The 54,827-nt window shown below is 65.5% G+C and carries 56 protein-coding genes and 2 pseudogenes (2 of these 58 running past the window's edge); 38 read left to right on the top strand and 20 right to left on the bottom strand.

The features are described 5' to 3' along the window. The 6 genes from ACFRJ8_RS01635 to ACFRJ8_RS01610 form a co-directional block, all read left to right on the top strand. A protein-coding gene (locus tag ACFRJ8_RS01635) for a LacI family DNA-binding transcriptional regulator (protein WP_377984402.1) crosses the window boundary here: on the top strand, positions 1-926 show its 3' portion. Its footprint begins 97 nt before the window's first position; only the last 926 of its 1,023 coding nucleotides appear in the window; its start codon lies off the left edge, out of view; it ends in the stop codon at positions 924-926. A gap of 174 nt (positions 927-1,100) precedes the next feature. Then, on the top strand, positions 1,101-2,396 hold the full coding sequence (locus ACFRJ8_RS01630; protein WP_377984401.1) for an extracellular solute-binding protein: 1,296 nt from the start codon (positions 1,101-1,103) through the stop codon (positions 2,394-2,396). 84 nt (positions 2,397-2,480) lie between these two features. After that, entirely contained in the window at positions 2,481-3,446 is a 966-nt protein-coding gene (locus tag ACFRJ8_RS01625) for a carbohydrate ABC transporter permease (protein ID WP_377984400.1), read from the top strand. A 46-nt stretch (positions 3,447-3,492) separates the two neighbouring features. Further along, positions 3,493-4,335, top strand: coding sequence for a carbohydrate ABC transporter permease (locus tag ACFRJ8_RS01620; RefSeq protein ID WP_377984679.1), 843 nt, complete (start codon positions 3,493-3,495; stop codon positions 4,333-4,335). Between the two features lie 35 nt (positions 4,336-4,370). Beyond that, positions 4,371-5,912: a glycoside hydrolase family 32 protein gene (locus ACFRJ8_RS01615; protein ID WP_377984399.1), complete on the top strand. Its 1,542-nt coding sequence runs from the start codon at positions 4,371-4,373 to the stop codon at positions 5,910-5,912. Between the two features lie 120 nt (positions 5,913-6,032). Continuing rightward, a complete protein-coding gene (locus ACFRJ8_RS01610) occupies positions 6,033-6,692 on the top strand; it encodes a D-alanyl-D-alanine carboxypeptidase family protein (RefSeq protein WP_377984398.1) in 660 nt (219 codons plus the stop codon). A 130-nt stretch (positions 6,693-6,822) separates the two neighbouring features. On the opposite strand, the gene ACFRJ8_RS01605 is transcribed toward ACFRJ8_RS01610, so the two are convergent. From ACFRJ8_RS01605 to ACFRJ8_RS01585, 5 genes are all read right to left on the bottom strand, one after another. Then, positions 6,823-7,293 carry a pyridoxamine 5'-phosphate oxidase family protein gene (locus ACFRJ8_RS01605; protein ID WP_277525102.1) on the bottom strand — a complete coding sequence of 157 codons (471 nt, stop codon included), beginning with the start codon at positions 7,291-7,293 and terminating at the stop codon, positions 6,823-6,825. Between the two features lie 55 nt (positions 7,294-7,348). Beyond that, positions 7,349-7,606, bottom strand: coding sequence for a hypothetical protein (locus ACFRJ8_RS01600; RefSeq protein ID WP_377984678.1), 258 nt, complete (start codon positions 7,604-7,606; stop codon positions 7,349-7,351). Between the two features lie 223 nt (positions 7,607-7,829). Next, the gene (locus ACFRJ8_RS01595; RefSeq protein ID WP_377984397.1) at positions 7,830-9,449 is read right to left on the bottom strand and encodes a glycoside hydrolase family 32 protein; all 1,620 of its coding nucleotides are present in this window, start codon (positions 9,447-9,449) and stop codon (positions 7,830-7,832) included. Positions 9,450-9,692: 243 nt separating this feature from the next. Then, positions 9,693-11,288, bottom strand: coding sequence for a glycoside hydrolase family 68 protein (locus ACFRJ8_RS01590; protein WP_377984396.1), 1,596 nt, complete (start codon positions 11,286-11,288; stop codon positions 9,693-9,695). Between the two features lie 473 nt (positions 11,289-11,761). Continuing rightward, positions 11,762-13,270: an MFS transporter gene (locus ACFRJ8_RS01585; RefSeq protein WP_377984395.1), complete on the bottom strand. Its 1,509-nt coding sequence runs from the start codon at positions 13,268-13,270 to the stop codon at positions 11,762-11,764. Between the two features lie 84 nt (positions 13,271-13,354). Here ACFRJ8_RS01585 and ACFRJ8_RS01580 point away from each other — a divergent pair, with 84 nt between their 5' ends. The 3 genes from ACFRJ8_RS01580 (at position 13,355) to ACFRJ8_RS01570 (ending at position 15,075) form a co-directional block, all read left to right on the top strand. Next, complete coding sequence (locus ACFRJ8_RS01580) at positions 13,355-13,744, top strand: MarR family winged helix-turn-helix transcriptional regulator (RefSeq protein ID WP_377984394.1); 390 nt, start codon at positions 13,355-13,357, stop codon at positions 13,742-13,744. A 205-nt stretch (positions 13,745-13,949) separates the two neighbouring features. Beyond that, positions 13,950-14,132, top strand: a complete 183-nt coding sequence (locus tag ACFRJ8_RS01575) for a hypothetical protein (protein ID WP_377984393.1) — start codon at positions 13,950-13,952, stop codon at positions 14,130-14,132. A gap of 79 nt (positions 14,133-14,211) precedes the next feature. Further along, positions 14,212-15,075, top strand: coding sequence for a PhzF family phenazine biosynthesis protein (locus tag ACFRJ8_RS01570; RefSeq protein ID WP_377984392.1), 864 nt, complete (start codon positions 14,212-14,214; stop codon positions 15,073-15,075). 17 nt (positions 15,076-15,092) lie between these two features. Here the strand turns inward: ACFRJ8_RS01570 and ACFRJ8_RS01565 are convergent, their stop codons facing one another. Further along, positions 15,093-15,245, bottom strand: coding sequence for a hypothetical protein (locus ACFRJ8_RS01565; RefSeq protein WP_377984391.1), 153 nt, complete (start codon positions 15,243-15,245; stop codon positions 15,093-15,095). 484 nt (positions 15,246-15,729) lie between these two features. After that, complete coding sequence (locus tag ACFRJ8_RS01560) at positions 15,730-15,987, bottom strand: hypothetical protein (protein ID WP_377984390.1); 258 nt, start codon at positions 15,985-15,987, stop codon at positions 15,730-15,732. A 271-nt stretch (positions 15,988-16,258) separates the two neighbouring features. On the opposite strand from ACFRJ8_RS01560, the gene ACFRJ8_RS01555 reads away from it, so the two are divergent. Both ACFRJ8_RS01555 and ACFRJ8_RS01550 read left to right on the top strand, forming a co-directional pair. Further along, positions 16,259-16,972, top strand: a complete 714-nt coding sequence (locus tag ACFRJ8_RS01555; RefSeq protein ID WP_377984389.1) for a TetR/AcrR family transcriptional regulator C-terminal domain-containing protein — start codon at positions 16,259-16,261, stop codon at positions 16,970-16,972. A 28-nt stretch (positions 16,973-17,000) separates the two neighbouring features. Then, a complete protein-coding gene (locus ACFRJ8_RS01550; RefSeq protein WP_377984388.1) occupies positions 17,001-17,231 on the top strand; it encodes a zinc-ribbon domain-containing protein in 231 nt (76 codons plus the stop codon). A gap of 15 nt (positions 17,232-17,246) precedes the next feature. Here the strand turns inward: ACFRJ8_RS01550 and ACFRJ8_RS01545 are convergent, their stop codons facing one another. Beyond that, positions 17,247-17,723, bottom strand: a complete 477-nt coding sequence (locus tag ACFRJ8_RS01545; protein WP_377984387.1) for a DUF4188 domain-containing protein — start codon at positions 17,721-17,723, stop codon at positions 17,247-17,249. 71 nt (positions 17,724-17,794) lie between these two features. Between ACFRJ8_RS01545 and ACFRJ8_RS01540 the strand changes: the two genes are divergently transcribed. Continuing rightward, the gene (locus ACFRJ8_RS01540; protein WP_377984386.1) at positions 17,795-18,433 is read left to right on the top strand and encodes a MerR family transcriptional regulator; all 639 of its coding nucleotides are present in this window, start codon (positions 17,795-17,797) and stop codon (positions 18,431-18,433) included. 91 nt (positions 18,434-18,524) lie between these two features. Here the strand turns inward: ACFRJ8_RS01540 and ACFRJ8_RS01535 are convergent. From ACFRJ8_RS01535 to ACFRJ8_RS01525, 3 genes and pseudogenes are all read right to left on the bottom strand, one after another. Continuing rightward, a pseudogene (locus tag ACFRJ8_RS01535) lies at positions 18,525-19,009 on the bottom strand (GNAT family N-acetyltransferase). A gap of 35 nt (positions 19,010-19,044) precedes the next feature. Next, positions 19,045-19,395 (bottom strand): ArsR/SmtB family transcription factor, encoded by a 351-nt coding sequence (locus tag ACFRJ8_RS01530; RefSeq protein ID WP_377984385.1) that lies wholly within the window; start codon positions 19,393-19,395, stop codon positions 19,045-19,047. A 30-nt stretch (positions 19,396-19,425) separates the two neighbouring features. After that, a complete protein-coding gene (locus tag ACFRJ8_RS01525; RefSeq protein ID WP_377984384.1) occupies positions 19,426-20,178 on the bottom strand; it encodes an aquaporin in 753 nt (250 codons plus the stop codon). A 45-nt stretch (positions 20,179-20,223) separates the two neighbouring features. Between ACFRJ8_RS01525 and ACFRJ8_RS01520 the strand changes: the two genes are divergently transcribed. From ACFRJ8_RS01520 to ACFRJ8_RS01490, 7 genes are all read left to right on the top strand, one after another. After that, complete coding sequence (locus ACFRJ8_RS01520; protein ID WP_377984383.1) at positions 20,224-20,898, top strand: helix-turn-helix domain-containing protein; 675 nt, start codon at positions 20,224-20,226, stop codon at positions 20,896-20,898. A 150-nt stretch (positions 20,899-21,048) separates the two neighbouring features. After that, complete coding sequence (locus ACFRJ8_RS01515; RefSeq protein ID WP_377984382.1) at positions 21,049-21,471, top strand: arsenate reductase ArsC; 423 nt, start codon at positions 21,049-21,051, stop codon at positions 21,469-21,471. A gap of 206 nt (positions 21,472-21,677) precedes the next feature. Then, a complete protein-coding gene (locus ACFRJ8_RS01510) occupies positions 21,678-23,108 on the top strand; it encodes an FAD-dependent oxidoreductase (RefSeq protein ID WP_377984381.1) in 1,431 nt (476 codons plus the stop codon). Continuing rightward, positions 23,105-23,527, top strand: a complete 423-nt coding sequence (locus ACFRJ8_RS01505) for a low molecular weight phosphatase family protein (RefSeq protein WP_377984380.1) — start codon at positions 23,105-23,107, stop codon at positions 23,525-23,527. Before ACFRJ8_RS01510 ends, ACFRJ8_RS01505 begins: the two co-directional genes overlap by 4 nt. Before the next feature lie 28 nt (positions 23,528-23,555). Continuing rightward, positions 23,556-24,092, top strand: coding sequence for a DinB family protein (locus tag ACFRJ8_RS01500; RefSeq protein WP_377984379.1), 537 nt, complete (start codon positions 23,556-23,558; stop codon positions 24,090-24,092). A 44-nt stretch (positions 24,093-24,136) separates the two neighbouring features. Then, a complete protein-coding gene (locus tag ACFRJ8_RS01495; RefSeq protein ID WP_377984378.1) occupies positions 24,137-24,514 on the top strand; it encodes an ArsR/SmtB family transcription factor in 378 nt (125 codons plus the stop codon). After that, positions 24,511-25,614, top strand: coding sequence for a cation diffusion facilitator family transporter (locus ACFRJ8_RS01490; protein ID WP_377984377.1), 1,104 nt, complete (start codon positions 24,511-24,513; stop codon positions 25,612-25,614). The genes ACFRJ8_RS01495 and ACFRJ8_RS01490 overlap by 4 nt, the downstream gene beginning before the upstream one ends. Positions 25,615-25,645: 31 nt before the next feature. Here ACFRJ8_RS01490 and ACFRJ8_RS01485 read toward each other — a convergent pair whose 3' ends face one another. After that, positions 25,646-26,845, bottom strand: coding sequence for an MFS transporter (locus tag ACFRJ8_RS01485; RefSeq protein WP_377984376.1), 1,200 nt, complete (start codon positions 26,843-26,845; stop codon positions 25,646-25,648). Then, a complete protein-coding gene (locus ACFRJ8_RS01480) occupies positions 26,842-27,384 on the bottom strand; it encodes a Chromate resistance protein ChrB (protein ID WP_377984375.1) in 543 nt (180 codons plus the stop codon). The genes ACFRJ8_RS01485 and ACFRJ8_RS01480 overlap by 4 nt, the downstream gene beginning before the upstream one ends. Positions 27,385-27,512: 128 nt before the next feature. Between ACFRJ8_RS01480 and ACFRJ8_RS01475 the strand changes: the two genes are divergently transcribed. Both ACFRJ8_RS01475 and ACFRJ8_RS01470 read left to right on the top strand, forming a co-directional pair. Further along, positions 27,513-28,424 carry an alpha/beta fold hydrolase gene (locus ACFRJ8_RS01475; protein WP_377984374.1) on the top strand — a complete coding sequence of 304 codons (912 nt, stop codon included), beginning with the start codon at positions 27,513-27,515 and terminating at the stop codon, positions 28,422-28,424. Positions 28,425-28,577: 153 nt separating this feature from the next. Further along, positions 28,578-29,195, top strand: coding sequence for a PadR family transcriptional regulator (locus ACFRJ8_RS01470; protein ID WP_377984373.1), 618 nt, complete (start codon positions 28,578-28,580; stop codon positions 29,193-29,195). 65 nt (positions 29,196-29,260) lie between these two features. Here ACFRJ8_RS01470 and ACFRJ8_RS01465 read toward each other — a convergent pair whose 3' ends face one another. After that, positions 29,261-29,812 (bottom strand): hypothetical protein, encoded by a 552-nt coding sequence (locus tag ACFRJ8_RS01465; protein ID WP_377984372.1) that lies wholly within the window; start codon positions 29,810-29,812, stop codon positions 29,261-29,263. Between the two features lie 189 nt (positions 29,813-30,001). Here ACFRJ8_RS01465 and ACFRJ8_RS01460 point away from each other — a divergent pair, with 189 nt between their 5' ends. The 4 genes from ACFRJ8_RS01460 (at position 30,002) to ACFRJ8_RS01445 (ending at position 32,122) form a co-directional block, all read left to right on the top strand. Continuing rightward, on the top strand, positions 30,002-30,694 hold the full coding sequence (locus ACFRJ8_RS01460; protein WP_377984371.1) for a GAF and ANTAR domain-containing protein: 693 nt from the start codon (positions 30,002-30,004) through the stop codon (positions 30,692-30,694). Between the two features lie 27 nt (positions 30,695-30,721). Next, a complete protein-coding gene (locus ACFRJ8_RS01455; protein ID WP_377984370.1) occupies positions 30,722-31,447 on the top strand; it encodes a GAF and ANTAR domain-containing protein in 726 nt (241 codons plus the stop codon). 215 nt (positions 31,448-31,662) lie between these two features. Continuing rightward, entirely contained in the window at positions 31,663-31,794 is a 132-nt protein-coding gene (locus ACFRJ8_RS01450) for a hypothetical protein (protein WP_377984369.1), read from the top strand. A 151-nt stretch (positions 31,795-31,945) separates the two neighbouring features. Then, on the top strand, positions 31,946-32,122 hold the full coding sequence (locus ACFRJ8_RS01445; protein WP_377984368.1) for a CsbD family protein: 177 nt from the start codon (positions 31,946-31,948) through the stop codon (positions 32,120-32,122). An 80-nt stretch (positions 32,123-32,202) separates the two neighbouring features. Here ACFRJ8_RS01445 and ACFRJ8_RS01440 read toward each other — a convergent pair whose 3' ends face one another. Then, a complete protein-coding gene (locus ACFRJ8_RS01440) occupies positions 32,203-33,141 on the bottom strand; it encodes a 5'-3' exonuclease H3TH domain-containing protein (RefSeq protein ID WP_377984367.1) in 939 nt (312 codons plus the stop codon). 30 nt (positions 33,142-33,171) lie between these two features. Then, on the bottom strand, positions 33,172-34,701 hold the full coding sequence (locus ACFRJ8_RS01435; protein ID WP_377984366.1) for a CHAD domain-containing protein: 1,530 nt from the start codon (positions 34,699-34,701) through the stop codon (positions 33,172-33,174). 263 nt (positions 34,702-34,964) lie between these two features. Between ACFRJ8_RS01435 and ACFRJ8_RS01430 the strand changes: the two genes are divergently transcribed. The 10 genes and pseudogenes from ACFRJ8_RS01430 (at position 34,965) to ACFRJ8_RS01385 (ending at position 44,938) form a co-directional block, all read left to right on the top strand. Next, entirely contained in the window at positions 34,965-35,879 is a 915-nt protein-coding gene (locus ACFRJ8_RS01430) for a LysR family transcriptional regulator (RefSeq protein WP_377984365.1), read from the top strand. Positions 35,880-35,996: 117 nt separating this feature from the next. Next, positions 35,997-37,094 (top strand): tartrate dehydrogenase, encoded by a 1,098-nt coding sequence (locus tag ACFRJ8_RS01425; protein ID WP_377984364.1) that lies wholly within the window; start codon positions 35,997-35,999, stop codon positions 37,092-37,094. A gap of 53 nt (positions 37,095-37,147) precedes the next feature. After that, positions 37,148-37,249, top strand: a pseudogene (locus ACFRJ8_RS01420) (TraM recognition domain-containing protein); the annotation flags it as partial. 561 nt (positions 37,250-37,810) lie between these two features. Next, positions 37,811-39,277 carry an APC family permease gene (locus ACFRJ8_RS01415; protein ID WP_377984363.1) on the top strand — a complete coding sequence of 489 codons (1,467 nt, stop codon included), beginning with the start codon at positions 37,811-37,813 and terminating at the stop codon, positions 39,275-39,277. A 46-nt stretch (positions 39,278-39,323) separates the two neighbouring features. Next, entirely contained in the window at positions 39,324-40,085 is a 762-nt protein-coding gene (locus tag ACFRJ8_RS01410) for an SDR family NAD(P)-dependent oxidoreductase (RefSeq protein ID WP_377984362.1), read from the top strand. Between the two features lie 54 nt (positions 40,086-40,139). Beyond that, a complete protein-coding gene (locus tag ACFRJ8_RS01405; RefSeq protein ID WP_377984361.1) occupies positions 40,140-41,567 on the top strand; it encodes an aldehyde dehydrogenase family protein in 1,428 nt (475 codons plus the stop codon). Further along, the gene (locus tag ACFRJ8_RS01400; protein ID WP_377984360.1) at positions 41,567-42,715 is read left to right on the top strand and encodes an alanine racemase; all 1,149 of its coding nucleotides are present in this window, start codon (positions 41,567-41,569) and stop codon (positions 42,713-42,715) included. The genes ACFRJ8_RS01405 and ACFRJ8_RS01400 overlap by 1 nt, the downstream gene beginning before the upstream one ends. Continuing rightward, positions 42,712-43,791, top strand: coding sequence for a pyridoxal-phosphate dependent enzyme (locus ACFRJ8_RS01395; protein ID WP_377984359.1), 1,080 nt, complete (start codon positions 42,712-42,714; stop codon positions 43,789-43,791). Before ACFRJ8_RS01400 ends, ACFRJ8_RS01395 begins: the two co-directional genes overlap by 4 nt. A 1-nt stretch (position 43,792) precedes the next feature. Then, positions 43,793-44,215, top strand: coding sequence for a RidA family protein (locus tag ACFRJ8_RS01390; RefSeq protein WP_377984358.1), 423 nt, complete (start codon positions 43,793-43,795; stop codon positions 44,213-44,215). Between the two features lie 48 nt (positions 44,216-44,263). Next, a complete protein-coding gene (locus ACFRJ8_RS01385; protein ID WP_377984357.1) occupies positions 44,264-44,938 on the top strand; it encodes a GntR family transcriptional regulator in 675 nt (224 codons plus the stop codon). Between the two features lie 640 nt (positions 44,939-45,578). Here the strand turns inward: ACFRJ8_RS01385 and ACFRJ8_RS01380 are convergent. From ACFRJ8_RS01380 to ACFRJ8_RS01365, 4 genes are all read right to left on the bottom strand, one after another. Then, complete coding sequence (locus ACFRJ8_RS01380; RefSeq protein ID WP_377984356.1) at positions 45,579-47,336, bottom strand: biotin carboxylase N-terminal domain-containing protein; 1,758 nt, start codon at positions 47,334-47,336, stop codon at positions 45,579-45,581. Continuing rightward, the gene (locus ACFRJ8_RS01375; RefSeq protein WP_377984355.1) at positions 47,336-49,132 is read right to left on the bottom strand and encodes a 5-oxoprolinase/urea amidolyase family protein; all 1,797 of its coding nucleotides are present in this window, start codon (positions 49,130-49,132) and stop codon (positions 47,336-47,338) included. Before ACFRJ8_RS01375 ends, ACFRJ8_RS01380 begins: the two co-directional genes overlap by 1 nt. 59 nt (positions 49,133-49,191) lie before the next feature. Beyond that, entirely contained in the window at positions 49,192-50,532 is a 1,341-nt protein-coding gene (locus tag ACFRJ8_RS01370) for an MFS transporter (protein ID WP_377984354.1), read from the bottom strand. 129 nt (positions 50,533-50,661) lie between these two features. After that, positions 50,662-51,420, bottom strand: a complete 759-nt coding sequence (locus ACFRJ8_RS01365) for a LamB/YcsF family protein (RefSeq protein WP_377984353.1) — start codon at positions 51,418-51,420, stop codon at positions 50,662-50,664. Between the two features lie 107 nt (positions 51,421-51,527). On the opposite strand from ACFRJ8_RS01365, the gene ACFRJ8_RS01360 reads away from it, so the two are divergent. From ACFRJ8_RS01360 to ACFRJ8_RS01350, 3 genes are all read left to right on the top strand, one after another. Beyond that, positions 51,528-52,220 (top strand): GntR family transcriptional regulator, encoded by a 693-nt coding sequence (locus ACFRJ8_RS01360; protein ID WP_377984352.1) that lies wholly within the window; start codon positions 51,528-51,530, stop codon positions 52,218-52,220. Positions 52,221-52,965: 745 nt separating this feature from the next. After that, a complete protein-coding gene (locus tag ACFRJ8_RS01355) occupies positions 52,966-53,991 on the top strand; it encodes a LacI family DNA-binding transcriptional regulator (RefSeq protein WP_377984351.1) in 1,026 nt (341 codons plus the stop codon). 79 nt (positions 53,992-54,070) lie between these two features. Next, positions 54,071-54,827: the 5' portion of a ribokinase gene (locus ACFRJ8_RS01350; protein ID WP_377984350.1), read on the top strand. It continues 233 nt past the right edge of the window; only the first 757 of its 990 coding nucleotides appear in the window; it begins with the start codon at positions 54,071-54,073; the stop codon falls past the right edge of the window.

Here is a 54,827-nt window from a genome sequence, read left to right as displayed (position 1 = left end):
TGAAGGCAGCAACGCAGCAACATGTCCGGGACGTGGCCAGGGATCTTGGGTATGCCCCGAACAAGATGGCCAGCGGACTGCGCAACCAGCGCTCCCAGATCCTGGGCCTGGTCAGTGACGAAATCACTACCACCCCCTTTGCGGGAGCCATGATCCGCGGCGCACAGGACGCTGCCTACGACCGCGGCTATGTGGTCATGGTGGTCAATTCTGGCCTGGACAGCGAGCTTGAAAACCGTGAAATCAACATGCTCCGGCAGCACCAGGTGGACGGGGTGGTCTATGCCCGGATGTACCACCAAAGTGTCCAGGTCCCCGCGGAACTTGAAGGCCTTCCCACCGTGCTGTTGGATGCCGTCAGTGACGACAGGTCCATTTCCTCGGTTATCCCCGACGAGGTGGGCGCTGCCGAAACGGCTGTTGAAGCAATCATCCAGGCGGGACACACCCGGATCGGGATGATCAACAACATGGACGACATCCCCGCGACGCACGGCCGCAGGGAGGGCTTCCTCAAGGCTCTCCGGCGGCACGGGCTGCAGCACGACCCCCGCCATTTCGTGATCGGTCAGGCCGGAACCCCCGGAGGCCGTGAGGCCGGGCTGGGCCTTCTCGGTCAGCCCGACCGTCCCACAGCCCTGTTCTGCTTCAGTGACAGGGTTGCCATGGGCGTTTACCAAGCGGCCACTGCATTGGGACTGCGCATTCCGGAGGACGTTTCCATTGTGGGGATCGACAATCTCGAAATCATCGCAGACGCCCTGTGGCCGGGGCTCACTACCGTCGCCCTCCCCCACTACGAAATGGGCCGTTGGGCGGTCGACCGGATCCTGGACGACATTGAGAATCCGGATGCACCCGCCGTCCAGACGCAACTGGAGTGCCCCCTGATTGAGCGGGGGTCGCTCGGCCCGCCGCCAAGTTAGCTGATCGCTGGCCGGTTAGCTGACCGCCGGCAACAAACCGCCATCACCAAACCGCCATCACCAAACCGTTCCACCGCCCGGGACCGCACAAAAAGGGACGCAGCCGTTGCACCGGCCGCGTCCCGCCGGACCCGGGACAATCCCCCATGCAAAAATTCGGCAGAAAGATTGACCATGAACAAGCGATTCACCCGGATCCTAGCCACCAGTGTAGCTGCGGCGGCACTCATCGGCTCCCTGGGCGCCTGCGGAAAAGGCAGCGCCTCTGCCTCGCCCGAGGGCTCCAACGAGATCACCATGTGGACCCACAACGCGGGCAACCCCGAAGAGCTGGCTGCAATTGAAAAGATCGTGGACTCCTACAACAAGAGCGCCGGCGCCAAGGCCAAGATCAAGGTCCAGGCGTTCCCGCAGGACTCCTACAACGACTCTGTGGTCTCGGCCGCGGCCTCCGGGAAGCTCCCCTGCATCGTTGACATCGATGGCCCCAATGTTCCCAACTGGGCCTGGGCGAAGTATCTGACACCGCTGAAGCTCGAGGCCGATGTTTCCAAGAACCTGCCGAGCACGGTGGCCAAGTGGGAGGGTGAGACCTACGCCGTGGGCACCTATGACGTCGCCCTGGCGATGCTCGCCCGCGCTTCGGACCTCAAGGCGGCGGGTGTCCGCGTCGCCACGCTTGAGAAGCCGTGGACCAAGGCCGAGTTCCAAGACGCGCTGACCAAACTCAAGGCGCTGGGCAAGTGGGAGTACCCGCTGGACATGGGTACCGCCGGAACCGGCGAATGGCTGCCGTACGCCTACTCCCCGTTCCTGCAGTCCTTCGGCGGAGACCTGATCAACCGCGACGGGTTCCAGTCCGCAGACGGCGCCCTCAACGGCGACAAGGCCGTCGAATGGGCCCAGTGGTTCCGCGGCCTTGCCGACCAGGGATTCATGGCCAAGAAGAGCGGCAAAGACTCCACCCAGGACTTCCTCAACAACAAGAGCGGCATCCTCTACACCGGCTCTTGGGCTGCAGACAAAGCACGCGCTGCGGTGGGTGCGGACCTCGTGGTCATGCCGTCAGTGGACCTCGGGAACGGTCCCAAGATCGGCGGCGCCTCCTGGCAGTGGGGCGTGACCAGCGGCTGCGGCAACTCCGCGGCAGCCATGGACTACCTCTCCTACTCACTCAAGCCGGAAAACCTGGCCGCAGTGGCGAAGGCGACCGGCACCATCCCGGCCACCGATGAAGCGGCCGCGCTCCTCCCCGAATATGCGAAGGGCGGCACCAACCGGATCTTCATGGAGCTTTCCCGCAACTACGCGGTGATGCGTCCTGAAACCCCTGCTTACCCCTTCATCGCCACCGAATACGGCAAGGCTGTTCAGGACATCCTCGCCGGCGCCGACCCCAAGACGGCGCTGGACAAGTCGGTCAAGGCCATCGACGCCAACATCAAGTCCAACGGCGGCTACAAGAACTAGCCGGCTGCCAGTGGTACGAGGACGGCGGCGCCACAACCGCCGCCGTCGTCGTACCTCCGGCCCTGACTGTCGACGGAGAAACCCATGACAACCACCCAGCTTCCCTCCACCGGCCGCCGCCTGGCGGACCCGGCCCCGGCCCCGGCCGCACCGCCCCGCAAACCGCGCCGCCGGACGCGCCACCTGCGCGAACAGATCAGCGGGTGGGGAATGATCGCCCCGGCCGCGATCCTCCTGCTTGCCTTCGTCTTCCTCCCGGCGATCCTGGGCTTCGGCCTGGCGTTTACCAACGCCCGGCTGGTTTCCCCGCGGCCGGTGGAGTTCGTCGGCACGGACAACTTCGCGCGGCTCTTCGCGGATCCCACGTTTTGGCGGTCGCTGCTGAACGTCAGCTATTTTGCCGTTGTGGTGGTGCCCGTCCAGTCCGGCATCGCCCTGGCGATGGCCCTCCTGATCAACAAGAAGTTCCGCGGCGTGAACTTCTTCCGCACCATCTACTTCCTTCCCGTGGTCACTTCCATGGTGGTGGTGTCCCTGCTGTGGCTGTTCATGTACCGCAAGGACGGCCTGATTAACGAGATGCTGTCGGCGGCCAGCTTCGGCCTGATCAGCGGGCCGGACTGGCTCAATGATCCCGCCACAGCCATGCCGGCTATCATCGCCCTGTCCATCTGGCAGGCGGCCGGTTTCCACATGATCATCTGGCTCGCAGGCCTGCAGAGCATCTCAGGCGAACTGTACGAGGCCGCCCAGCTCGACGGGGCCAGCCGCTGGCACCAGTTCCGCTACGTGACCTGGCCCGGCCTCAAACACACCCGCACCCTGGTCCTGGTGACCATCACCATCCAGGCGCTGGGGCTCTTCGACCAGGTCAGCGTCATGACCCAGGGCGGGCCCCTCGATTCCACCACCACCATCATTTACGAGGCGGTCCGCTCCGGCTTCAAGCAGCAGGAAACCTCCTACGCCTCGGCCATCTCGCTCGTATTCTTCGTCCTCGTGCTGCTGATCTCCGCAGTGCAGCGCTACCTGACCCGAGAGAAGGACTGACGTGAAACAGACGCCCAATTCCAAAGGTCTCAGCAGCGCAGCGACCATGGCGGTCCGCATCCTGTTCGCCGCCGCCGCCGGCTTCCCCATCGTGTTCATGATGGTGTCCTCCCTCAAACCGGACCAGCAGATCTTCGGTGACATGTCCTCGGTGGCAGCGTTCCTGCCGATCGGCAACATCTCGCTGGACAACTACACAGCCGTGTTCGACCGGGTCCCCGCCGCCCGCTTCCTGATCAACTCCATCGGCATTTCCGCGGTAACGGTGGTGCTCGGCATCTTCATCAACAGCCTCTGCGCGTTTGCCTTGTCCCGCATGGAGGTTCGCGGCAAGCGCGTGGTGTTCACCGCGATCCTCGCCACCCTCATCGTGCCTTTTCAGACGCTGGCACTGCCGCTGGTGTGGTGGGTCAACCAGCTTCCGTACTTTGAGCTCAACGGCTTCAGCCTCGAGATCTCGAAGGGCTGGCTGGACACCTACCAGGTCCAGATCATCCCCTTCATCGCCAACGCGTTCTCCATCTACCTGTACCACCAGTACTTCGAGTCCATCCCGAAGGAACTGGACGAGGCCGCCCGGATCGACGGCGCCGGCTGGTTCGGCATCTACCGGCGGGTGGTCATGCCCCTCGCGGGACCGGCCACCGCCACCGTTGCCATTCTGACCTTCCTGCCCGCCTGGAACTCCTACCTGTGGCCGCTCATGGTGGTCCAGTCCGAGGAGCTCCGCCCGGTGATGATCGGCATCCAGTACTTCTTCCAGCTCAACGTCTCCTGGGGCGAGGTGATGGCTTACGCGTCCCTCATCACCGTTCCCGTGGTGGTCCTTTTCGTCGCGTTCCAGCGTTCCTTCATCAACAGCATCGCCTCCAGCGGCGTCAAGGGCTGACCGGCCTCCTCACGCGAAAGCCTACAAACACCCTCATGAAAACAATCACCGAGCTCGACTGCCAGTACCGGCCCAAGTGGCACTACTCCGCGGAGCGCAACTGGCTCAACGACCCCAACGGGCTGGTCTACTCCAACGGCACTTACCACCTCTTCTACCAGCACAACCCGCACGGCACTGAGTGGGGCAACATGTCCTGGGGCCACGCCACGTCCACAGACTTGCAGCACTGGGAGGAGCACCCCGTTGCCATCGAGTGCGATGAGCAGGAGGCCATCTTTTCCGGCTCCGCAGTGGTGGATTTCCATAACACCAGCGGTTTCGGAAGCGGCGGAACACCGCCGCTTGTGGCCATCTACACCAGTGCGTATTCGCCCACATCGCCGCTCGCCGGACGGCAGGCACAGTCTCTCGCCTACAGCACGGACGACGGCGCCACCTGGACCAAGTACGCCGGGAACCCGGTGCTTGACCGGGCGTCCGCGGACTTCCGGGACCCCAAGGTCTTCTGGCACGACGGTGACGCCGGCAGCTACTGGGTGATGGTCGCCGTCGAGGCCCTCAGCCACGAGGTGGTTCTCTACAAGTCGGCGGACCTGTTGTCCTGGGAGTACCTGAGCACGTTCGGCCCTGCGAATGCTACGGGAGGGGTGTGGGAGTGCCCGGACCTGTTTGAACTGCCGGTGGACGGCGATGCATCAAACACCCGGTGGGTCATGGTGGTAAATCTCAGCCCCGGCGGTGTCGCCGGCGGTTCCGGCGGCCAGTACTTCATCGGAACGTTCGACGGCGTGACGTTCCGATCCGAAACCACCGTCACCGAAGGCGTGCAGGCCGGCGACAGCCGGATGCTCGAGTACGGATGGCTGGACTGGGGGCGGGACTACTACGCTGCCGTATCCTTCAGCAATGTTCCGTACGGCCGGCGGCTCATGATCGGCTGGATGAACAACTGGCAGTACGCCGCCGCAACACCCTCAGAGGGCTGGCGCAGCGCGATGTCCCTTGTCCGCGAAGTCAGGCTGGTGTCCCGTGGCGGCCGCCCCGTGCTAGTGCAGGAGGCGGTGGACCCGTTCGGCCACCTCGGTACAGAGCTGTTCAGCCTGGATCAGCAGCCGTTGGCGGAAGGCGTGACCTGGCTTCCAGCCGGGGCCTGCGGTGATGTGCTGCGGATCGATGCGGAGTTCGAGCCGGGCGCTGCCAGCAGGGTAGGCCTCGTGCTGCGGGCAGGCAGCGAATCTGGCGATGCATCCGGCTCCAGGTCCGGGCCCGGAGCCGGGGCGCGCACAGTCCTGGCTTACGACTGCCTCACGGCGGAGCTCAGCCTGGACCGGACCGAATCCGGCAACGTGCGGTTCCACGAGGCATTCCCGTCAGTCGAGCGCGTTGCCGTGCCGTTGGAGGACGGCCGGCTACGGCTCCGGGTCTTCCTGGACCGCTGCTCCGTCGAGGTCTTCGCGCAGGACGGCCTGGCGACCATCACGGATCTGGTGTTTCCGGCACACTCCGGCAACGCTGTCGGACTGCTGGCAGAAGGGGACGGCGGCACCCTGTCGAGTTTCGCCGTCGTCGGTTGAGCCCGGCGCGGGCGCGCAGGAGTTCCGAACACCCTCGACTGTGACCCCTGCCGACCAGTAGAGTTCCCGAATCTGTTCCGGACACTTCTGGGGGCCATCGTGCTTAAGGGATTCAGCAGGATGACAGGTGCTGTGGCGGGGCTGGTGCTTTCGCTCGGCATGATCGCACCGTCGGTGACGGCAGTGGCCGCGGTGGGTTACGACTTCGATTCTGCCGCCAGCCTGCAGGTGGTGGTCAACAAGCACCGGCAGCTGAACCCCGCGGCGTATGTGCCGGGACAGCTGGTCAGAGTCCAGGGGGAACGATTGCGGTCGCAGGCCGCGGACGCCTACAAGCAGTTTGCCAAAGCCGCCAAGGCGGGCGGCGTGAACGTCATGCCGATCAGCGGCTACCGTTCGTTCAGCGACCAGGCCAGCCTCTATGACAGCTACGTGCGCCAGTACGGACAGGCGACGGCGGATACCCTTGCGGCCAGGCCCGGCTACAGCGAGCACCAGACCGGCCTGGCGATGGACATCGGCAATGCCAGCGGAGTCTGCGCCCTGCAGGCCTGCTTCGCAAATACCCCGGCAGGGCAGTGGGCGGCTAAGCATGGCTGGGAGTACGGATTCATCATCCGATATCCAGCCGGGGCCCAGGCCACTACCGGCTACACCTACGAGCCATGGCATCTGCGCTATGTGGGACGGGCCATCGCCGAGGAAATGCAGGCAAAGCCGGCCCAGTTCCCCACCCTTGAGGACTACTTCGGCCTGGAAGCGGCCCCGGATTACCTCTAATAAAGGGTTCTCTTCCGCGTCCTGCCGTCGTTTGGACGGCAGGCCTGGTGAACCCTGCCCGCCACCCTGACTTCAGAGCAAATCGACAAGCTCCCCGAACACGGGGCCAATGAGGGACACCAGCGGGAGGTCATTCGAACCCAGCACGGGTCGCGTCGTCCAGAGGGCTCCACCAGGTCAGCGGCGGCGTGACGGTGAAGCGGCGGCCGGTGACGGACGTCGGAACGATCCGGACGAAGTGGTCTTTGCGGCCGGCTTCCCAGGGAAAGAGGAACAGCCCAACGGTGTCGAGGACATCTTCGACCAGACTTATCGCGGTGGCTTGTCCTTTCACCACCACGCTCCACGCGACGCCGGACTCCGCATCGACACCGTCAGCTTCGAGCGCAACGGGGGTCTCGCCCAATGCGGCCTGAAGTTTGGTTCCTTCTCCTGTTCGGAAGACCAAGGTTCCGTGATCGACCTTGTAGTTGATGGGGAAGATGTCAGGATGGTCTCCCATCCAGACGGCGAGATGGCCCACCGATACGCGACGCAACAGGTCCCAGCACTGGTGGGATTCGAGAACTTCCGTCTCTGGTGCTGATGGTTTATCGGTCATGTTGCCGACGATACGCCCGGGGCCTCCCCCTGGATAGGGACATTCCGGGGATGGGTTAGGGCTGGGCGGCATCAAAGGAGCGGTAGTCCGCACGACCTCCTGTTGCTTCGGCTTCGCGCGCCTTGACCAGGATGAACTCCCTGTCCTCGTCGGTGAGCACGGCTTCGCCATGCATGTCGACGTCGGCGTTTTCGCTCGTTTCCTTATTGAAAATTGCCGTCAGGGTGCGGGGCAGGACCATGCATCCTGGGTTGTCCATCAGCCACTGCTGGGTGGTCGGATCGAGCCGGTTCCACTGTTCCTTGATGTGCATTTTAGTCACTGCTGCCTCTCAGGCATCGGTTCAACGAACCTGGCGGGCTCTTGCTGACAGGGGAATGCGTGCGATGCCATCGGGCTGACCGGATACGGACCGTCGATGCTGGCAACCCTATGTGTTCCGGGGCCGATTGAACCGTCCGTCAACACGGCAAATCCTAAGAAATCGCAGCCCCGTACCGGTGGAACCCCTCCCCGGCGAGGTGTTGCTCCACCGGTCAGTGTGTGGAGGCCAACCGCCTGTAGCTCAACGACTTCATCGTCAGCGTGCCCCCGGCCGTGACGGCTTCTATGCTCGGCGTTCCCGGGGTGGGGAAAACGAGTGACGTCATGGTCTTTTCCCCGCCGTTGATGAAGACCTCCACCGAGCTGTAGTCGACGAAGATCGATAGCTCGACTTTCCCGTCGCGCGCCGGGCTGACTGTCCGCCGCGGTGCCCGGTAGTCCGGACTGAGGTCGGCTTTGCCGGTGGCGGCGGCATCAGCCTCTCGGGTGATAAATGCCGACTCGTCGGCAAAGTCATATCCCACCGTCGCGAATGTTCGCCCGTCGCTTCCGAGCTCAATCCTCGCTTCGGATCCGTCGTCCGCCGCCGTCCGCTCAAGAGTCACATCGAGCCGGTACGCCCCGCCTTCCGGAGCCGGCAACTGTCCTGCGCCATCCCGCGTCATTCGGCGTTCCCCCGTTGTTGCCACCGGGCCTTCTATGGACTGCATGGCGGCGGAGGGGCTCGACACCAGGGTCGGCTTTCCCGCGACTGTTTCCAGCCGGATGTCGCGGACCATGGAGTCGGCGCCGCCGTGCCAGTCCTCGGTGGGCAACTGACGGGCGTAGGCCCAGTTGTTCATCCACCCGATGGCGTGCCGGGAGGACATCCGCTGACTTTCGGTGAGTCTCGGATCGTCCCACGTCACGGCTGCGTAGAAGTCGGGGCCGGCGTCGAGCCACTGGTGCGGCCCGCCGGACGGGGTGAAGCGGGTTCCGTCCCACTCTCCGGTCCAGTAGGCAACGCCCGTGGTGAATCCCTCTTCACTCCCGTTGGCGCTGGCCGCAAGGACCCAGGTCCGTTTGGATGGATCACCGTCGAGATCCAGCTGGAAGAGATCCGGGCATTCGAGGGTGCCAAGACCGGTGCGTTCGACGCCCGAGGCGTAGCGCCAGTTCTTCAGGTCCGGCGAGGTATACATGCCGATTTTGTCGCCTTCGGCCAGTGCCATCACCCATTGGCGGTGGGCGTCATCGCGGATGATCTTGGGATCCCGCCAGTTCGGTTCGCCGGGGTTTTCCATGACCGGATTCTGCGCATACGCGGTGAAGGAGTATCCGTTGTCGGTGGAATAGAACAGGGATTGCCGCTGGATGTCCTGGTCCTGTTGCGTCATGACCGCGATGACGGCTCCTTTGCCAAAGCCGGCCGAGTTGTCGTGATCCACAACGGCACTTCCGGTCTCGATGTCGCCCAGCCCGTTTTTGTACTTGGCGATCGCCACCCCCTCGTCCTTCCAGTGCACCAGGTCGGTGCTGGTCAGGTGGTACCACTCGGTGCCGTTTTCCGTCGGGTACCCGGCGTTGTAGAGGTAGTAGTAGTGCCACACCCCGTCCAGCAGGAACGGGCGCTGCGGATCATTCATCCAGTTCTTCGCGGGCGTGATGTGATAGCTCGGCCGGAACTCGGATGCCCCCTCGGGCCGATCGAAGGCTGAAGGCGCCGGCGCGGCCAGGCTTTGCTCGGCCGGGTTCTGGGCGCCCGGACCGGGGCCCGCTGCAGGGACCAGCGCCACCGCGATCAGAACAGCCGCTGCCGCCAGCACAATCCAGATCGTCCGGCGGCTCGGCATTCCGGAAGGGAACAACTCTGCGGCCTGTCTGCCGATCAGCCTGGCGAGGGAAACCGCGGGTCGCCACTGCGGTGGCTGCCGGCGTCGAAATGGATTCAATTTTTCAGCCTCAGCGGACGTACGAGGTTTTCCATGATTCAACATTCTTGGTTCTTGTGGAAGCCATCCCCCCATCTATGGCCTGCATGTGAGGACGGAAGCGCCCGGAATTCCGGGCGCTTCCGCCTCATGACTGCCTGCTGACTACTTGTACAGGCCGGCACCGCCGACCTTGAGGTTCGTGGGCAGGTACCCGAACGGACCCAGTCCGTTCTGGCCGAAGGTGCGGTCAACTGCCGAAACTCCGTTGCGGAAGTTGATCTTCACTGTGGGCGAGAGTGAACCGCCGCGGACACCGTTCACGTTGTCAATGAAGGACTGCACCAGCCCGCCAGGCTGGACGTAGTGCGAGTACGCCTGGAACTGACGGCCGTTCTGGCGAGGATCCGGCCCTTCGGGTGCATTGGCTGGCATGTTCAGGTCCGTGGGGGATGCCAGAGTCAGGCCGCTGTTGTTCATGGGCTGGTAGTCGGAACGGACGCCGTCGCCCACAAAGCCGTAGACGCCGTCGGGTCCGCGCATTCCATCCGCGTAGGTGAACTGGTGGCTGATGGTGAACAGGTAGTACTTGTTCTTGCCGCCCTCGTTCTGGATGAAAATCTGGGGGCGCTCGGTCTGGTCGTTCACGCAGTTGGCGGACAGGACCGGCGGCAGGAAGTGCCACTTTGTGAGGTCCTTGTTGTCCGCCACGGCCAGGCCCACGTTGGCGGTCTGGAACCATGAACCGGTGCTGTTGACCTGCTCAAGTGTCTCGGCATTCGGGTCCCCCGGCTGGTAGCCCAGGTCCTCGTTCTTGCACTTGTAGTCGCCCCGTTTGCCGCCGGTGTTGCCTTCGAAGACCATGAAGGTCTTACCCGGGTGGGCCGGGTCTGCGAACGTGTACGGGTCGCGGAAGGCGAAGCCCGGGTTCTGGGCCTTGTTCTGGTACAGGACGCCGTCCGGCTCAAGGAGCTTGGTGTGTTCGAAACCGTCGAAGCTCACACCGTTCTTGTCAGCGTGGATGTTGCCCAGCGCCTTGGCAATCACGGCGTCCGGGGCAATTCCGCCCCCGCCGGCGTTGCGCTCGGCAACGTCGAAGAACGTGGTCGCCGTGTAGAAGACGTTGACGTGGTTCCCCTGCATGAGACGGGTGGAACCGGACCATTCGGTGTTACCGATGGAGGTGTTGGGCAGGAAGAGGTGCCCGCCGTAGTTCCACTTGTCCTTGGCCGGGTCGGCGTTGGTCTTGCGGAAGAAATAGCCGATCCGGGCGTTCCAGTGCCGCTGGTCGAAGCCGTAGCCGGCGTGGCGGTCGGCAACGAGCGAGAAGATGACGTCCCAGCCCTTGTAGCTGATCTGGTTTGCCTTCTCGTCGGTCAGGGACCAGGTGTCCCAAACCCACACGTCGTCGTTCATGGCCGGGAAGTCCTGCGGGATCTCCGGCATGGTGACGTTCGGGCTCATGGAGTTCTGGCCCGGTGCCCCGGTGGTGCTGCTCTGGGCCATGATCTGTTTGGCATCCGCACGCGTCCATTTGGAGGTGAAGGCCGCGGCCGGATCGAACGACTGCTGGGTGTGCTTCGTGGGCAGGGGGAAGCCGGGCGTCGGAGCCGGCATCTGACCGCCGCTCGGCGGATCGGAAGGCGCGTTTGCCTGCGCCGACGGGACAGAAAGGAAGACGGAGGCCGCCACGGCCGCCGCCAGTGCCGCGGCGACAGAACGCCGCCGCAGCTTCCGGGGTGTATTGGGGTGCTCGTGCATTTTTGCTCTTCTCGCGGAGTGAGACCATTCGTGGAAGACGGGCGTGTGCCCTCTTTCCCCGAAACTCCGACGGCCCCGCTGACACCGCAGGCGTCATCGAGGACGCCATTGTGTCGAGGGGGCGGGACCTCGGTAGGGCCCCGCCTGATGGCCCGGGAGGGTGCTGATTTCCCGGACGTTCATCACCGTAGACAGTGCTGTGGAGGATTCAAAACCACATTTCCGGCACTAAACAGGCTCAGAACGCACCGAATGTAAGCGCTTGCACATCATCTCCGCGCGCGTGCCACGACTCGAATATTGAGTCAAATGTGTCAAAAAAATATGCTTTATTTTTCCACGTCGTCGGCTGTTTGCCCCGCTTGCCGCCCTGTAGTCGTCCCCCGTTTAGCCCACCACGGCGGACCGGCCATAACGACTCAGAGCCCTCGGCCTAGGCCGAGGGCTCTGGTTGGACGTCACGTCCAGGCAGTTCAGGGCTCTACTGCCACCTGTTTCCGGCTCCGGCTCCGGGAGGGCGCCGCGGCGATGAGCAGGGCCGCGAGTGCCACGGCCGCACTCAGGATCAGGCCGGGGCGATACTGCTCCAGCATTGCCGCCGCATCCACGCCGGCGCCCCCGCCGGATGAGCTCCCGTGGCCGCTGACCATGGCGGTGGTGACGGCGAGAACCAGGGCGGCCCCCACCTGGGTGCTGGTCTGGATCAGGCCGGCCGCCAGGCCCTGTTCCGAGTTCCGGATGCCGGCGGTGGCCTGGACATTGATGGACGGGAAGGCCAGGGCGAAGCCGACGCCCAGCAGCAGGACTGAGGGCAGAATGTCCGTCACGTAGTTCGGCGAGGTGCCCACCCGCAGGAACAGCAGGTAGCCGAGCGCCAGGGAGGCCAAACCGGTCAGGATCAGCCGCGGGGCGCCGAACTTGTCGATGAGCCGGTCCGCGAACGGTGCGCTCGAGGCCACCAGCAGACCCGTGGGAAGAAGCGCCAGGGCCATGCCGAGGGGGCTCCATCCCAGCACGGACTGCAGGTAGAGCGTGAGGATGAACTGGAAACTCAAGTAGGAGCCGAACAAGCCCACGGCGCTGAGGTTCGCCCGCGCCACCCAGCCTTCCCTGAGGATGCTGAACCGGATCAAGGGGTGCCTGACGTGGTTCTCGATCACCGCGAAGGCTGCCAGCACCGCTGCGGAGGCCACGAATCCGGCGATAGTTGCCACAGATCCCCAGCCGTTCCCGGGTGCCGCAACCAGCGTGTACACGAGCCCCAGCATGCCGGCGGCGAGGGTGACGGCGCCCCAGAGGTCATGGCCGCTGTCCTGATTGCCGCCTTCGGCCCTGCCTTGTTCTTTGCCTGGCTCATTGCCTGCGGCGTTGTCCCGGGGAATGTATTTCAGGCCAAGAAGCACGACGGCGACCGCCACCGGTACGGAGACCAGGAAGGTCCAGCGCCAGCTCATGGCCGTCATGAGGCCTCCGACCACCAGGCCAAGTGAGAAACCGCTGGCGCCGAACGTGGTGAAGATGGAGACAGCCCGGTTGCGTTCGCGGCCTTCCGCGAAGTTGGTGGTGATGATCGAGAAACCGGCGGGAGCAGTGAAAGCGGCCGCCAGGCCCTTGAGGAAGCGGGTGGCGATCAGCAGGGCGGGGTCATCCACCAGGCCGCCGAGCAGGGAAGCCGCGGCGAAGACGCTGAGTGCAATCAGGAAGATGCGCCGCCGGCCGAGCAGATCGGCCATCCGGCCGCCCAGCAGGAGCAGACTTCCGTAACCGAGAACGTAGGCGGAGACGATCCACTGAAGGGACTCGGTTCCCAGGTGAAGCTCGGTGCCGATCGAGGGCAGGGCCACACCGACCATGGATACGTCCAGCGCGTCGAGCGCCAGAACGGTGCACAGGACCAGGAGTAGCATCCACTGCGCACGCGTCCAGCGGACGGGAGTAAGCCGTTCGCCGGCAGGTCTTTCAAGAGTGGAAGTTGAGGTCATGGCACCAATTTATATGACACGTCATTGAATGACAAGGAATATTATGACGTGGACTTTTAATTCGTCATGAACTAGAATTTCGGCATGGCAACACCGCAGGACCGCCAGCTGGTTGAGCAATGGCGCAGCATCCAGACCACGTACTTCCGCACCGCGGGGGCGATCGACCGTGCCCTGGAGTCGCGGTTCAACATCGGCCTAACCGAGTTTGAAATCCTGGATCTCGTGGCCGAAAGTGAAGACGCCGCGTGCCGGATGAAGCAGCTCGGTGAGCGCACCCCGATGACCCAGAGCGCCATGTCCAAAGTGGTGGACCGACTCGACAAGGCCGGACTCATTTCCCGCCACTCCTGCGAAGATGACCGGCGCTCACTTTTTCTGGAACTCACCGACGCCGGCCGCGCCCTCCACCGGGAAGCCGCGATTGAACACCGCGCCCTGCTCAAGGAAAACCTCAAGGAAAACCTGGCCTGAGCCGTATCGCCAGGGAAACAGCACAGCTACGCCGATCGATCCCAAGGGCTAGGGCACACCGCGCGCAGGTTCCCGGTGGCCGTGGATGCGTCGGGACCTTCAGGGCGCCTGTGCCAGGCACAGCCAGCGCAAAGGTTCTCTTAAGTCCCTAGCAATTCCGCTGCGAGAGAGTGGTCACAGGAACACCCGCCCAAGGAGGACCCTGATGATTATCTACCGCCCCATCGCCCCACTGACCGCCGGCCATACGGGGCTTAAGTCGGCGTTGCTCGCCATGGCCTTGACCGCTGTTCTAGGCACCACCTGGCAGGATTCCAGCGAAATGTCAGGGACACAGGACATCGCCATTGAACGGAGAGGAACGCGCGTTCGGCTGCTGCTGGCCTAAACCAGCCCTCATTGCATTTCCTGTCTTAGCGTTGGTGGAATATCACTGCCGCGGCGGCTGGACGTGGGAGGATCACGGTATGGAAAACTCCCCCGAGGTCCTCCGTTATGCGGCCTTTTCCACGACCCCAGACGGCGGCAATCCTGCAGGGCTGGTCCTGGATGCCAGCCATCTGGACGATGCCGGAATGCTGGCCGTGGCGGCCGCCGTCGGATACGCCGAAACGGCCTTCGTGACGGAGCGGGGCGTCGGCGGGGATCCGCGGCGTAGCCGGGTTCGGTACTTCTCGCCGATCGCCGAGGTGCCATTTTGCGGCCATGCGACGATTGCGCTGGCCGTTGCGCTGAGCGCACGCGACGGGGCCGGATCCTTCACCTTCGAGACCCCCGTCGGACCCGTCGTCATCGAAACAGCAGGCGACGGCGCCGACTTCACCGCATCGTTTACCGCTGTGGAGCCACAGGTGGCCGTGTTCGACGACGGCGTCCTGGCCGAACTCCTCGGCCTGCTCGGCGTCGGGCTGGCGGATCTCGATCCCGCCTACCCGCCGCGGATCGCGTATTCGGGCAACTGGCATCCGGTGCTGGTCCTCGCCGACCGCAGCCTTTTCGATTCCTTTGGCTTCGATCCGGAGGCGGTGCGCCGGCTCATGGACGCCCAGGGCTGGGCCGCAACGGTAGCCGTCCTGCTCCGGATTGCGGATGGCGAATTCGAAGCCCGGAATCTGTTCCCCGTGGGAGCCATCACCGAGGACCCCGCGACAGGGGCGGCCGCGGCGGCGGTGGGCGCCTACCTGCGCCTCCTGGGCCTGGTCGACCCCCCGGCAAGGGTCTTAATCCACCAGGGACGGCACGTCGGCCGGCCGGGCTTACTCACAGTGGACATTCCCGCTGCCGGCGGAATTGTGGTCAGCGGCACGGCCGTCCGAATCCCCCCCGCTTAGGGCAATAGCTGCCTTGTCTAGCTGTTGCCCGTGTAGACGAGGCTGTCGACGTCGACTTCGTTCGCCGGGGCGTCCGCAAGTCCCTGCGGGGACAGATCCAGGTCCATTAGCCCGGGTTGTTGATTGTGGGCCGCGGAGTGCCCGGTGGTGGGTGTGCTGTGGTTGGTCACGGTGTGCCCCTAATACTTTGTTGGATACGGACCCGGGAGGATGCTGGCTGTCATGTGTGGGGTATTTCCATCTGGAACCCGCACCGGCACCGCAGAACACGCGTCCGGAGATAGTCGCCCAGAAAGTCCGGGGTCCCGGCGTGAGTGGAAACCGGCCGGTAGGCGCTGCGCCGCTCTGGGTCCACCGCGGACATCGGCTCCTGGCAGTGGCGGTAGACGTCCTCCCCCGGTCCGGCGCCGCCGCTGCGCCCATTCCGCCCCGGGATGGCTGCGAGAAATGCCGCAGTCGTAGCCACCACGTGCGAGCCCCCGCAATTGGTGCAGTTGATCGCCGCCGCGAGGGTCCCGCGCTGCGGATTCATCGTGGTGACAGAGTCTAAGAGGAGGTGCCGGTCCGTGTCGCATGTCGCGCACCATGGCCGGCGGCCTCGGGGCTGATGGGCATCTCGGGGCAAGTACGTGCTTGACGTGATTGTCATCCAGGTCAGACCAGGGCCGGGTAGCTGGCCAGAATGTAATCCGCGGCTGCCGGTCCCTTCATGCGGAGGCGGGTGCGCTCTGGATGGATCTGCTTCGCTTGCATGGCAGCCCAGAAGGCATCTTCGGCTTGGGGGGTGATCTGATTCAGGAAGCACCAGCTGGTGTACAGGCCGTAGAGGCAGTCTTTGCCCAGGGCGTGGTCGGATCCAGAGTCTTGGATAGTGGCTTCTTGCAGGAATTGGTCGAATTGAGAAGTTGCCATGAGTGGCTCGTTTCCTCGCGGTGCATTTTGTGCCGCCATGTGGCTACAGCAGCTAGGCGTCAAGGCCGCACAAAGCCCTGAAGCAGGATCCCGGACTGCTCGTCACCGCAGATCCGGGGATAAAGCGCTGTTGGGCTGGAAATCCACGTGCCGCGGAACCACTCAAAACAACCTCTCTACAATGTAGACTCTAGGCGTAGACTACACATAAAGCAACCTTTTTTATTATCTTGAAAATCTTGCTCCTCCGCACCGACCCGAACGGAATTCCATGTCGCCCGCAGAGCACCCGGCGCCCCCAGCGACGCCTGGCAAGAAGACGCGCCTTAGCCGGGACGTTGTTCTGTCCGCGGCGCTGGCATTGGTGGACGCCGAAGGACTCGACGCGCTCACCATGCGCAGGCTCGGGCAGGAACTGGGGCGGGATCCCATGAGCCTGTACCGCTACGCCGAAAACCGCGCGGCGCTGCTGGACGGAGTCTCAGAACTTGTCCTGAATGAACTGGCCATCATTCCAGATGACCCCGACTGGCAGGCGCAACTCCGGCGCATTGCCCACGATTTGCGGCTTCTGGCACTCCGGCACCCCAACGTCGTGCCCCTCCTCGTGACCCGCCCCCTGTCAACACCGCTGGGCCTGCGGCCATTGGGGACGCTCCGGCCGCTGGAGCAGATCCTGTCCCTGCTGATCGAGGCCGGGTTCGCCCCTGAGGACGCCCTGCACGTCTACCGCGCCTACTACGGATACCTCTACGGGCACATCCTCAACGAACTGCAAGAATTCGTCGTCGACCCCGACGAAAACGAGGCCCTTCTCCGCCTGGGCCTGCACCGTTTGCCGCCGAAAGATTTCCCCCGCCTCCGCGCGCTCGCCCCCGTCCTTGCCGACTACGACGGGATGGCCGAACTGGATGAAGGGATCACCATCCTGCTTTCGGGCCTGGCAGCCCACCTCCCGCTTCCGGGAGCCTCGGCCAAACCCTGATCCGGAAATTCCCTTGAAAGGATCCGCCTTGCTTCTCCTCCTCGGCCTCAAGACGGTGCTGCGCAGCCTTCCCGAACGGATGGCAACGTGCCAGTACTGCCACCAATTCGTGCAGCATCGACTACAGGAACGCGCCACGAAATTCACCCTGTTTTTCATCCCCGTCTTCACGACCTCCAAAGCCTTCAGCATCACCTGCTCCAACTGCGGACAGAACTCGATCGTCAAGCCGCGGCAGAAAAACATGCTCCTGGGCTAGGAAGCCGTCGCGGCATCAGCGCGGCTTAGACAGCCGATCCTTCGCGTGATGGCTTCCGGGCCCGACAGGCACTAGCTCCGTGGCTTGCGCGAGACCTTCGGTCGGCATCGAGACGTACATGCTCTCGGCCCGGCTCACCTGGAATGTCTCGTGCCAGATGCCGACGGCCTTGGGGGCCTTTCTGGCCTGGCGGTTAAAGGCGGTCCAGGCCGGCCTGTGCTCGGATTCAGGCGCACTAGCGTAGGCATACAGCTTGTCCAGCGAGTCCCAGTACTGCACGATGACCGGCCCGCCGGCGCCGAGGGCAAACCGGCAACCAAGAAGGCCGGAACCCGGCTCCCTGAAGAGCTCGGTCAGCATCCGCGGCATGGCCAGGAAGGCCGGCAGCCACAGATCCGGTCGCCAGGGACTGTTGATGCGCATGCCGATGAGGAAGACCACCAAGTCGCCGGAATGGCGGTGCGTGAAACGTCCAGCATTGATGCGTGCCATACTTTTCTCCTAACTAGATACCATTACTCTCCAATATTGGCGAGTGTCACTATCTAAGTCAAGGGGAAACTTTGCGCATCTCACAGCTGGCCGCGGCCACTGGGGTTCCTGTGGCCACCATCAAGTACTACCTTCGGGAGAAATTGCTTCACGACGGCGTGCTGACCTCCGCGACCCAGGCTCGCTACGACGACTCGCATGTACGGCGGCTGAAACTGATCCGGGCACTCATTGGCACCGCCGGGCTCAGCGTCAGCGCCACCCGCGAGGTACTGCTTGGCCTGGAAAACCCGCCGGAGTCCGGCCACGATGTACTCGGAATCGCACACCATGCGGTCACCCGGTCCGCACCGGACGACGTCGACCTCTCCTCGGCGCAAGAGCTCCTGGACCGTTGGGGCTGGGGCGCCGAGACATGCGACCGCGATACCCAGGCGGCCCTGGTGAAGGCCCTCCACGGGCTCTCGGAGGCGGGATTCGACGCGTCGGCGGCGCTCTTGGACCGCTATGCCGCGGCCATGCAGGACATCGCGGAGGCCGACGTCGAAAGTGTTCCCACGGATTCGGCCGAGGCCGCGATGCAGCACGTGATCCTCGGAACGCTCCTGATGGAACCGGTACTCCTTGCCATGCGCCGGCTTGCCCAGCAAAGCGCATCCTTCCAGCGGTTTGGCGGGACGGAGTCCCCCCGGCAGTCCGGCGCGGAATAGTTTTCGGGAACGAACCCGCTGGAAGGCAGGCTGAGGACCCCTAGGTTCTCCGCGGATTCACCGCCGCAGGCCGGCGCAGCTGCCTGGCGTACTAGATGACCGGGGAGCGCCGCTCGATCAGCACCGTATCCCGCCATTGCCCCTCGCGGGGACCGTACCCCATGCGGGCGATGCGGTCCCGCCGGCCGACGACGGCGAATCCGTTCGCGAGGTGGAGCTTCAGGCTTGCTTCGTTTTCGGGGAAGACACTGGCCTGGATGGTCCAGATCCCGCATTGTTCGGTCGATGCTGCCAGGGCCTGAAGCAGTGCGGCTCCGACTCCCCTGCCGCGGGCTTCTGCGGCGACGTAGACGGAGTGTTCCACCACGCCGGCATACGCGGGCCGCGCGGACACGGCGGAGACAGCCGCCCAGCCAAGGATCGCGCCCCCGGGCGCCTCGGCGACCAGACGGTGGCCGGGGAGCCGCGAACTGGTGAAGCGCTCCCAGTCCGGCACGTCTGCTTCAAAGGTGGCGTGGCCCGTGGCGATTCCCTCGCGGTAAATCCCCGGACCGCTGGCCAGTCGTCCTCGAGCATGGAGCGGATCGTGACCGCAGACTGTTCTGGCGCGGTCACAGGGTTGCCAGGAGTCCGGCCGCCTGCGCGAGCGCCCCCGGCACCAGGGAGTAGTAGGCCCAGGTGCCGCGCTTTTCGCGGTGCAGGAGCCCTGCCTCGACCAGGATCTTCAGGTGGTGGGAGACCGTCGGCTGGCCCAGGTCCAGGGGTTCGGTGAGGTCGCAGACGCATGCCTCGCCGGAATCGCCGGCCTTGACGATGGAGAGCAGCCGGAGCCGGTTCGGATCGGCCAGCGCCTTAAAAACCAGAGCCCTCTGCTGGGCGTCCTCGGCGCCGAGGGCGGGGGGCCGTGCGGGAATGCAGCAGGCTTCATCCGTGGTCGGATCGAGGATGGGCAGCGAGGTCATGTACCCATTATGCCCTGATATTGATAATCATCAATATATCGGCTTAGGGCGGGCCGCTTCGGCACTGTGCGCCAGGACGACGTCGTCCGCCGTGCCGGCCGCGGAGGGGAACAGGATGAGAACCAGACCAAGGCCTACTGCCGCGCCGAGCAGCTGCGCCCCGACAAATTCCGGAACGGAGGCCGGCGCGATGCCGGCGAAGGTGTCACTGAAGATGCGGCCCACCGTCACGGCCGGGTTCGCGAACGACGTCGAGGACGTGAACCAGTACGCGGCTCCGATGTAGGCCCCCACCGCCGGCGCGGCAAGAACTCCCCGGTTGGTGGCGGCCAGGGCGAAGATCAGCAGAATGAGCCCGGCGGTCGCGACGACCTCGCCCAGGAGATGCCCGGTTGTTGCCCGGTCCTTGACCGAGACGGAGGTGCCCACCTCAAACATGGCGTTCGCCACGACGCTGCCGCTGACTGCTCCCACGGTCTGCGCGACGATGTAGGCGCCAAGCTCCGGCAGGGTCAGCCCGGTACCGCCGCGCCGGCCCAGGATCCAGTCGGCGAGGGAGACCACGGGGTTGAAGTGGGCGCCGCTGACGGGACCGAGCACCAGGATCAGGACCGTGAGGCCCAGCACCGTGGCGGTACTGTTCTCAAGCAGCTGCAGGCCGACGTCGTTGGGGGAGAGCTGCTGTGCGGCGATCCCGGAGCCGACGACGACCATCACGAGCAGGCTGGTGCCGAGCAGTTCGGCGACGGCACGGCGCCACAGCGGTGGGTGTTGGGAAGTCATGCGAACAGCTTGACCCAAGATATTTGCTCAGTCAAAATTGAATCAATGAACGCTGACCCAGTTGAAGTCTTTCGGGCGCGGGTCGCCAAACACGCGGCCCTCGCGGATCCTGCACGGCTGCGCATCGTGGACCTCCTGACCCTGGGAGACCTTTCCCCCACGGAGCTGCAGGCCGAACTTGGGATGCCGTCGAACCTGCTCTCCCACCACCTGCGCACGCTGGAAGACGCGGGCCTGACCACACGCCACCGCTCGGAGGCGGATAAGCGCCGCAGCTATATCCGGCTCGCCGGGGGGGCGCTGGACGGACTGGCTCCCGGGGCCGAACACGGCGCCCGCCGCGTCCTCTTCGTCTGTACCCGGAACAGCGCCCGGTCCCAGCTGGCCGTCGCACTCTGGAACCAGGTCAGCGAAATCCCGTCGACGTCGGCGGGAACGCATCCCGCGGACCGCATCGCCCAGGGCGCCATTGACGTCGCCCGCCGCCACGGCATCGCTCTCGCGGACCTTCCCCCGCGTCGGCTGGATGAGGTGGCGAATGAAGAGGACTTCGTCGTGACCGTGTGCGACAACGCCCACGAGGAAATCCCCAACCTGGGAGGGATCCACTGGTCCGTTCCGGATCCGCTCCGGCTGAACACCGAGGACGCCTTCCGAGGCGCGTTCAGCGACATCGCCCGCCGCATCAGCGACCTCGCACCCCGCCTGCACGCGGCCTAAAACCCGAACCCCGCAAATATTGACAAGTGTCGATTTAGTGTCCGATACTTCATGCATCGACAAACATCAATGTCTAGGCAGTCAAGAGTGGCGCGGGGACGACGACCTCATCAAAACCGATCCGCACCTAACTGATCCCAGGAGAAACCCGTGAGCACCGAAACCGCCAAGAAGCCCTCCGTTTTGTTCGTCTGCGTCCACAACGCCGGCCGTTCCCAGATGGCCGCCTCTTTCCTGACCACCCTCGGGGAGGGCAGGATTGAAGTCCGCTCCGCCGGGTCCCAGCCCGCGGACAAGGTCAACCCGGCAGCCGTGGAGGCCATGGCGGAACTCGGCATCGACATGTCCGCCGAAATCCCGAAGATCCTCACCACCGAGGCAGTGAAGGAATCCGACGTCGTGATCACCATGGGCTGCGGCGACGAATGCCCCTACTTCCCCGGCAAGCGCTACGAGGACTGGGTCCTGGAGGACCCTGCCGGCCAGGGCGTGGACTCCGTCCGCCCGATCCGCGACGAGATCAAGACCCGCATCGAAGACCTGATCGCCTCCCTCACGCCCGCGGCCAAATAGCCCCTACCGAGCACCAGGACAACCCTGACCCCGGCCGGAGAGGGGGTGAGCTGAATGACGACAGGATGCTGCAGTGACTCGGGTTGCTGCGATGACTGCCCTGATGACATGCAGAACTGCTGCTAACACCCTCTGCCGGCCCCGCCAGGGACCGGCAGGTGCCTCCCAACAGGGACGCCACACGTACGGATGAAACAGAGGGCACTATGGATTCAACGAAGAACCTTCCCGTTGCCGTGATCGGCGCCGGTCCCGTGGGCCTGGCGGCTGCCGCCCACCTGCTTGAACGCGGTCTGGAACCGCTGATCTTCGAAGCCGGCCACACCGCGGGTGCCGCCATCGAACAGTGGCGCCACATCCGGTTGTTCTCCCCATGGCGGTACAACATCGACGCCGCCGCCGTACGCCTGCTCGAAGCCGACGGCTGGGAATCGCCCCGGCCCACGGCCCTGCCCTACGGCGGGGAACTCATTGACCAGTACCTGACCCCGATAGCCGCCCTCCCGGTCATCAGCTCGCAGCTGCAGACAGGCGCCAGGGTCATCGCCGTGACCCGCGCCGGCATGGACAAGACCCACACCCGCAACCGCGAGACCACCCCGTTCGTGGTCCGGGTCGAACACGCCGACGGAGAGACCCGCGACCACACCGTGGCCGGGGTCATTGACGCCTCCGGCACTTGGTCCACCCGCAACCCACTGGGCACCTCCGGGCTGCCCGCGGCCGGAGAAGCCGCCGCTGCCTCCAGGATTTCCTCCCCGCTCCCGGATGTCACCGGTCGCGACCGCGGATCCTTTGCCGGACGCCGTGTCCTGGTCGTCGGCGCCGGCCACTCCGCCGCCAACACCCTCATCAGCCTCGCCGACGTGGCCAAGGAAGAACCGGACACGCGGATCCTCTGGGCCATCCGCGGCGCGTCCGCCGAGAAGGTCTACGGCGGCGGCCACGCCGACGGGCTGCCCGCCCGCGGTCAGCTCGGTGCCCGCCTGCGCCGCCTCGTCGGCGCCGGAACCATCGAACTGCACACCGGCTTCGGCATCGGCTCGCTGAATTCCCTCACCTCGCACGTTACGGTCGGATCCGTTGACGGCCGGACCCTCGAGGCCGACGTCGTCGTTCCCTGCACCGGCTTCCGCCCGGACCTGGAGATCCTGCGGGAGCTCCGGCTGAACCTGGACCCGGCCGTCGAAGCGCCTACCGAACTCGGCCCGCTCATCGACCCTGAATTCCACTCGTGCGGCACCGTCCCCCCGCACGGAGCAGCACTGCTGGCACACCCGGACAAGGACTTCTACATTGTCGGCATGAAGTCCTACGGCAGGGCGCCGACCTTCCTGCTGGCCACGGGCTACGAACAGGTCCGCTCCGTCGCCGCCGCCCTGGCCGGTGACCGCGAAGCCGCGGACGCCGTCCAGCTCGAACTCCCCGAAACCGGCGTCTGCTCCTCCGACGCCGGCACCAGCTGCGATGTTCCGGCCCCAGCCGCCGTCGCGTCCGAGTCCTCGTGCTGCGCCGCTCCCGAGCCGGTGCTCGTCGGTTTCCCCACCGGGCTGGCCCACGGCCGCTCCGGCGAAAGCCAACTGGCCGCATCAGTGCTCAGCAGCCCCGGCTCCGGTAAGGAAGAATCGAAGGCATGACCGCGACCACGAAAACACCCAGCGTCCTGTTCGTCTGCAGCAAGAACGGCGGAAAATCCCAGCTCGCCGCCGGACTGATGAACCAGCTCGCCAACGGGACCGTCACGGTGCACTCCGCCGGGACCAAGCCCGCCGAATCGCTGAACCCCCAGTCCGTGGACTCCCTGGCAGAGCTCGGCATCGACATCAGCGGCGAACACCCCAAACCCGTCACGGATGAAGCCCTGGAGGCGGCCGACGTCGTCATCGTCCTGGGCACCGAAGCGAAAGTCGAGCCCCGCGAGGGCAAGCGGCTCGAGTTCTGGGAAACGGACGAGCCTTCCAAACGCGGCATCGAAGGCATGGAGCGCATGAGCCTGGTCCGGGACGACATTAAGGCTCGAGTCCAGAAACTGTACGCGGAGCTCACGGGAAACTGACCGTATCCGCGGGGCGGGAGCGCACATCGTGGAGCCGACGAAGGACGAGATCCTGGTGGGGTACAGCCGCGCCCGCCGCGACCTCGACGCCTTGCTGCAGGGGGCAGCGCCGGCAGATCTCCACCGCAAAACCGACGGGACACGCTGGACCAACGAGGAGCTGCTCTTCCACATGGTCTTCGGCTACATGGTGGTCCGCGCCCTGCTTCCGCTCGTCAACGTTGTCAGCCGGCTCCCCCGCCCGGTTGGCAGAGCATTTGCGGCCCTCCTCAACGCGGGCACTCGTCCGTTTGATGCCGTGAATTACTGGGGTTCACGGGGCGCCGCCCTTGTCTTCAACAGACGCAGAATGAGCCGGAAACTGGGCAAGACCATCGCCGCACTCTCCCGCCGGCTCGGGCACGAGAGCTCCGAGTCGCTCGCCAGGTCGATGCCGTTCCCCGACAGGTGGGATCCCTTCTTCACACCGCTGATGACACTCAACGATGTGTACGCCTACCCCACACACCATTTCGACTTCCACGCCCAGCAGCTGAGCCTTCGGCATCAAAGGGACGACGACTGACCGCCGCCCTTGTTAGCGGCGGCCCTATATGTAAGTATCTGCGTATGAATGCAGATAGCGATGCTTGCACCCTCACCGCGGACAGCCAGTACGTTGAACTGGCGGTGGAGGTTTTTGCCATGCTGGCCGATGCCACCCGGGTCAGGCTGATCCTGGCCCTCCGCCATGGCGAACTTCCCGTCAACGTGCTTGCTGAAAGGGCCGGGAAATCTGCGGCTGCGGTGTCCCAGCATCTGGCCAAGATGCGGCTGGCCCGCATGGTCGCCACCCGCCAGGAAGGCACCAAGGTCTACTACCGACTGCAGGACGGGCACGCCTGGCAGCTCGTGGCCGACGCCATTCACCAGGCAGAACACACCCTCGGCGTCGCTCCGCATCACACCACCGCTCCGCACAGCCTCACGACGGAGGCCGGCGCATGAACCAGCCGATGCATCCCTGCCACGATATTCACGCCCACCCGCACAGCCACTCTGGCCATGGCGCAGACGACGGCGGCCGTCACGCTCACGACGACGACCATCACCACGGACCGCACGGGCACGTTCACGCGACCGGGTTCAAGGGGTGGCTGCGGGGGCTCTTGGTGCCCCACTCCCATGACGCGGCCGACTCGATCGACTCAGCAATGGAGTCAAGCGCCCAGGGCATCCGCGCCGTCAAGGTCTCCCTGCTCGGGCTTGGAGCCACGTCACTGTTCCAGCTGGCCATCGTGCTCATCAGCGGCTCCGTGGCGCTGCTGGCGGACACAGTCCACAATTTTTCCGATGCCCTGACCGCCGTGCCGCTGTGGATCGCCTTCCTGCTCGGGCGCCGCCGCGCGACCCGGACGTTCACCTACGGATTCGGCCGTGCCGAGGACCTTGCAGGGCTGTTCATCGTGGCGATGATCGCCCTCTCGGCCGTCGTGGCCGCCGTCGAATCCATCCGCCGTTTCTTTGAACCCCAGCCGGTCCAGAACCTGGGCTGGGTGCTCGCCGCCGGGCTCGTGGGCTTTGCCGGCAACGAACTCGTCGCGATCTACAGGATCCGCGTGGGACGACGAATCGGCTCCGCCGCGCTCGTCGCCGACGGCATTCACGCCCGCACCGACGGCTTCACCTCACTGGCCGTCGTCGCCGGGGTCATCGGCATATGGCTCGGGTTCCCCCTCGCGGACCCGATCGTGGGCCTGTTCATCTCCGCAGCAATCGCGGTGCTGCTGTGGGGAACCATTCGCGACATCGGGCGCCGGCTCATGGACGGCGTCGACTCTGACCTGACGGACCGCCTGGCCGCGGTTGTCACCGCCCACGCCCCCGCCGGCGCAACGTCCCGGCTGCGCTGGTCCGGCCATCGGCTTCACGTCGAGGTCTCCATTCCGCTGGCCGCGCTCACTGCTTTAGGGGAACTTGCCACTGTCCACGACGAACTCGAGCATGCCGCCCGCCAGGCACTCCCGAACGTGGGATCCGTGACGACGGTGCCCATGTTCGCCCGGGCAGGGGAGGACGGACCGCCTCGTCCCCCGAGCCACGGATAAACCTGCCGTCACGGAGTGTCGGGGCGGGCAGTCAGTTCCGGGGTGGGGCATCCTCCGGCGTCCCGGGCCCTCCGCGGGCGAGTCGGGGAACACTGGCCACTGCCACTAGGACTGCAAGGGCCCCGAGGCCGGCGGGCAGGCTGATGAATGTGGCGATGCCGCCCACCAGCAGCGGACCGCCCGCGTCCCCCAGTTCGCGTCCGAGTTCGGCCGAGCCCATGGTGCGGCCCATGCGTTCAGGCGGAGTGGTGTCCGCCAGGTGGGCGAAGCCGAGTGGAGTGGCCACGCCCACACCGGCACCGATCGCCGCGGCAGCAAGGTAAATGGTGACCGGCCCGGGCGCCAGGGCCAGGAGTGCGATGCCACTCGCCGTCAGCAGGAGCCCTGAGGTCATGCCCCGCGCATCGCTGATGCTGCCGCCGTCACGCATCTTGCCTATCCGGGGCTGGGTGAGCAGGGAGGCGACTGCGAGGACGCTGACCGCTGCCGTTCCGGCCAGAGCGTCGAGGCCGTGCCTCGTGGCCAGGGCGGGAAGAAACCCGATCGCCGCGCCGAGTGCGGCGGTGGAGGCTGCCAGGACAAGTGTGGGGACCAAGAACCGCCGTTCCGTGACCTGCCGCGCCAGGTCCAGAACGGTGTAGCGCTGCCGCGGAAGGGGTTCCAGATGCGGTACGGAAACAAGCACCCACACCGCCGCGACTGCCGCCAGCACCGAGAGGGCCGCGAACAGCAGCGGAAAGCCGCCCGAGAAGATCAGGCCGGCTCCGAGCATCGGCCCGATCACGTATCCCAAACTCTTCCAGGAGCCGTACCGGCCGAAGTAGGTGCCGGCGCTTCTCCCCCGGGCAAGGCGTGCCACCATGGCCGAGGAGGCCGGAGAGAAGGCAGAGGCCGCAGCGCCCTGCCCGAGCCGGGCCAGGCCCAGCATGAGCGGATCGGCGCCCCACAGACCTATGAGGGAAAGCACGGCAAAGGCCAAAAGGCCTCCAACGATGACGGGCTTGGTGCCGATGCGGTCACTGAGAGCTCCGAAGACAGGTTTGAGGAAGACCTCAGAGAGGTCATACAGGGCGAGCAGAATGCCCAAATTCAGCAATGTCAGCCCGATGTTCTCACTCTGGGCACCCATCCCCGCGGCAATACTGTGCGCGCCGAAGGCGGTCACGAACCCTGCGGCGTACAACGGGGCAGAGGAGGACCGGGCGGCCAGGACCTGCGGAGACTGGCTCACGAGTGCAGCTCCTGGTAGACCAGTCCAGCGAAATCCTCCAGCGCAACAACGCAGTCCGCCAAGTTCGCTTCGGCGCCGGAAGCCGATGGGCTGCCGAAGACGTCCCTGCCTCGGATTGAGCGGAACCACCGCCGCAGCCGATCCAGGCTTTGCTCTTCCTCCTCGAGCTCGGCAAGGGTGAACTTCTGCTTGGCAATTTCGCGGACAATCTCGGCCCGGAATTTCCCACAATCCGCGACGAACTCGGCCCATTCATCATCCCGGGCCGCATCAAACAGTGCACGCAGTTTGGCGGCATCTGCGTCGGCGGAACCGGTGGTCAGCAGAATCAGGTCGCCGTGGCCTGCGCGGGCCAGTTCCCGGGCCTTTTCTGCCCCCTCCCGGCAGACAGGAACATCAGGCGCGGTCCAGGCGCCTTGGCCAATGGGAACGGCACCGAATCGACGCAGTTCCCGCCAGACCGCCACGCGGTAGCGGGACGGATCCGACGGCACCTGCACCAGCAGGACAAGCCAGGGCACTTCGGTCTTTTGGGTCACATGCACAATTGTAACGGTTGCTACATCCACGGTGGATGCACCGGCATTCCAGCCGGATAAAGGCAACGTCCCGTCCTTCACCTCTGCGGCTCCGAATCAGTTTCAGAGACCACGAACGGTAGGTGAGCATGAGTGTTCAGCAGGCGAACGCAGCCACGGGAATGGCCCCCCTGCGGCGGGAGGTGGTTCCCACGGAGCTGGGTCCTTGTACAGTGCGGGTTCAGCAGGGTACCGGCAGCCGGCGGCCGGCCGGCACAGCGGATGTCTACCTTCATGGCGCCGCGGGATCCTGGACGACCTTCCGGGCACTGCTTCCCGCGGCCTCGGCCCACGATCGGGTGTTGATTGATCTTCCGGGCTGGGGTGAATCCACCACGGGTGCCCGGCTGGAAGAACTCGATATCGAGGCGATGGCACGGGCCGTCACCGCGGTGCTGAACTCACTCGGCTACCGGCGCTGGAACCTGGTGGGCCACTCCATGGGAGGGTTCCTGGCATTGCACCTTGCCGCGGCGCAGCCCGAGCGGACCGCCAGTGTGGCCACCATTTCGGCCACAACATTCGGCGTCTCCGGGGCGGCCCGCGGGCCCCTGCGCAGCCTGTTCACGTTCCCGGCGTTTGTTGGCATGCTGCTGGCCATGCGCGCCATGGCATCCCTGGGTCCGGCAGGGTCGTCACTGGTCCGTGCAATCGGGGCCACCCGTGTGATGCGACCGCTGATGTGGCCGTTTTTCGCAGAACCCGCAGCCATTCCCGCCGGGGTGCTCCGCGGGCTCGGCGATGACGCCCGGCCGGCCAGCTTCTCCGCAGCAGCCCGGGCGGCGGCGCACTACGATTTCGGCCAGTGGCGCGGCATCCACTCCCCCGCCTTGGCGATCCGCGGGGACCGCGACGTGTTCACGCCTCGGTCCGACCTGGTCCGGCTGGCCAGCATCATCCCGCACGTCCAGACGGTGACGATCCCGCGTTGCGGCCACTTCGCGAACATCGAGCGGCCGGAGCAAGTGCAACGGCTGCTGGAAAGCCTACGGTCTCCCTGACGTGTCCGACGGCGGCTGGCCACCTGCCTGAGGCAGCGAATATCCAGTCGGGTCAACCATTGACCGGCGATACTTACCGATATATCGTTAATTATCGCCGATTGATCGGCGACAATCAGGAATATTCAACTGACATGGAAGGGCGATGCCGCTATGAAAGGCCTTCACGACGACAAATTTACGGACGGCGGACCAGCGCTGGGACGCTTCGGGCGCGGCAGGAGCCGTCGCGGACCCCACGGACACGGCGGCTTCGGGCCGGGCCGCGGGTTTGGGCCAGGTTTCGGCCCGGGATTCGGTCCCGGTTTCGGACCAGGGTTTGGTCCCGGCGGTTCAAGGCGGGCCAACAGGGGCGATGTTCGTTCGGCGATTCTCTCCCTCCTCGCCGAATCACCGTCCAACGGCTACGGCCTGATCAAGACAATTGCCGATAAGACGGCGGGAGCCTGGCGTCCGAGCCCGGGCTCCGTCTACCCGACACTCCAGCAGCTCGTGGATGAAGAGCTGATCGCGCCCGTGGGTGACGGCCGGCGCACCGAGTTCACACTCACCGACGCGGGCAAGGCTTACGTGGCCGATCACGCCGAGGAGCTGGGGAACGCGTGGAACACCGATCCTCAGGGATCCGGGCCGGCGTTTCACCAGAGCGTGGGAAAGCTCATGGGAGTCATCCACCAGTTCCGCTTCTCGGCAACCGAGGAACAACGCAATGCCGCGATGGAAGTAATCGATGACACCCGCCGCGCGCTTTACCGCATCCTCGCCGACTAGCACCGCAGTTTCTCCGATGTGGCCGGCCGGGCGCTAAGATGCCTGTCGGATCGCGATGCTGCCGATCATTCTGCGGTTTGCTCTTGGGCTGCCTCGACGTTCAAAGTCTGCTCCCCGGCCATCCCGGCCCGAAGGAACAGTTCCCGGGATGCGACTTCCAGACCCAAGGCAGTCGCGGCGATATCCTCCAGGGCTTGGTGAATCCACGCTACGGCAGCCGCGTTGGCTGGCCCCGCGCTCACGCCGGCGGACTGGAGTGCCCGCAACGACGCATACCGGGCTACCTTCTTTTTCAGGTCCCCGGCGAGGTCCTCGATCTCTGCCAGCTGCTGGTCCCGCCAAGCGCCGGAATCTTGCGCGCTGCTGCGATGCCAAGCGTATGAGGACAGCCGCTCCGGGCCCGGTTCTTGCCGCCCACCCAGGAACTCGGCCAGCTCGGCGGCCAGCTCCTCGAGTGCCAAGGCCGACGGCGAGGGAGGCCATTCCTGGCCGGCATCAAGTTCCTGGACCCGCTGTTCCGCAGCGGATTTCAGCCGTCCGATGCGAACATCTGTGATTGGTCCGGACCTATGGAACGGGTGTGTGGACGCTGGACGGATGATTGGGTTGCCTTGCATCAGGGGCCTCCTGGAAAGTGCGCTGACAGGATGGCGCTACCAGGGTCCGGGGCAACACACTTATTTTATCTGGCATTGAATCAGGAAGGTAGGCCTCAAAGGACCGGGCCATGGAACTCGCCAGCCGCGGCAGAATGGACAACAACTGCCATCCGGTTGCAGTTCAGACGGGCACAAACTGGAGGAACAATGGCTGACGGCACAGACTCAGGCGCAGGTTCAATGGCGGAGGGACTCGATGCCGGCCTGTGCAAGGAATTCGTTGAGTCGTTGGAGATCTCCGGAGCCGCGATTTCAGTGTTTTCCGGCCTGTCACCGGCGTCCATGGTGTGCGCCAGCGACGCGGTGGCGGCCAGGATCGATGAGCTGCAGTTCGATCTGGGGGAAGGACCGCGCTGGGAGGCCTTGCAAACCCGCAGACCCGTGCTTCTGCCGGATGTGCGCAGGGGACCGCACGCCGCGTGGCCGGTCTTTGCTGAATCCTTGCTGGAACTGGATGTTTCGGCCCTTTTCGTTTTCCCGCTCGTGCTCGGTGCCTTGGACATCGGCGTGGCGGAGCTTTACAGGTCCGAATCCGGCCCGCTCAGCCAGACGGAGCAGTCCACGGCCGTGCAACTCGCCGATGAAGCGACCTGGCTGTTGCTGCGGCAGCTCCTGACCCTTGCCCCAGGAGACGGCACGGACGCCCCGGCGGACGACTCCCCCCTGTCCCGGCGCGAGATCCACCAGGCCACAGGGATGGTTCTGGCGCAGGCCGGGACGTCGGCGCGGGACGCCCTGCTGCTGATGCGGGCGTATGCATTTGCCCAGGGGCGTACCGTCCGGGAGGTCGCCCGGGATGTGGTCAGCAGGGGCCTTGACTTTACCCCGGGGGGCGACTGAGATGGGCGCCTGCAGTAAAATCCTTGTATGGCGATGCTGGGCCGTGCCGTTCGCGTGAGTGCCGCTTTCGTCAAGATAGCGGACACTCTTGTGGCGGAGTACGACGTCTTGGACCTCCTCCACACCCTGGTGGAGGAATCAGTGGGAATTCTTGACGCCGCGGCCGCCGGGCTCGTGCTTGTCGATCCCGCCGGAGACCTCCAGGTAATGGCCTCGACCAGCGAGGAGAGCCAACTGGTGGAAGTCCTTCAGCTCGAAGCTGGGGCGGGGCCGTGCGTGGACTGCTTCCGTACCGGCGCTGTCGTAGCTATTGATGACATCGCGGCGCAGGCTTCTCGGTGGCCGCTCTTCCAGTCTTCTGCCCTTTCCCAGGGATTCCGGTCCCTCCACGCCGTCCCCATGCGCCTGCGCAGCCGGACCATCGGTGCCCTGAACCTCTTTGGCCACGAAACCGGTCCTCTCAGTTCCGAGGACGCCGCAATTGCACAGGCGTTCGCCGACGTGGCAACCATCACCCTCCTGCAGGAACGCGCGGCGCGGGAAAACGCCCTGATCAACGAACAGCTGAAGCGAGCCCTCAACAGCCGCATCCTGATCGAGCAGGCCAAGGGTGTGATCGCCCACACCTCCAATGTCGACATGAACACGTCGTTTGCGTTGCTTCGCGGGTACGCCCGCGCCCACAACCAGACCCTCTACGACACCGCGGAAAGAATCATCAACCGCAGAATCACCATCGATCCCGAAGAATGAATCTCCGTCGCGGACCTCCCCGCCCACGAACAATGCAGGGTCGGTTCGGGCGCTGACCCCTGCCAATGGTCCCTCCCGGAAATGACCCCCGGAACTCTATAGTTAGAGCCACACCCCGCGGCGGGAAAAGAGCGATGATGCGCGGAATAGGCAGGCGCCAATCTGGTGGGCGCGGAATAGGTCTGATCGGGACCATATATCTGGCCATCGGCGTAGTGGTCGCCGCCACCCACGGCTATCTTGTGGCGTGGAACATTCCCGGCAACATTCTGGAAGGCTTGGCGGCAATTGTCCTCTGGCCGCTGGTGGCAATCTTCGGAGTGGATCTGCATACTTTGATCACCTGATTTTGGCAGTTGTTTCCGGGGCGCTCCTTGGTCCGGACCAGCGCAATTGTCGATGAACCGTTGCCCCCACTTTCTGCGCTTCTGTCCTTACAATTAATTGTGGCCTCCATGGCATTCACGTCGCGGGGGCGACCAAATAAGGAGGATCATCATGGGCCTGGGTGACAAGATCCACAATGCCGCCGAGAAACTCCACGGCAAAGGCAAAGAGACGGCCGGCAAAGCCACCGGAGACGACAAGCTCAAGGCCGAAGGCAAGAGCCACCAAGTCAAAGCAGACCTGAAGCAGGCCGGCGAAAAAGTCAAGGACGCTTTCAAGAAACACTGAAAACAGGCCGCCGGAGGGCGGAGGTGCGGCCCGGATCGCACCTCCGCCCCGGCCTTTGCCCACACAGTCCAAAACTTTCCTTAACGACGCAGGTCGAGCGCCTCAAGGAGCCGCCTGACCGATCCGCCGAGATTCCACTCTGTGGCGAGACGCTCAAGATCGGCGCGCGAACTTCCGAGGACCGGGTGCAGTTGCGCGCCTGCCGCCTCGAGCGTCGGCAGGTCCAGGTCCCGCACGATCTTCACGACGGCGGGCGCGACCGTGAGGTAGTCCGCAGCCGCGGCGAGTTTCGACCGCACAGAGGCGGACATCCCGCTTCCTGCGTCCGCGGCGGCCGCGAGCAGCCCGTCGAGCGTGCCGTACTCTCCGAGCAGCGACGCGGCGGTTTTCTCGCCGATGCCGGCGACGCCCGGAAGCCCGTCGGAGCTGTCGCCGCGCAGGGTCGCGTAGTCGGCATACTGCACCGGCAGCACCCGGTACTTGCCGACGACGACGGCGTCGGTCAGGACTTCGAGGTTCCTCATCCCACGCGCGGTGTAGATCACCCGAACCTGGCGGGCGTCCTCGACGACCTGGAAGAGGTCACGGTCGCCCGTCACGACGTCGACCGGAAGCTCGGCGTGGCTCGCATAGGTGCCGATCACGTCGTCGGCCTCGTGTTCGGCCGCCCCGACGACGGCGATGCCGGCGAGCCCGAGCACCCGGCGGATCATCGGAATCTGCGCCTCGAGTGCGCCCGGCACGACCTCGAGATCCGCTGCGCCGGCCACGATCTCGGCGACTCGATGGGACTTGTAGCTCGGGATGAGGTCCACCCGCCACTGCGGACGCCAGTCGTCGTCCCAGCACGCAATGAGGTGCGTGGCGCCGTAGTCGGTGGTGAGCCGCGCGATCATGTCGAGCAGCCCGCGGACGGCGTTCACCGGGGTGCCGTCGGCGCGGCGGATCGTGTCGGGCACGCCGTAGAACGCGCGAAAGTACAGCGACGCGGTGTCGAGCAGCATCAGGCGGTCGGTCATGACTGATCCTGACACGGATCCGCCCGCGGGTCAGGAGCGGAGCCGCAGGCCGCGAAGCTTTTTCCCTACCTTGCGGGCTTTTTTCTCCGTCTTCCGAGCAATGCGTTCTTCCATCGCCAGCAAGCTCTCGAAGCCGAGGTCGGTATCGGCGGGTCGGTCCGGGGTGGCCGCCAGTCTCCGCAGCAGGGCGGTCGCCATGACGCTGTCCTGATGGTCGCCGAGTACTGTCTGGAGCCGTCCAGCGGATTTTGTGAGCTTGGCGGCGCGTTTACCGTGGATCTCCATGACCGATTCACCCGCGTGCCGCAGGCGTTTGGCGTTTTTTCGGACCTCGTGCAGCGCCGTGTCACGGTCGGTCCGGCCGGCTGACCGTTTGACGGCCTTGCGGGAGCGCTCCACCCGCTTTGCTGTCTTGTTCACCAGCTTGGCCGTCATTTTGCGGGCTGGGCGGAAGGCGCGCGGCTTGGCCGGCGGGTGGTCCCGGAAGTCCTCCAGGGAGCCAAGGAGACGGAAATAGCGGTCGGTCCGGAGGGTCTCCAGGACGTTTCTGTAACCTGCGTCGTGGGCTGCGACCAGCTCCAGCTCGATCATCTGGTTCAAAGAGCCGGACTGCTGTTCTTCGGGGAGTTCCAGGACGTGCTGGCGAAGCCGCTCCAGCATCACCTCGGCGTCGCGAGCCGGACCCAGGATCTGGCCCAGCCACTTCAGTTCAGCCTGGAGTTCCCGGACCGCTGAGCGCTTGAAGAGTTTGCGATAGGTGGCCAGGGCGGAGCGCGCCCGGCGGGTCGCTGACCGCATCTTGTGGACGGAATCCGGTGTCCCCAGCCGCACGCCCGGATCATGGGCGATGTAGTCCTCGATCCGTGCGTCCAGATAGGCCGTCACGACGTCGGCCGCCGGCCCTTTCTTCCGGAGTTTCTTCCGGGATTTTCCGGTCCGGGGACTGATTTCGGCCGGCCAGGCATCCCCAAAAGTGCGGGCCAGTTTGGACGGATAGGAGGCCTGGGCCGCTCCCGTGGACGTCAGGGTTTCGGCGGCGGCGGCGAGGAACTCCCGGGGACCGTGGACCAGTTCGAGCTCCCATTCCCGCCACTCGAGGGCCGGCCCTGACGGCTGCAGGGCCTCGGCGTGGACCTGGTCGTCGGCGAAGTCGGCCAGGTGCTCACCGAGAGGCCCGTAGAGCCGGTAGGTGGTGCGCCGCGTACTCAGCCGGGCGACGGGGACCAGTTCCTCGCCCCGGGTGAACACCTGCACATAAGCGGATAGTTCGTCCGGAACGGTCTCCGGCTGGCCCAGCGGGGCATGGATTTCCTCCCGCTGGTCGGTTCCGGCAGGAAGCTTGAGGTGCCACCCGGCATCCGCCCCGCCCGTGCGCCGCCGTAGGGTCAGGCGCCGTGCGGCGAGGGCCAGCGACGCAGTGTCGAAGTACACCGCCTCAAGCTGATCCGTCACCGGCTCCGCGACATCGTCCACACCCTCTATTTCCAGCAGGTCCGGAAGCGCTGAGGAGGTCTCGGCGTCAAACTTTTGTTCCGTTTCAAGTTTTCCCGTGGTCCCCATGGCGGGCTCCCTACTGGCACCGCTGGAACACGGACTTGATCTCCGGCGGGCGCGTCCGGCCGGTGCCTTGGCCCGTTCCGCCCAGCCCGATTCTAGGCCTGCGGGAACAGCCCGACCAGACCTCCGCGGCGTCCGGCCACGCTGGGCAGCCCCGTCCTGATAGGCGTAGGCTATCTATGCATTCACGCCGCACGCTGGGCCGCCTCCGGGGGTGCGTTCCAAGGCGCCGGAAGCCCCAGGACCGGACCGGTGAAGGAGCTGGCGTGGACACAAGGAAGCTGAAGTATTTTCTGGCCGTCGTCGACCACGACGGTTTCAGCCGCGCCGCAGAGCACCTGCTCATCGCCCAGCCGTCGCTTTCACAGACAATCGCGGGCCTGGAAAAGGACCTCGGGGTGCCGCTCTTTCACCGCATCGGCCGCCGCGCGGTGCTCAGCGAAGCGGGCAAGGAACTCGTCGGGCCGGCCCGGCTGGTCATGCGGGACCTGGATGCAGCGCAGTCCGCGGTGCAGGCGCTGCGGGGCGTCCGGAGCGGGCGGTTGGACATTATCACCATGCCCTCCCCCGGCATCGAGCCGCTCACGTCCATGATCGCCGAGTACACCCGGGCGCATCCGTCGGTGCGGTTGAATGTCAGTGCCGCGTTCACGCCCGAGGAGGTCGTTGAATCCGTCCGCAGCGGCAGCACTGAAATCGGCCTGGCCGGATCCCCGAACCCCGTGCGGGTCCCGGGCGTCCAGGTACTGGAGCTGGAGCGCCAGCCGTTGATCCTCATCGTCAACGCGCAGGCGGACACGTTCGGTCCGGGAACGGCCATTCAGCGTGAGGATCTTGGCGGGCACCGGCTGATCGCAAGCCAGCGCGGATCCTTGATGCGCTGGCTAGTCGACGATGCCCTGGCCCGCGGCGTCAATACGGAAATCGTCGTGGAGGTCGCGCACCGGACTTCCATCCTGCCGCTGGTCTTGGCGGGGGTGGGCCACGCCGTAATGCCCTCATCCTGGGCGCCGTTGGCGCACAAGTCAGGATTGCGGACCCTCCTGATCGAACCGGTGTCCCATCTCGACGTCGCCATCCTGAGCCGGAAGGACGACCTGACGCCTGCCGCCAAAGCCTTCCTGGCCGTCGCAGAGCTGCATGTGGCCGCTGCCAACGGGCCACACGCCGTCGACCAATAGGTTGAGCCTATTTAGCGTATCGAATCTTGGTCTTGGACGGCGGCTGGTGCCGGACCGTCTACTTGAAGAGGACAAGCAGTGTGACGCTGCTAACACACTCAACGAGGAGGTAGGCACATGAGCGCCACCCAGAAATTCAGCATCGCTTCCATTCCCGCCGACGGCGTCGGCAAGGAAGTTGTCTCCGCCGGCCGCCGCGTCCTGGATGCCCTTGCAGAGAATTCCGGCGGCAAGTTCGCCTTCGAATGGACCGAGTTCCCGTGGGGCTGCGGCTACTACGAAAAGACCGGCCAGATGATGGACCCGAACGGCCTGGAAGTCCTCAAGGACTTTGACGCCATCTACTTCGGCGCCGTCGGCTGGGAGAACGTCCCGGACCACATCAGCCTCTGGGGCCTGCGCCTGAACATCACGCAGAACTTCGACCAGTGGGCCAACATCCGCCCGGTGAAGTTCCTGCCCGGCATCCAGTCCCCGCTGCGCAAGGCCGATCACACCGAGCTCGACTGGATCGTGGTCCGCGAAAACAGCGAAGGCGAGTACGCCGGCCTCGGCGGACGGAACCTCAGCGGCCGCGGCCCCGGCAACGAAGTGGCCCTCCAGACCGCCCTGTTCACCGAAAAGGGCTGCGAGCGGATCATGCGCTTCGCCTTCGACCTCGCCCGGACCCGCACGGTGAAGAAGGTGTCCTCCGTCACCAAGTCCAACGCCCAGCAGTACGGCATGGTCCTCTGGGACGAAACCTTCCAGCGCGTGGCACTCGACTACCCGGACGTGGCCACCGAAAGCGTCCTGGTCGACGCCATGAGCGCCAAGTTCATCCTGCACCCCGAAGACCTCTCCGTCGTCGTCGCCTCGAACCTGAACGCCGACATCCTCTCGGACCTCGGCTCGGCCCTGGCCGGAAGCCTCGGCCTGGCGGCCAGCGCGAACCTGAACCCGGAGCGCCGCTTCCCGTCCATGTTCGAACCGGTCCACGGCTCCGCCCCGGACATTGCCGGCAAGGGCATCAGCAACCCGATCGGCGCGATCGCCAGCGCCGCGCTGATGCTGGACCACTTCGGCCTGCACGGGGAAGCCCGGCGCATCGAGGCCGCGATTGAGCAGACCACGGCCGCCGGCTACCTGACGCGCGACGTCGGCGGCGAGACCAACACCGATGACGTCACCGACGCCATCATCAAGGCCCTCGCCCACACCTTCGCCGCCTTCTAGCCAGACCCTGTTCAGGGCGGGCGGCGCCGCGCACCGTCGCCGCCGCCCGTCCGACCCAGCTGCGAGGGATCCTCGATGAGGCAGCGAACGTTTGCCGGCGGAAGGCCCTGCCGGACCAGTACAGCCACTACGGCTCCCGCGGGATCATCCTCATTCCTGGTCGGGGGCCACGACGAAATCAGCCTCGCCGGCATGGATGATCCGGGCCGCGTCAATGACACCACCAGCTCAGTTGCCTGCAAAGGCACCGTGGTATTCCGACCTCTTTCCTACGTCGGCTGGTCCTATACCTCATCCGTGTTTTGATCGAGGCGGACATCCTCCTTGATCTCCCCACACGTGATTATCTCCACGCCACAGCCGGCAGCTCACGTCCATGGTAGTCACGCCGAAAGCAATTGCACGGACTCCTCATCAACCCGATTCTCGGCTCGACGCGGCGCCCTTCGATCCACCGCCCGCCGCCCGTCGCATCGCGGAATCGCTGATGTTCATGCTTCCACGACGGCGAGCGAGACTCTCGCGGAGCGTTTACACAAACGAAACACGATCATCATGCGCTGGACATCAGAGAGTCGTAGCCTTTCTAAATAAGCCATTTGGCATACAAGATGGTATTTCAAACAGTATGCAAAGTGGTTCATCGTCCCTTATTATTGAGATCGGCATTCGCTCCGTGGAGAAGCTGTCGATCCCCACACTCCCAGGAGGAACAAATGGCTGTACACGAACCGGTGCAAGTGCCTCCGGGAACCAACGAGCTCAGGCGCAATGCCCTCGGGCTCCCGAGTGCTCTGGCGATGTCCCTCGCGTTCATCTCCCCGACCATTGGCGTCATCTTCATCTCGGCGCTCATCGCGTCGAAGGCTGGTGTCTCATCGCCGTTCACCTTCGTCCTCGGCACGCTTGGCATTGCGCTGATGGCGTCGACCCTTGCCCAGTTCACGCGCCGCGTCACGAGCGCCGGTTCGTTCTACAAGTTCACGACCCTCGCATTCGGCCGACGCGCGGGGTTCGTTACTGGGATGCTGCTCATGTTCGCCTACGCGCTGCAGAGCCCCCTCAACACCAACCTTTTCGGCGGCTTCGTGTCCGATGCCCTGGAAACCGACTTTGGCATCAGCATTCCGTGGTGGGTGCTCATACTCGGTGTCGTGATCGGTGTCGGTGCGCTCGCGTGGTATTCGGTACACACCTCGATGCGCATTGGCATGGCCTTGCTGATTGCTGAGGTCGTTGTAGTCGCAATCTTGCTGCTGCTCATCGTTTTCAAGGGCGGCGACTCCGGCCAGGTTCCGCAGGCGTTCACCCCCACAGAGTCGGCACAGGGCTTCGGTGGCATTGGCCAGGCGTTTGTTTTTATCGTTCTCGCGTTCTTTGGGTTCGAGTCCTCGTCGACTGTCGCTGAAGAAGTGCGCAACCCCCGCCGCAACCTGCCCATCGCCCTCGTCGGATCGGTGCTCCTGACGGGTGCTTGGTTCACCTTCTCGATGTACTCGATCATCGTCGGCTATGGCCCGGAGAACATTGACCAGCTCGCCGCGGCCACGGCGCCGCTGCACGACCTCGCCGTGCGGTACATCGGCCCCTGGTATGGCTACATTGTCGACCTCGCCGCTTTCTCGGCGCTCGTCGCGGTCGTGCTCGCCATTCATACGGCCAACTTCCGCATCCTGTACTCGCTTGGCCGTGACGGCCTGCTTCCCAAGGCTCTCGGCCGCACGCACCCCAAGCACAACACGCCGCATATCGCGATCATGGTGTATTCGATTGCCACACTCGTTATCGGCCTCACCGCCGGCGCCGTCTGGGGTCCGATGAAAGCGTTCGGAAACCTCGGCTACCTGTCGTCGCTGGGAATTTTACCCATCTTCATCGCGACCAACATCGCGCTGCCGGTCTTCATCCGCAAGCGTCACCCTGGCGAGTTTTCCGTCTGGATCCACGCGATCTTCCCCGCGCTGTCATCCGTAACCTTCCTCGCCGCGATCTGGCTCAACATCTCGCCGTGGCCTGACGCTCCGCTCAACGTGATGCCCGGCATCATCATCGCGGTCGTCGCGATCTCGGCGATCTGGGGAATCATCCTGAAGCGTCGCGGCTCGGAATCTCTCGACCGCATCGGTCGCGTTCTTTTCCTCGAGGCGGAGGCTGTGCCCGAAGCGCAGGATTTCGCCAAGTAACACCGGCTCCACCGAAACAATGATCAACAAACTTAGAAGGATAATCATGGCCCGCTTAGAGGGAAAATCAGCACTGGTCTCCGGAGGGGCGTCGGGCATCGGGAAGGCCATCGCCCAGCTCTTTCTCGAGGAGGGTTCACGCGTCGTCATCACTGACATCAACGAGACCGCACTTGCGCAGGCTGTTGCCGAACTCGAACCGTTCGGTCAGGTGAGCGGCGTCGCGGGGGATGTGCGAAGCATGTCGGACGCCGCTCACGTGATCGGCCAGGTCGTCGAACGTCATGGTTACCTTGACACGCTCGTGTGCAATGCGGGGATCACGAGTGTCATGCCGATCGAGGACCTCGAAGAGGATGAGTGGGATCGCGTGCTCACGACCAACGTGAAGGGCATGTACACGCTCGTGAAGCACGCGGTTCCCCATCTCAAGGCCGCGGGCGGCGGCACGATCGTCACCCTCGGCTCCGAGATGGGAATCGTGGCCGTCCCCGAGTCGCCGGCTTACAACGCCAGCAAGGGCGCGGTCATGATGTTCACGAAGTCCATCGCGCTCGATCTCATTCGCTACAACATCCGGGTCAACGCCCTGTGCCCGGGAATCACGCGCACCCCTCTTCTCCAGGCTGAGGTTGATAACAGTGCCGATCCGGCGAAGACGGCCGCTGAACAAGCCGTCTGGGCACCCATCATGCGCACCGCCGAACCTCGTGAGATCGCCCAGGGAGCCCTGTGGCTTGCGAGCGACGACAGCTCATTCGCTGTCGGATCGAACCTCGTGATCGACGGCGGATTCACGGCCAAATAGCGCGCCGCATCCATCACCACCAGACCATAGACACAAGCGAAACGGAAAAGACACATGAACCAGCTCGGAGCAATCATCGACGAAAAGCAGGTGCTCACGACTGACGTAGTGCCCGTGATCGACCCTTCAACGGGCGCGGTATTCGCGCGTACAGCCGACTGCGGCGCGGTCGAGGTCGACCTCGCGGTTGCGGCCGCTCGGCGCGCGGGGACGTCGTGGAAGCGGGTCGCGGTGGCGGAACGCGCGCGCATCCTGCGGAGGATCGGCCAGTTGGTGCTTCGTGACCTCGACGTGCTCGGGGAGCTCGAGTCACGCCAGACGGGAAAGCCGCTCAAGCAGGGTCGTCGAGACGCCGAACTCACGGCGCGGTACTTCGACTTCTACGCGAGCGCAATCGAGACCTTTGGCGGCACGACCATCCCGCTGAATGACGACACGCTTATCTTCACGCGTTGGGAGCCGCACGGTGTCACCGCGCACATCGTGCCATGGAACTATCCGTTGCAGATTATGGCGCGCTCAGTCGCGCCGTCGCTCGCCATGGGCAACGGATGCGTATTGAAGCCTGCCGAGGAAGCTCCCCTCACAGCTCTGCACATGGCAGTGCTGGCGGAGGAGGCGGGCCTTCCCGCCGGACTGTTCAACGTGGTTCCAGGGTACGGCGAGACGGCAGGAGCCGCGCTCACAGGGCACCACGACATCGACCACATTTCTTTCACCGGTTCTGTCGAAGTAGGGCAGATCATTAGCCGTGCTGCAGCGCAGCGCACCATCCCAGTCACGATGGAGCTCGGCGGGAAGTCGCCTAACATCGTCTTCAACGATGCTGACCTAGATCGTGCTGTTCCCGTGCTCGTGAACGCGATCCTGCAGAACGCGGGTCAGACCTGCTCGGCGGGTGCTCGCCTTCTCGTGCAGTCAGGAATCCACGACGAGCTCGTCGGTCGCATCGAGCAGGCCTTCCGTGAGGTGAAGATCGGCCCAGCGCTCAGCGACTCAACGCTCGGACCCCTCATCACGGCTGAGCAGCGCCAGCGCGTGCTCGGCTATATCGAATCCGCACGCGAGACGGCGACCATCCGTTTCGGCGGCGAGGCGCTCAACGGCGGTGAGCTTGGTGACGGTTACTACGTGCAGCCCACTCTGATCGACAACGTCGACCCTATGAGCGCGGTAGCGCAGGAAGAGATTTTCGGGCCAGTGCTCGTCGTCACGAGCTTCGACACGATCGAAGACGCGGTCGCACTCGCCAACGGAACCGATTTCGGGCTCGTCGCTGGCGTGTGGACCACCAACGTCACGACCGCGCACCGGATGATCCGCGACGTGATGTCTGGCCAAGTGTTCGTCAATACCTACGGGGCGTCCGGAGGCGTCGAGTTGCCCTTCGGAGGTTTCAAGCGTTCGGGCCATGGCCGCGAGAAGGGAGCCGAGGGCCTGCGCGGCTTTGGCCAGATCAAGACAGCGGTCGTGGCGCTGTAATGTCCAGGGTTACCTTCGACCTGCCTCGTGCACTTCGGGAAGGCACAATCCTGCCCATCGCGCCGGATGACCCGGAGCTCGACACCCCAGCGCTTCTCGTCGACCTCGACATCGTCGATGCGAACATCGCGCGAATGCAGGTCTTTGCCGACAGTGAGGGATTCCTGCTGCGACCGCACGCGAAGTCGCACAAGAGCCTCGCGATCGCGAATCGACAGTTGCAGGCTCGGGCCTCGGGATTGTGTGTCGCCACCCCATCGGAAGCAGAAGTGCTCGGCGCGAGTTCGGCAGACGACATCCTCGTCGCCTATCCGCTGGTTGGGGCGCGCAAACTCGAACGCGTCGCGGAGCTCGCGTTACAGGGTCGCCTCACGCTCGTCTCCGACTCGCTTAACGTCACCGCGGGGTACCGCGACTTCGCGTCGAGACTTGGCGTGACGATACCGGTGCTTGTTGAGGTCGACACGGGTATGAACCGCGCGGGGGTCGAACCACCCCTCGTTCCCGGCATTGCCCTCGATGTCGCTCGGAGCCCATCCCTCGAATTCCTCGGGATCATGACCCACGCGGGCCACGCTCACGATGCCCCGACCGCCGACGGCATCGCGATCGTCGCGCGCAGGGAAGCGCAGGTTATGGGAGATGTGCGCGCCGATCTCGAACGCGCGGGGCTCGTGGTTCCCGTGGTTTCCGCCGGGTCGACGCTTACCAGCCCGTTCCTGCGCGCGTCCGACGGAATCACCGAGATTCGCCCGGGCACCTACGTCTACAACGACCTACGCACCTTGGGTCGCTTCGCCTGCGAACCTGAAAACATCGCCGCGAGCATGCTCGCCACGATCGTCAGCATCAACGGCACGCGAATCACGATGGATGCCGGCAACAAGACCCTGACGAGTTCGCGTGACGCCGTCTACGGCTACGGCCGCCTTGCCGAACGCGAAGATGTCGTCGTTGCCAGGATGTCGGAAGAACACGGCGTGTTGGCCGCACCAACGCACGACCACGGCTACTCCGTTGGCGATCGCGTGCGGATCCTGCCGATTCATGTCTGCGTGTGGATGGATCTTCAGAGCGAGGTCTACGGTACGCGAGGCGGTGTGGTCGTGGAAACGATCTCGGTCGACGGTATGAGGCGCAGCTTGTGATCTCGACCGCAAGCCCCAACTACGTCTGCTTCGATTGCAAGACGGTGCTCGATCCGGCTGCAGACTGCATCCTGTGTGCCTGCGGCGGGGTGCTCGACCTGCCGCCCCTGGCCCCCAAGCCCCGCGCATCCCTCGACGATCGTCCGCCTGTCCCGCGCTTCTGGGCAGCTGACTGGGCGATCGCTATGGCGGGACTGGGTGAGGGCACCACGCCCCTCATTCGCTGGGATGACGGCTCGAATGTGTGGCTCAAATGTGATCACCTCCTCCCCACGGGGTCGTTTAAAGACCGCGGCGCGAAGTCGGTGGTCGCTCGTGCGGTTGAACTGGGAGCGAAAGAGGTCGTTGTCGACAGTAGCGGCAACGCGGGTGCAGCACTCGGCGCGCACGCAGCCCGAGCTGGTCTCGACTGCACCATCTTCGTTCCGTCGAAAACATCGGCAGGAAAGGTTGCACAAATTCGAGGTTACGGCGCAGCCGTGCGTCTGGTCGCCGGACCTCGCGAAATGTGCGAGCGGGCTGCCCTTTCACACGCGTTTTCGGTCGGTGCGTTCTACGCAGGCCACTCGACCAATCCATACTTCCACGACGGCACCAAGTCCTGGTTCTATGAGATTGTCGCCCAGTTACCGTCCGTCGACACCGTTGTGCTTCCCGTCGGCAGTGGAAGTCTGCTCCTCGGGCTACTGCGAGCGGTTGACGAGCTCGTGGAGAGCGGCTGGATCAAACAGGCGCCGCGTCTCGTTATCGCGCAGACTCTCGGCTACGAGAGCTTGGCATCTGGTGGGTCGACCCTCCGGGGGTCGGTCGACCCACTTGAGTATCCCATCGCGGAAGGGATCGCCCTCCGGCATCCCACCCGGCGCGCACAGATGCGCGAGCGCCTTGCCCGTCTCGAAGTCACCGTCTGCGTCGTCGACTCCGACGAGGTGCTGCTCGCGCGCCGCGAGCTTGGCTATGGGGGTTTCTACGTCGAACCGACCAGCGCCGTCGCCTGGGCGGCCTGGCGTCGGACCAACAGCCCGGGCACTTCCGTCGTCGCCCTCACCGGCAACGGCCTGAAGGTCGGAGGCTGAGATGTTGTCATCACAACCACAATCGGAGAACCTAATGCAGCACCACGTTTCGCCCGACGTCCCTTTGCCGGGTGGCCCCTACTCTCATGCAGTGAGCGCGAGCGGTCTTGTCTACCTCTCCGGGCAGCGCCCGCAGCATCCTGTCACAGGGGCCATCCCCGATGGCGTGGTTGCGCAGGCCCGGCAGGTTTTTGAGAACCTCGGCTCCGTGCTGAAGAGTTGCGGATGCACCTTCGCCGACGTCATCAAGGTTTCGGTTTACCTCGCTGACATTGCGGACTTCGCCGCGTTCAACGAGGTGTACCGCGAGTTCCTGGTCGAGCCATACCCCGCGCGAACGACCATCGCCTGCACACTTCGGGGCATCCAGGTTGAGGTCGATCTTGTTGCCGCGCTTGCTACGTCGATCCCGTCGGCCGGGTAGTTGTAAGGTTATTTCGGGGAGCAACGGAGCAACATGGGGAGAGCATCAATGAGCGAGTCGATCGGTTCAACGCGCGGCGTGAGAGTTGAGTCCACCCAAAACCTGTCGACCGAGGTCTACGAGTCGATCAGGCGGTCGATCGTCGAGGGTGAGATTCGACCCAACGAACGGCTCATCGAAGCCGAGCTCGCGGAGCGACTCGATGTCAGCCGAACCCCCATTCGCGAGAGCATGCAGCGTCTTGCGGCGGACGGCCTGGTAGTCAGCCGCCGCCGCGGGTGGGTCGTTCGTGAGCACTCCTCGCAGGAGATCCGCGACATCTACGAGGTGCGCGCGGCACTCGAGGGCTACGCCGCGCGACTCGCCGCCGAGCGGGCCACCGACGACGAGATCGCCGAGATCGTACGCATCCACGAGAGCTACATCGCAGAACTCGAGAACACGAGCCGCGGCCATCTGCTAGAGCACAACGATAAGTTCCACGACGCCGTGGTTGCAGCGTCGAAGAACGCGCGCATGGCCGAACAGATCGTACGCAACTCGTCGTTCTACTTTGTCCACCGCATAGCTGGCTTTTGGAGCGACGACGATGTGCGAGTGTCCATCGCGGGTCACCAGGAACTGGTTGATGCGCTCGTCGCGAGAGATCCCGAGGCCGCTGAGCTGGCCGCTCGGCGTGGCGTGCTTTCGGGTCTCAACAAAACACTGGCGCGCATCAGCTAGACCATATGAGGGTCGGGTTCGTGTGCGCGGATTCCGCGGGGCCCGGTTGGTCCTTCTGAAGTCCATTGTCGTCGGGCAGGGCCGGAACGCCAGGCATTCGTTGCCTTTTCGGCCCCGGTGGGTTCTTTGTGGCGTTCCGTTCCTTGGCCCGACGGTGATGTCCTATGTCAGTAGGACCAGGTGAGCGGCCCTGACCCGGCAGCCGTACCGGACTGCCACACTGGGTGCATCGGCCATCTGCCCGGTGGCAGCCAGGGATTCGGCGGGGGCTGGTGGTGTCACGGGGTATTTGCCCGCAGGCCGGAGGCTGCGGTCCCATGGCAAGGCTGGAACCTCCTATTCAAAGCGGGTCGTGGGTTGCCTGCCCGGATGTGATCTGGCAAGCAGAGCCACATTTGAATGTTGAAGGCCCTAGCTATGTTTCCTCACCCGGGTCTACACCCTGGCCGAGTACACGGACCAGGACTCATCCAAGGACCCCGAACTGTCCGCCGCGCTGCTCCGGCGGATCGGCAAGGACATCGGCACGAGCCTGCTGTAGCCGTCAGTGCAGCGCTACGCAGAGACGCCCGCCCGGGCAACCCCGGGCGGGCGTTCTTGATCTTCCCGGAACGGCGCCCAGCGCAGGGACCGGCCGCTGCTAGCCGATCAGCGCCAGCACGGCTCCGGCCGCCACCACTCCGCCGGCTCCGGTGCGGACGTCGGTGACAATGCCATCCCGGTGCGCGGAGACCTGGGTTTCCATCTTCATGGCTTCGAGGACCACAACCGGGTCCCCTGCCGAGACCTCGGCGCCGGGTTCGACGAGCCACTTCACCACGGTCCCGGCCATGTCGGCGCGCAGCTCGCCTGGGTCTCCAGCTGCGGCAGCACCGCCGTCGGACGCTGCTTCCAGGGACGCGCCGGCAGGGACGGGCCCGCCTGAGCGCGCCCAGCCGTCCAGCAAGTCGGCCGGAAGGCCGACGGCGAGGCGCCGTCCGTCCACGTCGACGGTGATGGTGCGGCGTTCGCCGTCGGGCGCGGTGGTGCTGTAACCGGGGTCGGCCGGGATCTTGTCCGCGAAGTCGGTTTCGATCCAGCGGGTGTGAATCCCGAGCCCGTCCTCGGACGTGAAGTCCGGGGATTCCAGCACGGCCCGGTGGAACGGCAGCACGGTGGCGACCCCGGTGATGCGCATTTCGGCGAGGGCCCGGCGCGCGCGGCGCAGGGCCTGCTGGCGGTCCGCGCCGGTGACGATCAGCTTCGCGAGCAGGGAATCGAACTGCGGCGCGACGAAGGAGCCGGAGCGGACGCCGGTGTCCAGCCGGATGCCCGGGCCGGTGGGGCCGGCGAACTCGCCGATGGTGCCGGGCGAGGGCAGGAAGCCGCGGCCCACGTCCTCGGCGTTGAGCCGGAATTCGAAGGCGTGTCCGTGCGGCGCCGGGTCCTCGGTGAGGCGCAGCGGCTCCCCCGCGGCGATCCGGAACTGTTCCTGGACCAGGTCGATCCCCGTGGTTTCCTCGGTGATGGGGTGCTCCACCTGCAGCCGGGTGTTGACCTCGAGGAAGGCCACGGTGCCGTCCTCGGCGACCAGGAATTCCACCGTGCCGGCGCCGGAGTAGCCGGCTTCGCGGCAGACGGCCTTGGCGGCGTCGTAAATCAGCCCGGTCTGCTCTTCGCTGAGGAACGGCGCGGGCGCCTCCTCCAGGAGCTTCTGGTGCCGGCGCTGCAGTGAGCAGTCGCGGGTTCCGACGACGATGACGTTGCCGTGCGTGTCCGCCAGGACCTGCGCCTCGACATGGCGCGGACGGTCGAGGTAGCGCTCCACGAAGCATTCGCCCCTGCCGAAGGCGGTCACTGCTTCGCGGACGGCGGAGTCGAAGGCTTCCTCGACCTCGTCGATGACCCGGACTACCTTCATGCCGCGGCCGCCGCCGCCGAAGGCGGCCTTGATGGCGATGGGCAGGCCGTGCTGTTCGGCGAAGGCCCGGGCCTCGGCGGCGGTGTCCACGGGTCCGTCGCTGCCGGCCACCAAGGGTGCGCCGGCCCGGACGGCGGCATCGCGGGCCGTGATCTTGTTGCCGAGCAGCCGGATCGCGTCCGGCGTCGGGCCGATCCAGGTCAGTCCGGCGTCCAGGACCGCCTGGGCAAAGTCGGCGTTCTCGGAGAGGAAGCCGTAGCCGGGGTGGACGGCGTCCGCTCCGGACTCGGCCGCCACGGCGAGGAGCTTGGGGATGTTCAGGTACGTGTCCGCGGGCGAGTTGCCGTCCAGGCTGAAGGCTTCATCGGCGGCGGAGACGTGCAGGGCGTCGGCGTCGATGTCGGCGTAGACGGCGACGGACGCCAGCTGCGCGTCGTCGCAGGCCCGGGCTATGCGGACCGCGATTTCCCCACGGTTGGCGATCAGGACCTTGCGCATCAGTTACTCGCTTCTTCTTCGGTGGTGGCGTGTTCGGAGGTGCCGTGTTCGGTGGCGGCGTGTTTGGTGGTGCCGTGTTCGGTGGCCGCCGACTCGGCCGAGGCGGATTCGGCCCAGCGGAAGCGGATCTTGCCGCCGATGGGCACCTGCGCGGCGAGGTCCAGCTGGGAGTCGACCACCACGCCGATCACCGGGTAGCCGCCGGTGATCGGATGGTCGGCGAGGAAGAGCACGGGCAGGCCCTCCGGCGGGACCTGCAGGGCGCCCGCCACGGTGCCCTCGCTGGCCAGTTCGCCCTGGCGGCTGCGCTGCAGCGGCGTCCCGTCCAGCCGCATGCCGACGCGGTTGGACTGGGCTTTCACCTCCCAGTCCTGGGTGGTGAAAGAGTCCAGCGCCTCCTGATCGAACCAGTCGGCCCGGGGGCCGGGGACGACGTCGAGGACGGTCACCCCGGTGTCCGGGTAGTCCGGCTGCAGTTCGGGAGCCCCGACCACGCCGGATTCGGCTTCTGCGCCGGCGGCCAGCACCTGCCTTGCGGCCAAGGGTGCAGGGCCGATCCCGGACATGGTGTCCGTGGAGCGGCTGCCGAGTACCAGGGCTGCATTGACGCCGCCGCGGACCGCGAGATAGCTGCGGAACCCACTCTGCGGGGTGCCAAGGCTGAGCGTTTCGCCGTCGAGCAGTGCGAAGGGGGCGGCCATCAGCGCGGCGCGGTGCCAGGTTTCGCCGTCGCTGTCCGGCGCGGACTCGATGTTCAGTGCCGAGGGTGCGCCGGTGACCGCGAGTACCTGGTCCCCCACGGCCTGGACCTTGAGCCCGCCGGCGACGGTCTCAATGGCCGCCGCGCCGGGGGCGTTGCCGACCAGGCGGTTGGCCCGACGCAGCGAGGCCCGGTCCAGCGCGCCGGCGGCGGAGACGCCCAGGCCGGAGTGGCCGTGCCGGCCGAGGTCCTGGATCAGGCTCTGCATCCCCGGCGAAACGATCCGGAGTCCGCGGGCGATGTCCCCGGCGGCCGGCTGCGGCCCGGTGCCGGCCGTCTCAGCCGCAGGCTCGGCGGCTGAGTCCGCGGATGTCTCTGCGTCTGGCTCGGTGACTGAATCAGCGGCGAGCGTGACCTCATCCCTGACAGGACGGAACTGCACCCGGTGGCCGGGGGCGGCCAAGGCGGGCTGCTCCCGGTCCAGGTCCCACATCCGGGCGTTGGTGCGCCCGATCAGCTGCCAGCCGCCCGGGGAACGGCGCGGGTACACGGCCGAATAGTTTCCGGCCAGCGCCACGGAACCCGCGGGCACGGCGGTGCGCGGCGAGCTGCGCCGGGGCACTTCCAGCTGCTGGTTCTCCCCCATCATGTACCCGAAGCCGGGCGCGAAGCCGGCGAAGGCCACGGTCCAGACCTGGCCGGAATGGGCGGCGATAACGCCCTCGGTGCCAAGGCCGGTGAGCCGCCCCACCTCGGCGAGGTCTTCGCCGTCGTACACGGTGTCGATGACCACCAGGCCGCCGTCGAGCTGAACGGGTGCGGTGAGGTCGAACTGCAGCAGCCGGGCGGCGATGCGACGGGCCGAGGCCGGGGAGTCGGCCTTGACCAGGACCGTCTCGGCCGCGGCCAGGACGTCCTGCTGGCCCGGCAACGGCTTCTCCAGCAGCAGCGCCTGCAGGGCAAGCACATCCTGGGTGCCGGAAAGCTCGGCCAGGACCGCGCGTGTTCCCACGGCCCGCACGGAACGAACCCTGTGAAGCGTTGCGTTCCCTACCTTCGGGGGTTCCCCTGCTGTCTCAATCACGAGGTGCCTCATTCATTGTGCCGGTGAAATCGTGCCGGTGGACAGGTTCCGCTGAACCGGTTCCGCAGGGCTCAGGCGCGGGCTTCCTGCAGGAGCCGCTCTTCTTCGTCGGTATGCGGGTTGCGCCCGATGGCCAGCCCAATCACCGTCACGATCGAGGCGACCGCGAGGTAGGCGGCGATCAGGAACCAGTTGCCGCTGGCAGCGAAGAGGGCAGTGAAGACCAGAGGTGCGACGGCGCCGCCGATCACGCCGGCCAGCGTGTAGGCCAGCGAGCTGCCGGCGTAACGCAGCCGGGCCGGGAACTGTTCGGTGATGTAAGCGGCCTGCGGGCCGTACATGAAGGCGTGGAAGGCCAGCCCGATCACGATGCCAATGGTCAGTGTAATGACCGACTTGTCCTGGATCATGATGAAGAACAGCGGGATGTACACGGCGGTTCCGATGGCGGCGACGCCGTAAACGAGGCGGCGGTTGATGCGGTCCGTGAGGGCGCCCGCCGCGGGGATCAGGACCAACTGGAAGGCGGAGCCGATCAGGATGGCTGTCAGTACGTTGCTGGTGCTCATGCCCAGTTCCTTGGTGGCGTAGACGGCCATGAAGACGGTGAGCAGGGAGTACAGCACGTCCGGGCTGATGCGGGACAGGGCGGCGGACACGAGGGCTCGCGGCTCCTTGGTGAAGACCTCCTTGATGGGCGCCTTGGGCTGTTCGCCGTGGGCCTGGATGGCCTTGAAGACGGGGGTTTCCTCCAGCTTCAGCCGGATCAGCAGGCCGAAGCCCACCAACACGGCCGAGGCGAGGAAGGCCACGCGCCAGCCCCAAGAGAGGAAGTCTTCGTTGCTGAGTGTCGCGGCGAGCACGGCCAGGACGCCGTTGGCCATCAGGTTGCCGGCGGGCGGGCCGATCTGCGCGGCGGAAGACCAGAAGCCGCGCCGCTTGGCGTCGCCGAATTCGCTCGAAAGCAGGACGGCACCGCCCCACTCGCCGCCGACGCCGATACCTTGCGCCAGGCGCAGCAACACGAGGATGACAGGTGCGGCTATACCGATGGTGGCGTAGCCCGGGAGCGCGCCGATCACCACCGTTGCGATGCCGATCAGCAGCAGGGTGGTCACGAGGACGTGCTTGCGGCCGATCTTGTCACCGAGCCGGCCGAAGATCACGCCGCCGATGGGACGGGCCAGGTAGCCCACCGCAAAGGTCGAGAAGGACAGCAGCAGTCCGACGTATTCGTCATTGCCCGGGAAGAAAACCTTGGGGAATACCAAGGCCGAGGCCACGGAGTAGATCGCGAAGTCGTAGTACTCCAGCGAGGTGCCGGTGAGGCTCGCGACGTAGGCCTTGAGGGCACCGGGCGGGATCCTCCTCTTGCCGGCGGCCGGGGTGGCCTGATGCGGTGCTGCAGTCATGGTTTTCCTCCAGGTGTGCGGGGTGCTGCCTGTTGCTTAGATGTAGTGCGGGCGATCCCGGTGGCTCCGGGGGGCCGGCGGACCGGATGAGTCCGGTGGATCCGGGATGTGAAGCGGTGGAGCGTCTGCTTAGACGAACGCGGCGGTGGTGATGCCCGCGGCGTTGAGCGCTTCGCGGACAGCGGCGGCCATGGTGACAGCTCCCGGGGAGTCACCGTGCACGCAGATGCTCTCGGCGTGAATTTTCAGGATGGAGCCATCGATCGTGCGGACGGCGGAATCGGTGGCCATCCGGAGGACATGCTCAGTGACGAGAGTATGATCCTCCAGCACGGCACCGGGGAGCGTACGGGACACGAGGGTGCCGTCCGGGTTGTAGGCGCGGTCGGCGAAGGCTTCGGTGACCGCGCGAAGGCCGGCGGCCTCGGCGAGCCGCAGCACTTCCGAGCCCGGCAGGCCCATGATCGGCAGGTTCGGGTCAACGGACTTTACGGCGTCGACGACGGCCTTCGCCTGCCCGGTGTGCGCCACGATCGCGTTGTAGAGTCCGCCGTGCGGCTTCACGTACCGGACCGTGCCCCCCTCGGCGGCGGCGAGTGCCTGCAGCGCGCCGATCTGGTAGACGACGTCGTCCGCCAGTTCAACCGGATCGATGTCCAGGAAGCGGCGGCCGAAGCCGGCGAGATCGCGGTAGCCGACGTGGGCGCCGATCACGACGCCTGCGGCGACCGCTTCACGGCAGGTCCGGCGGATGACGCTGGGGTCGCCCGCATGGAATCCGCAGGCCACATTTGCGCTGGACACCGAGCGGAACATCGCCGTGTCGTCGCCCAGGGTCCAGCGTCCGAAAGACTCGCCAACGTCGCTGTTTAGGTCAATGGTTGCCATTTGTGATCCTCGTCTCATGATAGCCCCCTACTAAGGATGCATCACTTTGACCGATTGTTCAACAATCCGACGATTCAACATTTGGACAATCGTGTAGATTCGGCATTATGACGACTTCCGACGCTGCCGGCGGCTCCGCCCTGGGCGCGGCCGCGGCGCGGCTGCGCGTGGCCGTTCCGTCCGTGGCGGACCGCGTGGCAGCCGAACTGCGCCTGCAACTGGCGGAGGGCCTGCTCCTGCCAGGAACCAGGCTCACGGAATCGACCATCGCCGAGGACCTGGGCGTTTCCCGCAACACGGTCCGCGAGGCCTTCGCCGAACTGGCGGCCGAGCGCCTGGTGGTCCGGCACCCAAACCGGGGAGTCTTCGTGGCGAGCCTGGAGGCGGGCGACATCCACGACGTCTACACGGTGCGCCGCGCCATTGAAGTCAGTGCGATCCGCGGCGGCGGCAGCCCGGAGCGGGTGGCGGCGGTCCGCGCGGCCGTGGATGAGGGCAAAGCCGCGGCCGCAGCCAACGACGAAGAGGGCCTGGGAAACGCCAACCAGCATTTCCACGGCGCGATCGTGGCCCTGGCGGGCAGCCGGCGGCTGGATACGATCATGTCCCAGGTCCTGGCCGAGATGCGGCTGTTCTTCCACAAGGCCACCGTGGACGCGCACTTCTACCGGGGCTACCTGCCGGACAACGAGGAAATCTGCAAGGCCTTGGAAGCCGGGGACCTGGACCTTGCCGGGGAGCTGCTGCTGGCCTATTTGAACCGGTCGGAGGAGCGCCAGGCCGCTGTCCACGGCGAGTGAACCGCGGCCGGCCTGGCTCGTTCCGCGACCCGCAGCCGGCCCGGCGCTCCGAACTCTGCCCCCGACCCGCTTCCGGCCCTACGACCCGCATCCAGCCCCGCGACGCGCAGATTTCCTCCCGACACCCGCATTCCCGCATCGGGAGGAATTTCGCGCGTCGGAAAGAATTTCGCCGGTCGCCAGATGTATTCCATGTCCCGCGACCCGCACTCGGCCCGGCGATCTGCTCACTGCCCTACGACCCGCATCCAGCTCTCCGACGCGCAGATTTCCTTCCGACACCCGTATTCCGGCATCGGGAGGAATTTCGCACGTCGGGAAGAATTTCGCCGGTCGCCAGATACGTTCCATGCCCCCGACCCGCATTCGGCCCTACGACCCGCATCCAGCAAGGCGACGCGCAGATTTCCTTCCGACACCGGTATTCCCGCGTCGAGGGGAAATTCGCGCGTCGGTGAACTCACCCCGCGGCGCCGGGCGCATCCATCCTCGTCGGACACTCTGCGCGTCGTCGGACATGCTGCGCGTCGCTGAGCGCGTTCGCCGTCGCCTTCCCCGTGGCCGGAAATTCGCGCGTCGCAGTTGACAGAGCACGTTCCGCGGGGGCCGGCCGAATCGGCTCCGAATCCTGATCGCGGCCACCCATTGACAGATTGTAGCCAGCGCCACATACTTGTGGAACCGATTCCATGGAATCGATTCCACAGGATTCTTCCAGAGCAGTTCAAAGGCGAAAGGCGCAGCAGTGACAGGACCTTCCATCACCATCAAGGATGTGGCAGCACTCGCCGGCGTCTCGTCCGCGACGGCGTCCAGGGTGCTGTCCGGAAACCCGGCAACGTCCGCGGAGTCGCGCCAGAAGGTGGCCGCCGCCGTCGCCGAGCTGGATTTTCACCCCAACGCCCAGGCGCGCGCGCTCCGTTCCACCAGGACCAACGTCATCGGGCTGCTCCTTTCAGATATCCGTAACCCGTTCTTCGCCGATCTGGCGCACGCCGCCGAGCAGGCGGCCCTCGCGGAGGGGCTTGTCACCCTGCTGGGGAACGCCAACGAGAGCATTCCGCAGCAGGACCGGTACCTGGACACCTTTATTTCGCAGCGCGTGGACGGCGTGATCGCCGCACCTCAGGGCGAAGGGAGCTCCAGCCTGCGCGCCTTGCTGGAACGGGACATCCCCACGGTGTTCGTTGACCGGACCGTCGATGGCATCGAGGTGCCGAGTGTGACCACGGATAGTGATTCCGGCATCCGCCAGGCCGTGGAGCACCTGGCCCGGCAGGGCCACGAGCGGGTCGGCTATATCGCTGGGCCCCAGACCACGTCCACCGGACGGGACCGGCTCAAGTCCTTCTCCCGCGCGGCCCGCGAGTTCGGGCTCAGCGCCGACCCCGCCCTGACGTATTTCGGCGACTTCCAGTCCGCCAGCGGCTCGGCCGGTGCGCACCACCTGCTGGGCCTCGCGGATCCGCCCACGGCGCTGCTGGCGGCTGACAGCCCCATGGCCGTCGGCGCGCTGGCCACCTTGAATCGGAAGGGCCTGCGCATCGGACGGGACATGGCCCTCATCGCCTTCGACGACATCGAATGGTTTTCCCTGCTTGATCCGCCGCTGACCGTTATCTCCCACGACGTAGAGGCGATGGGCCGGACCGCGGTCAGGCTCCTGCTCGAGGTGATCGACGGGCAGAAACCGGAATCAGTCGTCCTCCCGAGCGAACTCATTGTCCGCGCGTCCTCGGGCACCGCGGATCCCAGCTTGGAGCGGCCGTGACAAACGCGCCGCCCTCCAGTCCGACCCCTTTGATTTGCGGCTTGGGGCACCGTCCGACACCACCGAAGGAGCAGGTCCAATGAGCACGGTTTTTGTGGTCGGAAGCCTCAATATCGACCAGAACATCCGCGTCCGTTCCCTGCCGCGGGCGGGCGAGACCGTCCGGGGCTCGGACGCAACGTTCAGCCCCGGCGGCAAGGGCGGCAACCAGGCCGTCGCGGCGGCCCGGGCCGGCGCCACAGTGAAATTCACTGGCGCCGTCGGCGACGACGCGCATGGCCGGCGGATCCTTGAGGTTCTGTCCGAGGCCAGCATCGACGCCGGCCACGTCCGGGTCAGCGGCACCGCGGCCACAGGAACGGCGGTCATCGCCGTCGACGACCACGGCGAAAACCAGATCATCGTCAGTCCGGGCGCGAACTCCGGGATCACCGCCGCCGACGTCGATGCCGGACTCGCCGCCGTCCAGGCCGGTGACGTCCTGGTTCTGCAGCTCGAGATTCCGACGGCGCTCGTCCGGCAGGCCGCGCGCACCGCGAAGGGCCGCGGCGCGTTCGTCATCCTCAACGCCGCCCCCGCTCCCCGGCAGATCGACGGCCTGCTCGACGACGTCGACCTCCTCGTGGTGAACGAACAGGAAATCCAGGTTCTCGCCGGCCTCGCCGGGATGCCCGGCAACCACCGGGACCTGGTCCAGGCTCTTCCGCCTGCCCTGGGTCCGGCCATCGTCTGCACCGCAGGAGCGGAAGGGTCCTTCACAGTCCTCGACGGCAGCCTTGTGCACGTGCCGGCCGCCACGGTAGCGGCCAGGGACACCACGGGAGCCGGCGACACGT

The sequence above is a fragment of the Arthrobacter sp. NPDC056886 genome (genome assembly GCF_042788715.1).
GTDB lineage: Bacteria > Actinomycetota > Actinomycetes > Actinomycetales > Micrococcaceae > Arthrobacter.
The sequence above is the reverse complement of the archived record's forward strand: the minus strand, read 5'-3'. Positions and strand labels throughout refer to the sequence as shown.

Excerpts from the sequence above, each read along its gene's own strand:
- ACFRJ8_RS01630 (WP_377984401.1), top strand. The coding sequence starts at position 1,101 with ATGAACAAGCGATTCACCCGGATCCTAGCCACCAGTGTAGCTGCGGCG.
- ACFRJ8_RS01625 (WP_377984400.1), top strand. The coding sequence starts at position 2,481 with ATGACAACCACCCAGCTTCCCTCCACCGGCCGCCGCCTGGCGGACCCG.
- ACFRJ8_RS01620 (WP_377984679.1), top strand. The coding sequence starts at position 3,493 with ATGGCGGTCCGCATCCTGTTCGCCGCCGCCGCCGGCTTCCCCATCGTG.
- ACFRJ8_RS01615 (WP_377984399.1), top strand. The coding sequence starts at position 4,371 with ATGAAAACAATCACCGAGCTCGACTGCCAGTACCGGCCCAAGTGGCAC.
- ACFRJ8_RS01610 (WP_377984398.1), top strand. The coding sequence starts at position 6,033 with ATGACAGGTGCTGTGGCGGGGCTGGTGCTTTCGCTCGGCATGATCGCA.
- ACFRJ8_RS01605 (WP_277525102.1), bottom strand. The coding sequence starts at position 7,293 with ATGACCGATAAACCATCAGCACCAGAGACGGAAGTTCTCGAATCCCAC.
- ACFRJ8_RS01600 (WP_377984678.1), bottom strand. The coding sequence starts at position 7,606 with ATGCACATCAAGGAACAGTGGAACCGGCTCGATCCGACCACCCAGCAG.
- ACFRJ8_RS01595 (WP_377984397.1), bottom strand. The coding sequence starts at position 9,449 with ATGCCGAGCCGCCGGACGATCTGGATTGTGCTGGCGGCAGCGGCTGTT.
- ACFRJ8_RS01590 (WP_377984396.1), bottom strand. The coding sequence starts at position 11,288 with ATGCACGAGCACCCCAATACACCCCGGAAGCTGCGGCGGCGTTCTGTC.
- ACFRJ8_RS01585 (WP_377984395.1), bottom strand. The coding sequence starts at position 13,270 with ATGACCTCAACTTCCACTCTTGAAAGACCTGCCGGCGAACGGCTTACT.
- ACFRJ8_RS01580 (WP_377984394.1), top strand. The coding sequence starts at position 13,355 with ATGGCAACACCGCAGGACCGCCAGCTGGTTGAGCAATGGCGCAGCATC.
- ACFRJ8_RS01575 (WP_377984393.1), top strand. The coding sequence starts at position 13,950 with ATGATTATCTACCGCCCCATCGCCCCACTGACCGCCGGCCATACGGGG.
- ACFRJ8_RS01570 (WP_377984392.1), top strand. The coding sequence starts at position 14,212 with ATGGAAAACTCCCCCGAGGTCCTCCGTTATGCGGCCTTTTCCACGACC.
- ACFRJ8_RS01560 (WP_377984390.1), bottom strand. The coding sequence starts at position 15,987 with ATGGCAACTTCTCAATTCGACCAATTCCTGCAAGAAGCCACTATCCAA.
- ACFRJ8_RS01555 (WP_377984389.1), top strand. The coding sequence starts at position 16,259 with ATGTCGCCCGCAGAGCACCCGGCGCCCCCAGCGACGCCTGGCAAGAAG.
- ACFRJ8_RS01545 (WP_377984387.1), bottom strand. The coding sequence starts at position 17,723 with ATGGCACGCATCAATGCTGGACGTTTCACGCACCGCCATTCCGGCGAC.
- ACFRJ8_RS01530 (WP_377984385.1), bottom strand. The coding sequence starts at position 19,395 with ATGACCTCGCTGCCCATCCTCGATCCGACCACGGATGAAGCCTGCTGC.
- ACFRJ8_RS01525 (WP_377984384.1), bottom strand. The coding sequence starts at position 20,178 with ATGACTTCCCAACACCCACCGCTGTGGCGCCGTGCCGTCGCCGAACTG.
- ACFRJ8_RS01520 (WP_377984383.1), top strand. The coding sequence starts at position 20,224 with ATGAACGCTGACCCAGTTGAAGTCTTTCGGGCGCGGGTCGCCAAACAC.
- ACFRJ8_RS01510 (WP_377984381.1), top strand. The coding sequence starts at position 21,678 with ATGGATTCAACGAAGAACCTTCCCGTTGCCGTGATCGGCGCCGGTCCC.
- ACFRJ8_RS01505 (WP_377984380.1), top strand. The coding sequence starts at position 23,105 with ATGACCGCGACCACGAAAACACCCAGCGTCCTGTTCGTCTGCAGCAAG.
- ACFRJ8_RS01495 (WP_377984378.1), top strand. The coding sequence starts at position 24,137 with ATGAATGCAGATAGCGATGCTTGCACCCTCACCGCGGACAGCCAGTAC.
- ACFRJ8_RS01490 (WP_377984377.1), top strand. The coding sequence starts at position 24,511 with ATGAACCAGCCGATGCATCCCTGCCACGATATTCACGCCCACCCGCAC.
- ACFRJ8_RS01475 (WP_377984374.1), top strand. The coding sequence starts at position 27,513 with ATGAGTGTTCAGCAGGCGAACGCAGCCACGGGAATGGCCCCCCTGCGG.
- ACFRJ8_RS01470 (WP_377984373.1), top strand. The coding sequence starts at position 28,578 with ATGAAAGGCCTTCACGACGACAAATTTACGGACGGCGGACCAGCGCTG.
- ACFRJ8_RS01465 (WP_377984372.1), bottom strand. The coding sequence starts at position 29,812 with ATGCAAGGCAACCCAATCATCCGTCCAGCGTCCACACACCCGTTCCAT.
- ACFRJ8_RS01460 (WP_377984371.1), top strand. The coding sequence starts at position 30,002 with ATGGCTGACGGCACAGACTCAGGCGCAGGTTCAATGGCGGAGGGACTC.
- ACFRJ8_RS01455 (WP_377984370.1), top strand. The coding sequence starts at position 30,722 with ATGGCGATGCTGGGCCGTGCCGTTCGCGTGAGTGCCGCTTTCGTCAAG.
- ACFRJ8_RS01445 (WP_377984368.1), top strand. The coding sequence starts at position 31,946 with ATGGGCCTGGGTGACAAGATCCACAATGCCGCCGAGAAACTCCACGGC.
- ACFRJ8_RS01440 (WP_377984367.1), bottom strand. The coding sequence starts at position 33,141 with ATGACCGACCGCCTGATGCTGCTCGACACCGCGTCGCTGTACTTTCGC.
- ACFRJ8_RS01435 (WP_377984366.1), bottom strand. The coding sequence starts at position 34,701 with ATGGGGACCACGGGAAAACTTGAAACGGAACAAAAGTTTGACGCCGAG.
- ACFRJ8_RS01425 (WP_377984364.1), top strand. The coding sequence starts at position 35,997 with ATGAGCGCCACCCAGAAATTCAGCATCGCTTCCATTCCCGCCGACGGC.
- ACFRJ8_RS01415 (WP_377984363.1), top strand. The coding sequence starts at position 37,811 with ATGGCTGTACACGAACCGGTGCAAGTGCCTCCGGGAACCAACGAGCTC.
- ACFRJ8_RS01410 (WP_377984362.1), top strand. The coding sequence starts at position 39,324 with ATGGCCCGCTTAGAGGGAAAATCAGCACTGGTCTCCGGAGGGGCGTCG.
- ACFRJ8_RS01405 (WP_377984361.1), top strand. The coding sequence starts at position 40,140 with ATGAACCAGCTCGGAGCAATCATCGACGAAAAGCAGGTGCTCACGACT.
- ACFRJ8_RS01400 (WP_377984360.1), top strand. The coding sequence starts at position 41,567 with ATGTCCAGGGTTACCTTCGACCTGCCTCGTGCACTTCGGGAAGGCACA.
- ACFRJ8_RS01390 (WP_377984358.1), top strand. The coding sequence starts at position 43,793 with ATGTTGTCATCACAACCACAATCGGAGAACCTAATGCAGCACCACGTT.
- ACFRJ8_RS01385 (WP_377984357.1), top strand. The coding sequence starts at position 44,264 with ATGAGCGAGTCGATCGGTTCAACGCGCGGCGTGAGAGTTGAGTCCACC.
- ACFRJ8_RS01380 (WP_377984356.1), bottom strand. The coding sequence starts at position 47,336 with ATGCGCAAGGTCCTGATCGCCAACCGTGGGGAAATCGCGGTCCGCATA.
- ACFRJ8_RS01375 (WP_377984355.1), bottom strand. The coding sequence starts at position 49,132 with ATGAGGCACCTCGTGATTGAGACAGCAGGGGAACCCCCGAAGGTAGGG.
- ACFRJ8_RS01370 (WP_377984354.1), bottom strand. The coding sequence starts at position 50,532 with ATGACTGCAGCACCGCATCAGGCCACCCCGGCCGCCGGCAAGAGGAGG.
- ACFRJ8_RS01365 (WP_377984353.1), bottom strand. The coding sequence starts at position 51,420 with ATGGCAACCATTGACCTAAACAGCGACGTTGGCGAGTCTTTCGGACGC.
- ACFRJ8_RS01360 (WP_377984352.1), top strand. The coding sequence starts at position 51,528 with ATGACGACTTCCGACGCTGCCGGCGGCTCCGCCCTGGGCGCGGCCGCG.